51 protein-coding genes (1 of these 51 only partly in view) are annotated in these 57457 nt (G+C 72.6%); 35 read left to right on the top strand and 16 right to left on the bottom strand.

Annotated features, from left to right (window positions below; translation table 11 throughout):
* Positions 1–437: 437 nt before the first annotated feature.
* Complete coding sequence (locus AB0J10_RS05995) at positions 438–1526, top strand: glycosyltransferase family 4 protein (RefSeq protein WP_363058232.1); 1089 nt, start codon at positions 438–440, stop codon at positions 1524–1526.
* A gap of 553 nt (positions 1527–2079) precedes the next feature.
* On the opposite strand, the gene AB0J10_RS05990 is transcribed toward AB0J10_RS05995, so the two are convergent.
* The 3 genes from AB0J10_RS05990 to AB0J10_RS05980 all read right to left on the bottom strand — a co-directional run bounded on the left by AB0J10_RS05990 (position 2080) and on the right by AB0J10_RS05980 (position 7031).
* The gene (locus AB0J10_RS05990; RefSeq protein ID WP_363058230.1) at positions 2080–3717 is read right to left on the bottom strand and encodes a PucR family transcriptional regulator ligand-binding domain-containing protein; all 1638 of its coding nucleotides are present in this window, start codon (positions 3715–3717) and stop codon (positions 2080–2082) included.
* Positions 3718–3757: 40 nt separating this feature from the next.
* Positions 3758–5140, bottom strand: a complete 1383-nt coding sequence (locus tag AB0J10_RS05985) for an FAD-binding oxidoreductase (protein ID WP_363058228.1) — start codon at positions 5138–5140, stop codon at positions 3758–3760.
* 88 nt (positions 5141–5228) lie between these two features.
* On the bottom strand, positions 5229–7031 hold the full coding sequence (locus AB0J10_RS05980) for a glycoside hydrolase family 15 protein (RefSeq protein ID WP_363058295.1): 1803 nt from the start codon (positions 7029–7031) through the stop codon (positions 5229–5231).
* Between the two features lie 481 nt (positions 7032–7512).
* On the opposite strand from AB0J10_RS05980, the gene AB0J10_RS05975 reads away from it, so the two are divergent.
* The 9 genes from AB0J10_RS05975 to AB0J10_RS05935 all read left to right on the top strand — a co-directional run bounded on the left by AB0J10_RS05975 (position 7513) and on the right by AB0J10_RS05935 (position 19357).
* Positions 7513–9198, top strand: a complete 1686-nt coding sequence (locus AB0J10_RS05975) for a CTP synthase (RefSeq protein WP_363058226.1) — start codon at positions 7513–7515, stop codon at positions 9196–9198.
* 77 nt (positions 9199–9275) lie between these two features.
* The gene (locus AB0J10_RS05970; protein ID WP_363058224.1) at positions 9276–9902 is read left to right on the top strand and encodes an NUDIX hydrolase; all 627 of its coding nucleotides are present in this window, start codon (positions 9276–9278) and stop codon (positions 9900–9902) included.
* 345 nt (positions 9903–10247) lie between these two features.
* Positions 10248–12242: a tetratricopeptide repeat protein gene (locus AB0J10_RS05965; RefSeq protein ID WP_363058222.1), complete on the top strand. Its 1995-nt coding sequence runs from the start codon at positions 10248–10250 to the stop codon at positions 12240–12242.
* A 161-nt stretch (positions 12243–12403) separates the two neighbouring features.
* Complete coding sequence (gene ald / locus AB0J10_RS05960) at positions 12404–13519, top strand: alanine dehydrogenase (RefSeq protein ID WP_363058293.1); 1116 nt, start codon at positions 12404–12406, stop codon at positions 13517–13519.
* A 391-nt stretch (positions 13520–13910) separates the two neighbouring features.
* Positions 13911–15074 carry a ParA family protein gene (locus AB0J10_RS05955; protein WP_363058291.1) on the top strand — a complete coding sequence of 388 codons (1164 nt, stop codon included), beginning with the start codon at positions 13911–13913 and terminating at the stop codon, positions 15072–15074.
* The gene (locus AB0J10_RS05950; RefSeq protein ID WP_363058220.1) at positions 15059–15646 is read left to right on the top strand and encodes a hypothetical protein; all 588 of its coding nucleotides are present in this window, start codon (positions 15059–15061) and stop codon (positions 15644–15646) included. Before AB0J10_RS05955 ends, AB0J10_RS05950 begins: the two co-directional genes overlap by 16 nt.
* Before the next feature lie 806 nt (positions 15647–16452).
* Entirely contained in the window at positions 16453–17493 is a 1041-nt protein-coding gene (locus AB0J10_RS05945) for a segregation/condensation protein A (RefSeq protein ID WP_363058289.1), read from the top strand.
* Between the two features lie 182 nt (positions 17494–17675).
* Positions 17676–18275: an SMC-Scp complex subunit ScpB gene (gene scpB, locus AB0J10_RS05940; RefSeq protein WP_363058287.1), complete on the top strand. Its 600-nt coding sequence runs from the start codon at positions 17676–17678 to the stop codon at positions 18273–18275.
* Entirely contained in the window at positions 18275–19357 is a 1083-nt protein-coding gene (locus AB0J10_RS05935) for a pseudouridine synthase (RefSeq protein WP_363058218.1), read from the top strand. Before scpB ends, AB0J10_RS05935 begins: the two co-directional genes overlap by 1 nt.
* Before the next feature lie 144 nt (positions 19358–19501).
* Here AB0J10_RS05935 and AB0J10_RS05930 read toward each other — a convergent pair whose 3' ends face one another.
* Entirely contained in the window at positions 19502–20512 is a 1011-nt protein-coding gene (locus tag AB0J10_RS05930; RefSeq protein ID WP_363058216.1) for a pyridoxal-phosphate dependent enzyme, read from the bottom strand.
* Between the two features lie 140 nt (positions 20513–20652).
* Here AB0J10_RS05930 and pnuC point away from each other — a divergent pair, with 140 nt between their 5' ends.
* From pnuC to AB0J10_RS05905, 5 genes are read left to right on the top strand one after another with little or no spacing between them, the layout of a single operon-like run.
* Positions 20653–21339: a nicotinamide riboside transporter PnuC gene (gene pnuC / locus AB0J10_RS05925; RefSeq protein ID WP_363058214.1), complete on the top strand. Its 687-nt coding sequence runs from the start codon at positions 20653–20655 to the stop codon at positions 21337–21339.
* Positions 21336–22442, top strand: a complete 1107-nt coding sequence (locus AB0J10_RS05920; RefSeq protein ID WP_363058212.1) for an AAA family ATPase — start codon at positions 21336–21338, stop codon at positions 22440–22442. The genes pnuC and AB0J10_RS05920 overlap by 4 nt, the downstream gene beginning before the upstream one ends.
* Positions 22439–23167, top strand: coding sequence for an NUDIX domain-containing protein (locus AB0J10_RS05915; protein WP_363058210.1), 729 nt, complete (start codon positions 22439–22441; stop codon positions 23165–23167). The genes AB0J10_RS05920 and AB0J10_RS05915 overlap by 4 nt, the downstream gene beginning before the upstream one ends.
* On the top strand, positions 23164–24204 hold the full coding sequence (locus tag AB0J10_RS05910; protein ID WP_363058208.1) for an ADP-ribosylglycohydrolase family protein: 1041 nt from the start codon (positions 23164–23166) through the stop codon (positions 24202–24204). The genes AB0J10_RS05915 and AB0J10_RS05910 overlap by 4 nt, the downstream gene beginning before the upstream one ends.
* A gap of 3 nt (positions 24205–24207) precedes the next feature.
* Complete coding sequence (locus AB0J10_RS05905) at positions 24208–24969, top strand: nucleotidyltransferase domain-containing protein (RefSeq protein ID WP_363058206.1); 762 nt, start codon at positions 24208–24210, stop codon at positions 24967–24969.
* Here the strand turns inward: AB0J10_RS05905 and AB0J10_RS05900 are convergent.
* From AB0J10_RS05900 to AB0J10_RS05875, 6 genes are all read right to left on the bottom strand, one after another.
* Entirely contained in the window at positions 24889–25638 is a 750-nt protein-coding gene (locus AB0J10_RS05900) for a nucleotidyltransferase domain-containing protein (protein ID WP_363058204.1), read from the bottom strand. The two genes, AB0J10_RS05905 and AB0J10_RS05900, sit on opposite strands and share 81 nt — an antisense overlap.
* 140 nt (positions 25639–25778) lie before the next feature.
* On the bottom strand, positions 25779–26171 hold the full coding sequence (locus AB0J10_RS05895; RefSeq protein WP_363058202.1) for a VOC family protein: 393 nt from the start codon (positions 26169–26171) through the stop codon (positions 25779–25781).
* Positions 26168–26470 (bottom strand): metalloregulator ArsR/SmtB family transcription factor, encoded by a 303-nt coding sequence (locus AB0J10_RS05890; RefSeq protein WP_363058200.1) that lies wholly within the window; start codon positions 26468–26470, stop codon positions 26168–26170. Before AB0J10_RS05890 ends, AB0J10_RS05895 begins: the two co-directional genes overlap by 4 nt.
* Positions 26471–26852: 382 nt before the next feature.
* Positions 26853–27350 carry a Rieske (2Fe-2S) protein gene (locus AB0J10_RS05885; protein ID WP_363058198.1) on the bottom strand — a complete coding sequence of 166 codons (498 nt, stop codon included), beginning with the start codon at positions 27348–27350 and terminating at the stop codon, positions 26853–26855.
* Positions 27347–27943: a DUF6529 family protein gene (locus AB0J10_RS05880; protein WP_363058196.1), complete on the bottom strand. Its 597-nt coding sequence runs from the start codon at positions 27941–27943 to the stop codon at positions 27347–27349. The genes AB0J10_RS05885 and AB0J10_RS05880 overlap by 4 nt, the downstream gene beginning before the upstream one ends.
* 19 nt (positions 27944–27962) lie before the next feature.
* The gene (locus AB0J10_RS05875) at positions 27963–28643 is read right to left on the bottom strand and encodes a hypothetical protein (RefSeq protein WP_363058194.1); all 681 of its coding nucleotides are present in this window, start codon (positions 28641–28643) and stop codon (positions 27963–27965) included.
* Between the two features lie 164 nt (positions 28644–28807).
* On the opposite strand from AB0J10_RS05875, the gene AB0J10_RS05870 reads away from it, so the two are divergent.
* From AB0J10_RS05870 to der, 6 genes are all read left to right on the top strand, one after another.
* The gene (locus tag AB0J10_RS05870) at positions 28808–29269 is read left to right on the top strand and encodes a YidB family protein (RefSeq protein ID WP_363058192.1); all 462 of its coding nucleotides are present in this window, start codon (positions 28808–28810) and stop codon (positions 29267–29269) included.
* A gap of 186 nt (positions 29270–29455) precedes the next feature.
* A complete protein-coding gene (aroH, locus tag AB0J10_RS05865; protein WP_363058190.1) occupies positions 29456–29818 on the top strand; it encodes a chorismate mutase in 363 nt (120 codons plus the stop codon).
* Positions 29815–30900, top strand: coding sequence for a prephenate dehydrogenase (locus AB0J10_RS05860; RefSeq protein WP_363058188.1), 1086 nt, complete (start codon positions 29815–29817; stop codon positions 30898–30900). Before aroH ends, AB0J10_RS05860 begins: the two co-directional genes overlap by 4 nt.
* A gap of 143 nt (positions 30901–31043) precedes the next feature.
* The gene (gene cmk / locus AB0J10_RS05855) at positions 31044–31724 is read left to right on the top strand and encodes a (d)CMP kinase (protein WP_363058186.1); all 681 of its coding nucleotides are present in this window, start codon (positions 31044–31046) and stop codon (positions 31722–31724) included.
* 53 nt (positions 31725–31777) lie between these two features.
* Positions 31778–32365 (top strand): lysophospholipid acyltransferase family protein, encoded by a 588-nt coding sequence (locus tag AB0J10_RS05850; RefSeq protein ID WP_363058285.1) that lies wholly within the window; start codon positions 31778–31780, stop codon positions 32363–32365.
* A gap of 73 nt (positions 32366–32438) precedes the next feature.
* On the top strand, positions 32439–33887 hold the full coding sequence (gene der, locus AB0J10_RS05845; protein ID WP_363058184.1) for a ribosome biogenesis GTPase Der: 1449 nt from the start codon (positions 32439–32441) through the stop codon (positions 33885–33887).
* Between the two features lie 172 nt (positions 33888–34059).
* On the opposite strand, the gene AB0J10_RS05840 is transcribed toward der, so the two are convergent.
* On the bottom strand, positions 34060–34353 hold the full coding sequence (locus AB0J10_RS05840) for a hypothetical protein (protein ID WP_363058182.1): 294 nt from the start codon (positions 34351–34353) through the stop codon (positions 34060–34062).
* Positions 34354–34469: 116 nt separating this feature from the next.
* The gene (locus AB0J10_RS05835) at positions 34470–35303 is read right to left on the bottom strand and encodes a hypothetical protein (protein WP_363058180.1); all 834 of its coding nucleotides are present in this window, start codon (positions 35301–35303) and stop codon (positions 34470–34472) included.
* A 363-nt stretch (positions 35304–35666) separates the two neighbouring features.
* Here AB0J10_RS05835 and AB0J10_RS05830 point away from each other — a divergent pair, with 363 nt between their 5' ends.
* From AB0J10_RS05830 to AB0J10_RS05820, 3 genes are read left to right on the top strand one after another with little or no spacing between them, the layout of a single operon-like run.
* A complete protein-coding gene (locus tag AB0J10_RS05830) occupies positions 35667–36950 on the top strand; it encodes a glycosyltransferase (protein ID WP_363058179.1) in 1284 nt (427 codons plus the stop codon).
* Positions 36947–37750: a hypothetical protein gene (locus AB0J10_RS05825; RefSeq protein WP_363058177.1), complete on the top strand. Its 804-nt coding sequence runs from the start codon at positions 36947–36949 to the stop codon at positions 37748–37750. Before AB0J10_RS05830 ends, AB0J10_RS05825 begins: the two co-directional genes overlap by 4 nt.
* A 51-nt stretch (positions 37751–37801) precedes the next feature.
* The gene (locus tag AB0J10_RS05820; protein ID WP_363058175.1) at positions 37802–38767 is read left to right on the top strand and encodes a YafY family protein; all 966 of its coding nucleotides are present in this window, start codon (positions 37802–37804) and stop codon (positions 38765–38767) included.
* Here AB0J10_RS05820 and ctaD read toward each other — a convergent pair.
* Positions 38718–40442 (bottom strand): cytochrome c oxidase subunit I, encoded by a 1725-nt coding sequence (gene ctaD / locus AB0J10_RS05815; protein WP_363058173.1) that lies wholly within the window; start codon positions 40440–40442, stop codon positions 38718–38720. The two genes, AB0J10_RS05820 and ctaD, sit on opposite strands and share 50 nt — an antisense overlap.
* A gap of 456 nt (positions 40443–40898) precedes the next feature.
* Between ctaD and AB0J10_RS05810 the strand changes: the two genes are divergently transcribed.
* Positions 40899–41114 carry an I78 family peptidase inhibitor gene (locus AB0J10_RS05810; protein ID WP_363058171.1) on the top strand — a complete coding sequence of 72 codons (216 nt, stop codon included), beginning with the start codon at positions 40899–40901 and terminating at the stop codon, positions 41112–41114.
* Between the two features lie 138 nt (positions 41115–41252).
* Here the strand turns inward: AB0J10_RS05810 and AB0J10_RS05805 are convergent, their stop codons facing one another.
* On the bottom strand, positions 41253–42329 hold the full coding sequence (locus AB0J10_RS05805; RefSeq protein WP_363058169.1) for a phosphatase PAP2 family protein: 1077 nt from the start codon (positions 42327–42329) through the stop codon (positions 41253–41255).
* A gap of 412 nt (positions 42330–42741) precedes the next feature.
* On the opposite strand from AB0J10_RS05805, the gene AB0J10_RS05800 reads away from it, so the two are divergent.
* A complete protein-coding gene (locus AB0J10_RS05800) occupies positions 42742–44469 on the top strand; it encodes an MFS transporter (RefSeq protein WP_363058167.1) in 1728 nt (575 codons plus the stop codon).
* Between the two features lie 159 nt (positions 44470–44628).
* Positions 44629–45819 carry an acyl-CoA dehydrogenase family protein gene (locus tag AB0J10_RS05795; protein ID WP_363058165.1) on the top strand — a complete coding sequence of 397 codons (1191 nt, stop codon included), beginning with the start codon at positions 44629–44631 and terminating at the stop codon, positions 45817–45819.
* Between the two features lie 39 nt (positions 45820–45858).
* Here AB0J10_RS05795 and AB0J10_RS05790 read toward each other — a convergent pair whose 3' ends face one another.
* Positions 45859–46293 carry a cell division protein SepF gene (locus AB0J10_RS05790; RefSeq protein WP_363058163.1) on the bottom strand — a complete coding sequence of 145 codons (435 nt, stop codon included), beginning with the start codon at positions 46291–46293 and terminating at the stop codon, positions 45859–45861.
* Positions 46294–46582: 289 nt separating this feature from the next.
* Between AB0J10_RS05790 and AB0J10_RS05785 the strand changes: the two genes are divergently transcribed.
* From AB0J10_RS05785 to AB0J10_RS05775, 3 genes are all read left to right on the top strand, one after another.
* Positions 46583–47824, top strand: a complete 1242-nt coding sequence (locus AB0J10_RS05785; RefSeq protein ID WP_363058161.1) for a DUF5685 family protein — start codon at positions 46583–46585, stop codon at positions 47822–47824.
* 1130 nt (positions 47825–48954) lie between these two features.
* Entirely contained in the window at positions 48955–49860 is a 906-nt protein-coding gene (locus AB0J10_RS05780; protein WP_363058159.1) for a S1 family peptidase, read from the top strand.
* Between the two features lie 411 nt (positions 49861–50271).
* A complete protein-coding gene (locus tag AB0J10_RS05775) occupies positions 50272–50751 on the top strand; it encodes a hypothetical protein (protein ID WP_363058157.1) in 480 nt (159 codons plus the stop codon).
* An 83-nt stretch (positions 50752–50834) separates the two neighbouring features.
* On the opposite strand, the gene AB0J10_RS05770 is transcribed toward AB0J10_RS05775, so the two are convergent.
* A complete protein-coding gene (locus tag AB0J10_RS05770) occupies positions 50835–51737 on the bottom strand; it encodes a DUF4231 domain-containing protein (protein ID WP_363058283.1) in 903 nt (300 codons plus the stop codon).
* 282 nt (positions 51738–52019) lie between these two features.
* Between AB0J10_RS05770 and fxsA the strand changes: the two genes are divergently transcribed.
* From fxsA to fxsT, 5 genes are all read left to right on the top strand, one after another.
* Positions 52020–52136 carry an FxSxx-COOH cyclophane-containing RiPP peptide gene (gene fxsA / locus AB0J10_RS05765; RefSeq protein WP_138056110.1) on the top strand — a complete coding sequence of 39 codons (117 nt, stop codon included), beginning with the start codon at positions 52020–52022 and terminating at the stop codon, positions 52134–52136.
* Between the two features lie 50 nt (positions 52137–52186).
* A complete protein-coding gene (fxsB, locus tag AB0J10_RS05760; RefSeq protein WP_363058155.1) occupies positions 52187–54409 on the top strand; it encodes a radical SAM/SPASM protein FxsB, inactivated metallohydrolase extension form in 2223 nt (740 codons plus the stop codon).
* On the top strand, positions 54390–55166 hold the full coding sequence (locus tag AB0J10_RS05755; protein ID WP_363058153.1) for an AAC(3) family N-acetyltransferase: 777 nt from the start codon (positions 54390–54392) through the stop codon (positions 55164–55166). The genes fxsB and AB0J10_RS05755 overlap by 20 nt, the downstream gene beginning before the upstream one ends.
* A 104-nt stretch (positions 55167–55270) precedes the next feature.
* Positions 55271–56623, top strand: coding sequence for an FxsC protein (gene fsxC / locus AB0J10_RS05750; protein ID WP_363058151.1), 1353 nt, complete (start codon positions 55271–55273; stop codon positions 56621–56623).
* Positions 56607–57457, top strand: the 5' end (the start) of a protein-coding gene (gene fxsT, locus AB0J10_RS05745) for an FxSxx-COOH system tetratricopeptide repeat protein (RefSeq protein ID WP_363058149.1). The gene runs 3079 nt beyond the window's last position; 851 of the gene's 3930 nt are visible here — the first part of the coding sequence; the start codon lies at positions 56607–56609; its stop codon lies off the right edge, out of view. The genes fsxC and fxsT overlap by 17 nt, the downstream gene beginning before the upstream one ends.

Raw genomic sequence — 57457 nt, 5'->3', positions numbered from 1 at the left:
GACCGACCCGAACCGGAGGGGCGCGGAGTGGGTCCCCCGCCGGCCGTCCCGGCCGCCGTGCGAGGCTCCCCGACCGCGCTCGGGTATCCGGGCGGCGCGGTGACAGGAGCGCGTACGGGCGCCAGGGGCGTGGCGGGACCCGGTCACTCGCAGAGGCGCTGTGGCCGTCACCCGGGTGGTGACGGGCGCGTAGCGGGCGCGCGCACAGCGGCGTGCGCGGTGGGAGCACACCAATGACGCCCTGTGCACGCCGTGGAGCCCGGGAGCAACCGTCCCCCGCCCGCCAAACGCGGTCGCCGAGCCGCTTCGGGCGAGCGGATGACCGCCGGTATGCGCTCACCCGTGTGGGTGATACGGCCGGGGCTGTTGCGGCCCCGGACACGGGAACGACATCCCGGCGGTGCCGGAACGTGCGTACGGACTGGCATCCTTGGCGCGTGACACAGCTGCGTACGGTCCAGGTACTGGGCGGCGGCAGCGCGGGCAGCAGCGCTCACGTCAGGTCACTGGCCGGGGGCCTGGTGGCGCGGGGAGTGGGGGTGACCGTGTGCGCGCCCGCACCCCTGGAACACGAATACGACTTCCTCGGCGCCGGGGCGCACTTCGTGCCCGTGCCGCGCCGCAGCGACCCCGCGTCGATCGGCGCGCTCCGCACGGTGTGCGCGGGAGCGGACGTCGTCCACGCGCACGGTCTCGACGCCGCGGTGCGGACCGCCCTGGCGGTCAGCGGGCACGGCGTGCCGCTGGTGGTCACCTGGCACACCCGGAGCCAGGCCGCGGGCGCGCGCGGCAGGGTGCTGCGGATGCTGGAGCGGAGGGTGGTGAGGGCCGCGGCCGTCGTGCTCGGCACGTCGTCCGAGCTGGTGGACCGCGCCCGGAGCCGTGGCGCGCGTGACGCCCGGCTCGCACCGGTCGCCGTGCCGCCGCCGGGCCCGGACCGGCCCGAGAGCAAGGTGCGGGCCGAACTGGGCGCGGTCGAGCGGCCGTTGCTGACGGCCGTCGGCAGGCTCGAGCCGGGCCGAGGCCACGGCACCCTGCTCGACGCGTCCCACCGGTGGCTGGGTCTCGACCCCGTTCCGCTGGTCGCCGTGGCGGGGGAGGGGCGGGAACGGGCCGGGCTGCAGCGGCGCATCGACCGGGAGGGCCTGCCGGTCCGGCTCCTCGGCAGCCGCGACGACGTCGGCGAACTGCTCGCGGTGTCGGACCTCGCACTGCTCCCGAGCCGCTGGGAGGCCCGTTCGCTCCTCGCCCAGGAAGCCCTCCGGCTGGGCGTGCCACTCGTGGCGACCCGGGTCGGCGGTACGCCCGAGCTCGTGGGCACGGCCGCCGAACTCGTACCGTACGGCGACGCCGTCGCCCTGGCCGCCGCCGTCAGCCGGCTGCTGGCGGATCCCGAACGCCGCCGCCGGCTCGCGGCGGCGGGCCGGGCCCAGGCGGCGACCTGGCCGACGGAGGACGAGACCATCGCCCAGGTCCTGAGCATCTACGACGAACTCACGCAGCCCCCGGGTCCACGTACGGTCTGATCGGCGACCGGCTCACGGCCTTCCCCGCCGCCCCACAGCGCCGAGGTGTCGGAGTGGTCGGGTGGACCGTCGTGCGCTGCGCCGCGGTCTCCTGCGAACGGGTCCGAGCCGGGCAGCAGCACAGGTCGGTTCGTTCGACGGGACCACCCCGTGAAGCGATGCCCGTGAAGGGACGCCCGTGAAGGGACGCCCGTGAAGGGATCATGTGTGAACACCGTGGTGCGAGTCGGCAGCCGGCGACCCTCAGGACTCCGCGGCTCACCGGAGCACCAGCGGGGTCCGAGCGGCCGCCGCGGTCAGCGCTGCCGGCGATGCGCTCGTCGCCGGACTCGATGGTCCGGCACTCCGAGTGCCCGAACCGAAGGGCGCTCGCCTCGCACCCCACCCGGGCGACGGGCACGGCCGAACTGCCGGCCCGCCAGGCCCAAGGGCTGATCGCCGCAGGTTGCGGCTGGTGCCGGTGGGTTGCCGGCAGCGTGCCGCCTGAGCGCCCCGCGCCCCCGCGGGCCAGGAGCGCATCGGAAGCACACCCGAGGGGCGCCTGCCGGGCCCCTCACTGCGTGTGGCGGCGGGCCCGCAGGGCCAGGGACAGGGCGAGGACGGTCTGCGGGTCGTCCAGATCCGTTCCGAGGAGTTCGTAGATGCGGGCCAGCCGGTTGTAGAGGGTCTGGCGGTTGAGATGGAGCTCGCGAGCGGTCTCCGCCTTGCGGCCGGCATGGGCGAGGAACGTCTGGAGGGTGGGCAGCAACGGGGGGCGCGACGTGCGGTCGTGTTCCAGGAGCGGACCGACCGCGCGGTCCACGAACGCCGCCAGGTCCGGATGGTCCCGCAGCCGCCACAGCAGCAGGTCGATGTCGAGGCGGCGGGCGTCGTACCACGGCCGGTCGGGCAGCCCCTGCGCCGCCGCCGCGGTCTCCGCCGCGTGCCGCAGGCCGGCCGAGGCCGCCGCCCAGCCGCCGGGGACGCCCACGACGACGACCGGCGGATGGCTCCCGGCCCGGGCAGGGCCCGACATCCCGGCCCGCTCCAGGCCGGCGCGCAGCGCCACCGCGACCCGGTCGGCCACGGCCGTCCGCTCCGACTCCGAAGGCAGGCCCAGCAGCAGCGGCACCCGCCCCTCGACGGGCCGCACACCGAGGAGCACCGGGACGCCGACGGACGCCAGCTCCTCCAGTACCGCCCGGGCCAGCAGCGCCCAGTTGCCGGACGGCGACAGTTCGGGTGCGAGCCGCATCACCACCGGCAGCAGCGGGCCGTCACCTGGCCGGAAGCCGAGGACCCTCGCCTGGGCGGGCGCGTCCTCCGCCGTGATCCGGCCCTCGGCGAGGTCGGTGAGGAAGTCGCCGCGGCCGCGCGCCGCCAGTTCCTCCTCCTGCCGGGCCTGCATCAGAACCACCGCGAGCACCCCGGCTGCGCGCTCGGCCGCCATCCGGTGCACCGGAAGCAGCGGCCCGGACACGGCCGGCAGCACCAGCCGCGCCCGTACCGCCCCGGCCCCGTGCCCGCCGCCGGGCACGTCCACGAGGACCGATCCGGACGGCGGCCCCGCCTCCCGTGCCGACCGCTGTCCGCGCAGCCCCTCCCACACCTGGAGCGGATCGGCCGCTGCCTGCCCGGTGCCGGTGCCCGCCGCGTACAGCAGCCGGCCGTCAGCGGCCTCCAGGAACACCGGGTTGGCGGTGAAGTCGGCCAGGATGCGCAGCACTTGGGGAACGCCGCCGCCTTCCAGGAGGGCCCGCGTGCACTGCCGGTACACCTCTTCCGCCTGCTGCAGCAGTGCGTAGTGCCCGTTGACGATCTCGGTGTGGACCTCCTCGGTGACCGAGACGAACGGGACCTCGCGATGGAGCTGGATCAGCGGCAGTCCGGCGGTCCTGGCGGCCTCGACGATGCTTGCGGGCAGCCGGGTGAAGCGGGGACCGAGTTCCACGACCAGCGCCGCGATCCCGCGTTCCGCGAGCCGGTGCACGAACGCCCGCTGTTCCGCGGGCCGGGTGCCCAGGGCCACGCCCGTCGTCAGCAGCAGTTCGCCGCCCTTGAGCAGCGAGGCGATGTTGGGCACCTCACCGGCGTGCACCCAGCGCACGGTGCGGTTCAGCCGGTCCGCCCCGGCGACGACCTCCGGGAGCCCGCCGCGCAGCGCGGGCAGTTCGAGCGCCCGCTGCACGGTGATCCCGCCCTGTGTTTCCATTGCCGGGACGCTACCTGGGCGAAAGTTCGAAGGACAACTGTCAGTCCGGCTTGATGTTGTGGTTCAGCCGGAACACGTTGTCGGGATCGTACGCGGCCTTGACGTCGGCGAGCCGCCGGTAGTTCTCGGCCCCGAACCCGGCGACGACCCGCTCCCGGCCCTCGTCGCCGATGAAGTTCAGGTACACCTGGCCGACGGACCAGGGCTTCACATCGGTCCGGGCGTCGCGCACCCACTGCCGGCCGCGCTCGTCGTCGGCCGGGTCCTCCCAGATGGCGAAGGGGTGCAGGACCCACTGCGCGGTGCGCCACGGCAGCGGCCACTCGGAGTCGCCGCGGCGCAGCGCCCCGCCCATCGGGAACAGTATGTGCTGGGTGTTCGACGGCACGATCATGCTGTCCGCGCGGGCGCAGAAGACGTCCACCGCCGGGTCGGGCAGGGCCCGGAGGTACTCCGCCGACCAGTAGTTCCGCAGCCCGGGCGGGTCGTCGATCATGCACTGGAGTTCGGCGTAGGGGAGCTCCTGCAGGATCTCGGCCTCATGGCCGAGGCCGAGCAGCGGCGCCGCGGCCTTGCGCAGCTCCGGCTCCGGGCCGGCGTATGTCACCAGCACCAGGGCCACGGCCCGCCCCACCAGGTGCTCGGGCATGAAGTCCTCGGGCGGGCCGGTGAGGTAGATGAAACCGCCGCCGGTCTCGTCCGGCGCGGACTCCAGCACCTCCCGGTACACGGGGAGCACCTCGGCCCCGCGCTCCGCCGGGAAGAACAGGAACGCGACGGACATGGCGGGCAGTGGATGCAGCCGCAGCGTCAGGGAGGTGGCCACTCCGAAGTTGCCGCCGCCGCCGTGCAGCGCCCAGAACAGCTCCGGGTTCTCCTCCTGGCTCGCGTGCACCTCGGCGCCGTCGGCCGTCACCAGGTCCACCGCCACGAGGTTGTCGCAGGCGAGGCCGAACTTCCGCTCCAGCCAGCCCGATCCACCGCCCAGCACGAAGCCGCCCAGCCCGGTGGTGGACGCCCGCCCGCCCGTGGTCGCCAGCGCGTACGGCTGGGTGGCCCGGTCCAGGTCGCTCATGGTGGCTCCACCGCCGACGCGGGCGGTACGGGCGTCCGGGTCCACCGTGACGGCGTGCATCCGCCGCAGGTCGACCACGAGGCCGCCGTCGGTGGTCGCCAGGCCCGCGACCCCGTGGCCGCCGCCGCGGACGGCGAGCTCGAGGTCGTGGTCCCGGGCGAACCGGACCGAAGCGGCGACGTCGGCGGCCGACTCGCACTGGACGATCACCGAGGGGCGCCGGTCGATCATCGCGTTGAAGAGCGCCCGGGCCTCGTCGTAGCCGGCGTCGCCCGGGGTGATGGCCTCACCGGCCAGGGAGTCGCGGAGTCCCGTCAGGGCCGGCTCCGCGAACGGTTGGGGCGCCATGATGCCCCCTTCCGGGGCGCGAACAGGACCTTCTCATCGTAGGTACGAGCGGTCCCGCCCCGCACATCCGCGGAAGGGGGGCGGGACGTCAGCCGCCGTACGCGCCGGAGGCGGTGAGCCGCAGCGCCGTGTCGATCAGCGGGACGTGGCTGAACGCCTGCGGGAAGTTGCCCACCTGACGCTGCAGCCTCGGATCCCACTCCTCGGCGAGCAGTCCGAGGTCGTTGCGCAGCGACAGCAGCTTCTCGAAGAGCCGGCGTGCCTCGTCCACGCGTCCGATCATCGCCAGGTCGTCGGCGAGCCAGAACGAGCAGGCGAGGAACGCTCCCTCGTCGCCCTCGAGTCCGTCGACGCCGGCCTCGTCGCCGGCCGTCGGGTAACGCAGCACGAAGCCGTCCGGTGTCGACAGCTCCCGCTGGATCGCCTCGATGGTGCCGATGACGCGCTTGTCGTCCGGAGGCAGAAAGCCCATCTGCGGGATGAGCAGCAGTGATGCGTCGAGTTCCCTGGAGCCGTAGGACTGCGTGAAGGTGTTGCGCTCCTTGTCGTAACCCTTCTCGCAGACGTCACGGTGGATCTCGTCGCGCAGCTCGCGCCAGCGCTCCAGCGGACCGTCCGCGTCGCCCGACTCGATCAGCTTGATCGTGCGGTCGACGGCGACCCAGGCCATGACCTTGGAGTGCACGAAGTGCCGGCGCGGACCGCGGACCTCCCAGATGCCCTCGTCGGGCTGGTCCCAGTGGTCCTCCAGGTACCGGATCAGCTTCAGCTGGAGCACCGAGGCGTAGTCGTTGCGCGACAGACCCGTCATGTGGGCCAGGTGCAGGGCCTCGGTGACCTCGCCGTAGACGTCCAGCTGGAGCTGGTTCGCCGCGCCGTTGCCGACCCGTACCGGCGCGGAGCCCTCGTAGCCCGGCAGCCAGTCCAGCTCCGCCTCGCCGAGCTCCCGCTCCCCGGCGATGCCGTACATGATCTGCAGGTTCTCCGGGTCTCCGGCGACGGCGCGCAGCAGCCACTCGCGCCAGGCACGGGCCTCTTCGCGGTACCCGGTCCGCAGCAGCGAGGAGAGGGTGATGGCGGCGTCGCGCAGCCAGGTGTAGCGGTAGTCCCAGTTCCGGACGCCGCCGATCTCCTCGGGCAGCGAGGTGGTGGGCGCGGCGACGATGCCGCCGGTGGGCGCGTACGTGAGGGCCTTCAGAGTGATCAGGGAGCGGATCACGGACTCCCGGTAGGGGCCGTGGTAGGTGCAGTGCTCGACCCACTGGCGCCAGAAGTCCTCGGTGGCGTCCAGCGACCCCTCCGGGTCGGGCAGCGCGGGCGGCTGGTGGTGGGACGGCTGCCAGCTGATGGTGAAGGCGAGCCGGTCGCCGGGGGAGACCGTGAAGTCGGAGTAGGTCGTCAGGTCCTGGCCGTAGGTGTCGGCCGGGGTGTCCAGCCACACCGAGTCGGGGCCGGCGACGGCGACCGTGCGGTTGTCCACCTTGTGCACCCAGGGCACGACCCGGCCGTAGCTGAACCGCATCCGCAGGGCCGACCGCATGGGCACGCGACCGCTGACGCCCTCCACGACCCGGATCAGCTGGGGTGCGCCGTCACGGGGCGGCATGAAATCCGTCACGCGGACCGTGCCGCGTGGCGTGTCCCACTCCGATTCCAGGATCAGCGAGTCGCCCCGGTAGCGGCGACGGCTGGCCGCGGGCGGCTCGGTGTCCGCCGGGTAGGCCGGCCCGAGGCGCCAGAATCCGTGCTCCTCGGTGCCGAGAAGACCTGCGAAGACGGCATGCGAGTCGAAGCGGGGGAGGCACAGCCAGTCGACTGTGCCGTCCCGGCAGACCAGGGCAGCGGTCTGCATGTCTCCGATGAGTGCGTAGTCCTCGATGCGCCCGGCCACGTGGATCTCCAGTCGAACGGCCACGTCCGCCCAGCGTGGCACTTACTGCGGTCAAGGGGGTCAATCGGTCGATGACGAGCTCGCTCCGGGAAGGGTGTCCCACCCAGGCGAAACTGTGAGGGAAGGGCGGGGGTGGTGCCGTTCACCGGCCTGGCTCGGCAGCGATATTCCGAATCAAGTGTCCGAGCAGGATACGACGCACCCCGGTGATCCGCGCGACGCTCTCGGCAATGCATCGCGGCCGAACGGGTGAGCGCCTGGTGAACCCCGGTGGAGCCCGTTGAAGGCCATCATGCCCTGTGTGGCCGGAAGCAGTCTCCCCCGGGCGCTGATACCCTGGTAGCCCGTGGACCGGTGGTGCCCCCACTAGGGATGGCGGCCCCCGAACCGCAGCGACGGCACCCCGGGTGATCCCCGGATGTTCCCCGTGGGGCGCCGTTACGCACGACCACCTCGCGACCACGGGAGCCCCCTCTTGGCCATGCCGGCTCGATCCTCGACATCTACGACGACCAAGCACATCTTCGTCACCGGGGGTGTCGCCTCCTCCCTCGGCAAGGGCCTGACCGCCTCCAGCCTGGGCGCGCTCCTGAAGGCGCGGGGCCTGCGGGTCACCATGCAGAAGCTCGACCCGTACCTGAACGTCGACCCGGGGACGATGAACCCGTTCCAGCACGGTGAGGTGTTCGTCACGAACGACGGCGCCGAGACCGACCTGGACATCGGTCACTACGAGCGCTTCCTCGACGTGGACCTCGACGGTTCCGCGAACGTCACCACCGGCCAGGTGTACTCGACCGTGATCGCCAAGGAGCGGCGCGGCGAGTACCTGGGCGACACCGTCCAGGTGATCCCGCACATCACCAACGAGATCAAGCACCGCATCCGCCGTATGGCCACCGACGACGTCGACGTCGTGATCACCGAGGTCGGCGGCACCGTCGGCGACATCGAGTCGCTGCCGTTCCTGGAGACCGTCCGCCAGGTCCGCCACGAGGTCGGCCGGGACAACGTCTTCGTCGTGCACATCTCGCTGCTGCCGTACATCGGGCCGTCCGGGGAGCTGAAGACCAAGCCGACCCAGCACTCGGTCGCCGCGCTGCGGAACATCGGTATCCAGCCGGACGCGATCGTGCTGCGCGCCGACCGCGAGGTCCCCACCGCCATCAAGCGCAAGATCTCGCTGATGTGCGACGTCGACGAGGCGGCCGTGGTCGCCGCCATCGACGCCAAGTCGATCTACGACATCCCGAAGGTGCTGCACACCGAGGGCCTGGACGCCTACGTCGTGCGCAAGCTCGACCTGCCGTTCCGCGACGTCGACTGGACGATCTGGGACGACCTGCTGGACCGAGTGCACAACCCCGACCATGAGGTCAGTGTCGCGCTCGTCGGCAAGTACATCGACCTGCCGGACGCCTATCTGTCGGTGACCGAGGCCATGCGGGCCGGCGGCTTCGCGAACAAGGCCCGGGTCAAGGTGAAATGGGTCACGTCCGACGACTGCCGCACGCCCGCCGGTGCGCACAAGCAGCTCGGCGACGTGGACGCGATCCTGGTCCCGGGCGGCTTCGGCGAGCGCGGCGTCGACGGCAAGGTCGGCGCGATCCAGTACGCCCGCGAGAACAAGATCCCGCTGCTGGGCCTCTGTCTCGGCCTGCAGTGCATCGTGATCGAGGCCGCCCGCAACCTGGCCGAGATCCCCGACGCCAACTCCACGGAGTTCGACGCGGGCACCGCCAACCCCGTCATCTCCACGATGGAGGAGCAGCTGGCGTATGTGGAGGGCGCGGGCGACCTCGGCGGAACGATGCGGCTCGGTCTCTACCCGGCGAAGCTCGCCGAGGGCTCCATCGTCCGCGAGGTCTACGCGAACGAGCCGTACGTCGAGGAGCGCCACCGCCACCGCTACGAGGTGAACAACGCCTACCGCGCGGAGCTGGAGAAGAAGGCGGGCATCGTCTTCTCCGGAACCTCCCCGGACAACAAGCTCGTGGAGTACGTCGAGTACCCGCGCGAGGTGCACCCGTACCTGGTCGCGACCCAGGCCCACCCGGAGCTCCGCTCCCGCCCGACCCGTCCGCACCCGCTCTTCGCCGGCCTGGTGAAGGCGGCCGTGGAGCGGAAGACCGCGGGTCGGGGCGCAGAGCACAAGACGGGCAACTGAGGCAAAGGCGTTACGGTGGGCCGGGGCACGGAACGGGACGGGTTCCGCGCCCCGGTTCCGGCGTTTGGGAGGACGGCATGACCATCAAGGACACCCCCGAGGAGTGGCGGGTCACCGCGACCGCGACCCCGTTCAGGGGCAACAAGACCAGTGTCCGCACCGACGACGTGGTCATGCCCGACGGCTCGGTCGCGCGCCGCGACTACCAGGTGCACCCGGGATCGGTGGCGGTCCTGGCGCTCGACGAGGACGGCCGGGTCCTGGTGCTGCGCCAGTACCGGCACCCGGTGCGGCAGAAGCTCTGGGAGATCCCGGCCGGGCTGCTCGACGTCCCCGGAGAGAACCCGCTGACCGCGGCCCAGCGCGAGCTGTACGAGGAAGCACACGTCAAGGCGGTCGACTGGCGGGTCCTCGCGGACGTCTACACCACACCGGGCGGCTGCGACGAGGCCGTACGGATCTTCCTGGCCCGTGATCTGTCCGAGGCGGAGGGCGAGCGCTTCCAGGTCTCCGAGGAGGAGGCGGACATGGAGCTGGCCCGCGTCCCGCTCCAGGACCTGGTGCGCGGTGCACTCGCCGGCGATCTCCACAACAACTGCCTGGTGGTGGGCGTCCTCTCGGTCACGGCCGCCCTCGCGGGCGACGGCCTGGACTCCCTCCGCCCCGCCGAGGCCCCCTGGCCGGCCCGCCCGTTCGAGGCGTAGCACCGCAGGGTCGGGGCGGCGCTCCGGTCCAGGGGGGAGTGCCGCCCTGACCGCCGGCCCCCGTGCGCGGTCGTGCACGGGGTGGTGTGACCATCCGCTCATCCGATCGAGGGATCCTCCCGCCGCGCGCCGCCGCGCTCTCCCCGTTTCGGCGAGATGCCTGAATTACGCTCGGAGCGCCCCGCCCGGGCACCCGGCGCGGGTTCGGCTCGTACGGTGGCGGACTGGGGAGCGTGGCCCGTGACGGATCAGGCGGTGGACTTCGAGGAACCCTCGGCCGAGAACCGCCCGTCGCAGGCAGGGCCCCCGCCGGGGGAGCGGGACGGTCATGGGACCGTTGGTCCTGTGGGTGGGCAATTCATCGGACGCCAGCGGGAATTGAAGGCGCTGCGGGCCGACATCGAGCGGGCCGGTCTCGACACGATCTCCGGGCGCAAGGCGCCTCGTGCCCGAGTGCTGCTCGTCGCCGGGCGGCCGGGATCGGGGAGGACCGCGCTCGCCGCGGAACTGACGCGGCGGCTGGCGGACGAGTACCCGGACGGCGTGTTGTGGGCGAGGCTCAGCGAGCCCGGCGGCGAACCGGTCCCCACCGACCGCACCGCTCGCGGACTGCTGGAGACGCTCGGCGTCGGAGCACCGGCCGGCGCCGAAGAGGACCTGCTCACCGAGCTGGTACGTGAGGCGCTCGCGGTGCGGCGGTGCGTGCTCGTGCTGGACGACGCCGCCGATGCCGAGCAGGTGGACCCGCTGCTGCCGGACAACCCAGAATGCCTGGTCGTCGCCGTCTCCCAGGGGCCGCTCACCGGGATCCCGGACGTGCGGCCGTGCACCATCGGCGGCATGGACGCCAAGTCGGCGATCGAGCTGCTGAGCCGCTTCACCGGCTCGGTGCGGGTCACCGTCGACCCTCAGGCCGCCGAGTCGCTGGTCGAGCAGTGCGGCGGGCAGCCCGCCGCGATGGTGCTGGTCGGCGGCTGGCTCGCGGCCCGCCCCAAGGCCTCCGTCGCCGACGCGACCAAGCAGCTGAAGGGACTGGCCGACGATCCGGAGGCGCCCGTCGGGGCCCGGCCGCTGGCCCGGGCCTTCCGGCTCGTGCACGACTCGCTCCCGCAGTCGGCGGCACGGCTGCTGCGGCTGCTCGCCCTCGCCCCCGCCGGGCGGGCGGACGCGCACACCGCGTCCGCGCTGGCCGGCTGCTCGGTCTCGGCGGCCGGCTCGACCCTGGAGGACTTCGCCGCGCTCGGGCTGCTGCACGCGGTCGCCGGGGCGGGTGAGGCGGCCGAGCGGGTGGGGAGCCGGCAGTACGAGGTGCCGGCCTGCCTCGCCCCGCTGCTGCACGCACTGGTGACCGAGGAGGAGCGGCCGGCCGAGGTGCAGCTCGCCCGGGCCCGGATGCTGGAGCGGACCGTACGGCTGCTGCAGTCCTGCCGCGCCGTCACCGAAGCGGAGGGATCCACGGCCCGCAAGAAGCTCGCGGGGCTGCCGCGCGCCCTGCGTTTCTCCGGCCCCGCGGCCGCCGCGGCCTGGTTGGAGGAGCGCCGGTCCGCGCTGCTCGGGGCCGCCCGGATCGCGGTGGCCGACGGGGAGCTGGACACGCTGGCCCGGCGGCTGATCGCCGCACTCGTCCGGGCGCTGGTCGCGCACCGCGGCACCGAGTCGGCCGCCCCCGAGCTCTACGTGCTCCATCGGCTCGTCCTGGACGTGGCCGTACGGCGTGAACTGCACCGGGAGCAGGCCGCCGCGCTGCTGAACCTGGCCGACCTGGACGCCGGGACGGGCCGGACGGAGGAGGCGCTGGTGCGTTACCGGGCGGCCCTGGACGCGGGACGCCGCGGAAACGACCCGTACGCCACCGCCAGGGCGATGGAATCCGTAGGCGGTGCCCACCAGGAGCTCGGGGACTGGGAGCGGGCGGCGGACTGGTACGGGCGGGCCCTCGCCCAGCGCCTCGCCCGGGGCGAGCGCGCCGACGAGGCCCGGCTGTACGGCCGGCTGGGCGGTGTGCACACCTACGCCGGGCGGTACGGGGAGGCGCTGCGTAACTGGCGCGCGGCCGCGGCCGGATACCGGCGCCTCGGCGATCTGCCCGGACATGCGCGGGCGTTGAGCGAGGCGGCCCGGGTCCAGGAGTACGCGGGACGCCCGGAGGAGTCGCTGCGCACCTGTGAGGAGGCCGTGGCCTGGGCCCGAAGGGCCGGGGACCTGAGGCTCCAGGCCGCACTCCAGCTTCGGCTGGCCGACACGCTGGACCGCCTCGGCGACGCCGCCGCGGCCGGACTGCACCGTTCCGCCGCTGAGCGTCTGCTGGGAGGCGATGTTTCCGGCCTACGAAATCCGTAGTGTTGTCGTCAGAGAAATTTACTTTGCAAGGCTAGACAGCTGGAAATCCTTCATTAAACTGGCTCTGCCGGGTGTCGCCCCGGTCCATCCGATACGCCCGGCGTATCCGGGTAAGTATGGAACTGCACCAGAATCCCCCTGAGCCAAGGACCGTGATCGACGTGAAGGTCGGCATCCCCCGCGAGGTCAAGAACAACGAGTTCCGGGTGGCGATCACCCCCGCCGGCGTGCACGAGCTCGTGCGCAACGGCCACCAGGTCTTCATCGAGGCGAACGCCGGTGTCGGCTCCTCGATCACGGACGAGGAGTTCGTCGCGGCGGGCGGGCAGATCCTGCCCACCGCCGACGAGGTCTGGGCCACCGCCGACATGGTGCTCAAGGTCAAGGAGCCCATCGCGGAGGAGTACCACCGCATGCGCAAGGACCAGGTCCTCTTCACCTACCTGCACCTTGCCGCCTCCAAGGAGTGCACGGACGCCCTGATCGAGTCCGGCACCACCGCCATCGCCTACGAGACCGTCGAGCTCCCCAACCGCTCGCTGCCGCTCCTTGCCCCGATGTCCGAGGTCGCGGGTCGGCTGGCCCCGCAGGTCGGCGCCTACCACCTGATGCGCCCGGCCGGCGGCCGCGGCGTGCTGCCCGGCGGGGTCCCGGGCGTGACCCCGGCCAAGGCCGTCGTCATCGGCGGCGGTGTCTCCGGCTGGAACGCCACTCAGATCGCCGTCGGCATGGGCTTCGAGGTGACGCTCCTGGACCGCGACATCAACAAGCTGCGCGAGGCCGACAGGATCTTCGGTACGAAGGTCAAGGCCGTCATGTCCAACTCCTTCGAGCTGGAGAAGGCCGTCCTCGACGCCGACCTCGTCATCGGCGCGGTGCTCATCCCCGGCGCCAAGGCGCCGAAGCTGGTCACCAACGAGCTCGTCTCCCGCATGAAGCCGGGAAGTGTCCTTGTCGACATCGCGATCGACCAGGGCGGCTGCTTCGAGGACTCCCGTCCGACCACGCACGCCGAGCCGACCTTCCGGGTCCACAACTCGGTCTTCTACTGCGTCGCCAACATGCCCGGCGCCGTTCCGAACACCTCCACCAACGCGCTCACCAACGCCACGCTCCCCTACGTCGTGTCGCTGGCGAACAACGGCTGGGTCGAGGCGCTCCGCCGTGACCCGGCGCTGGCCAAGGGCCTCAACGTCCATGAGGGCCAGGTCGTTTACAAGGAGGTCGCCGAGGCGCACGGCCTCGAGACCGTCGAGCTGAACACGCTGCTCGGCTGACGCGCGACGACAACCGACCACCCCGTCGAACCGGGGTCGTCAACATCACGTATCCGGCCGGACCTTGAGGAGCAGGGTCCGGCCGGACGCGTGTCCGGCCCGCGCGGGCCGCTCGCTCAACTCGCCTTGAACGTAACCCTTCAACCGATTCGCACACCGCCGAAAGGCGCGGAACGGCTGCTGTGCACCCTTGACAGCAGGGTGTTCGGTTGCCGACACATCGGGCCGGGTCCGGCGGATTGTGTTGCTGCGGACCGGGGACACGCCATAGAGTCGCCAACCGTCGGCATGGTGCCACGCTGACCTATCGATAAGTTTCCTGGTCACGTCCAAGGAGGTAAGACGACTTGTGAATGAGTCGACATTTTCTCCCGGGGGCGGCCGCCCAGGAATGCTCCCGGTGCGCCCCATGGGCGTGGAGGTACCCCCGACGCCGGGCCAGGCGCCCCCGTCCGGGCCCGAAGCTGTCGGCTCCGTCGCTGTCCGTACCTTCGCGACTCATCAGCACATGACGACGACAGCCCACACGATGAAGATGATGGACGGCCAACACGTGAACGCCATGGCCGGCAACGAGAGTGGCCGAGAGTCCACCCACTTCGCCGACTACGACGAGGTGCCCGAGGGGCACTTCTACGATCCCGACGCCGAGTACGAGCCCGATCCGGAGTACGCGGCCACGCTCGCGCCCGACGCGGCCCGCCAGCGCCGCGAGCGCATCGGCCCGACCGGGCGCCCGCTGCCGTACTTCCCGATCCCCGGCCCGCTCACCGACCACGGCCCCGCGAAGATCATCGCGATGTGCAACCAGAAGGGCGGTGTCGGCAAGACGACGTCGACCATCAACCTGGGTGCCGCGCTCGCGGAGTACGGACGACGGGTGCTGCTCGTCGACTTCGACCCGCAGGGTGCCCTGTCGGTCGGTCTCGGCGTGAACCCGATGGAGCTCGACCTCACCGTCTACAACCTGCTCATGGAGCGGGGCATGTCCGCGGACGAGGTCCTGCTGAAGACCGCCGTGCCCAACATGGACCTGCTGCCGAGCAACATCGACCTCTCGGCGGCCGAGGTCCAGCTCGTGAGCGAGGTCGCCCGCGAGTCGACGCTGCAGCGCGCCCTGAAGCCGCTGATGCAGGACTACGACTACATCGTGATCGACTGTCAGCCGTCGCTCGGCCTGCTGACGGTGAACGCCCTGACGGCGGCTCACAAGGTGATCGTGCCGCTGGAGTGCGAGTTCTTCGCGCTGCGCGGCGTCGCCCTGCTCACCGAGACGATCGAGAAGGTCCAGGAGCGGCTCAACCCGGACCTGGAACTCGACGGCATCCTCGCCACGATGTACGACTCGCGCACGGTGCACAGCCGCGAGGTGCTGGCGCGGGTGGTCGAGGCGTTCGACGACCACGTCTACCACACGGTCATCGGGCGCACGGTGCGCTTCCCCGAGACGACCGTCGCCGGCGAGCCCATCACGACCTACGCGTCCAACTCCGTCGGTGCCGCCGCCTACCGCCAGCTCGCCAGGGAGGTGCTCGCCCGGTGTCACGCCGAGTGAGTCTGCCCGGAGCCGACGAGCTGTTCCGTACGACCGGGGGCACGGGGCTGCAGTCCTCGTCCCCCAGGCGGGGTCAGGCGGGGGTGAACGGCGAGGCCCGGGTTCCGGCGCCGGCCGGTGAGAGCGACCCGGTCGAGTCGCCCCCGGCCGCTTCGCAGCCCCCACCGCCGGCGTCGGGACCGGGCGCCCCGGCGGGCTCCGAGGAGCATTCCTCGGCCGGTGAGGCGGAGTCCGCGGAACCGCGGAGCCGCGCGGCGGACGGCGACCAGCCCGCCGCGGCGCAGGCCGCGCCGAAGGGGCGCCGCCCGCAGGAGGCCGCCGCCCCGCGCCGCCGGGGCCGCGCGGCGGGCCGCCGGCCCAGCGGCCGGGAACGGCACGACGAGAAGATCACGGTCTATGTCTCGGCCGAGGAACTCATGGACCTCGAGCACGCGCGGCTGGTGCTGCGCGGCGAGCACGGACTGGCCGTGGACCGCGGACGCATCGTCCGCGAAGCGGTGGCGGTCGTCCTGGCGGACCTCGAGTCCCGGGGCGACGCGAGCATCCTGGTACGGCGCCTGCGCGGTCGCTGACCCGGTAGCCTGCGCGCGACGTTCCCTCCGCCCACTGGACCACGATGCCGCCGACCGATCCCGCCGCACCCCGGCCTCCGGCCCGCCCGCCCCGTCGCACGCTGGGCCGCGGCCCGGGGACGGCAGCCGCGCCGTCGGCGGACCCCGCACCGGAGCCCGGCGCCGCCCACGAGCGGCCCACGGCGCCCGAGAGCGACCCCCGGGCCCCCGACGACGGCCCGGGTCGCGCGGACGGCCCTGGAGGGGCGCCTTCCGGCCTTGGACGGAACCCGGCCGCCGGCCACGGCGGCGCGGCGGGCGGCGACGGGCCCGGGACGGCGCTCTCCGCCTCCGAGCCGGTCCGGGAGCCCCGGCACGTTTCCGGGCGCGAGGGCTCCACCACCGCATCGGCCGACGACCGGGCGCCCGCGCCCGATCCGGTTCCGGCCTCCGCTCCCGTCCCGGTTCCGGCCTCCGCCCCCGTCCCGGTTCCGGCCTCCGCCCCCGTCCCGGTTCCGGCCTCCGCTCCCGCTCCGGTTCCGGCCTCCGCTCCCGTCCCGGTCTCCGTTCCCGTGCCCGTTCCGGAGGACGGTGCCGCCGAGCCGGCGGCGTCCGAGGAGGACGCCGATACGGCCGAAACCCCCTCCAGCGGCCCCGACGGCGCCACGGACCCGCGCGGGGGCGCGCCGACGGCGCCCGCGCCGGGTGGGCGGGCGTCCGAGAAGGGTCCCCCTGCCCGGGCCACCGATCCGGCCGGTGGGGGAGAGGCCCCCGCGAAGGTCCCCGAAACCGCGGCATCGGCCCCGGAGCACGCAGTCGAGGGCTGGGTGCCGGGCCCCGCCCGGGCGCGGGAGGGTTCAGCAGTGGCGGGCGGCGAGCCCGGCACCCGCACCCCCGCGCTCGGCCTGGCGCCGGCCGAGGCCCCCGGCGCCGCAGCGGCGGCCGGAGCCGGGACCGGAGCCGCCGTGGCCGTCCTCGCGGACACCGCCCACAACACCGCCGCCGCCGCGCCGGCCGGGGCCGCCGGGCCCCACGCGGCAAGGGCGGAGGGCGTCGCGGAGCCCGTCGACGACGGGCGGTTCACGGTGCGGCTCGCGAACTTCGAGGGACCGTTCGACCTGCTGCTGCAGCTGATCTCCAAGCACAAGCTCGATGTCACCGAGGTCGCCCTCTCCAAGGTCACCGACGAGTTCATGGCGCACATCCGCGCGATGGGACCCGACTGGGACCTCGACCAGACCACCGAGTTCCTGGTCGTCGCCGCGACCCTGCTCGACCTGAAGGCGGCCCGGCTGCTGCCGGCCGCCGAGGTGGAGGACGAGGCGGACCTCGCGCTCCTGGAGGCGCGGGACCTGCTGTTCGCCCGGCTGCTCCAGTACCGCGCGTACAAGCAGGTCGCGGAGATCTTCAGCGGCAGGCTCGACGAGGAGTCGCGGCGGTACCCCCGCACCGTCGGCCTGGAGGACCACCACGCCGAGCTGCTTCCCGACGTCGTCATCAGCATCGGCGCGGAGGGCTTCGCCAAGCTCGCGGTCAAGGCGATGCAGCCCAGGCCGAAGCCGCAGGTGTACGTGGACCACATCCACGCACCGCTCGTGAGCGTGCGCGAGCAGGCCGAGGTCGTCGTGGCCCTGCTGCGCGAGCGCGGCAGGGCGAGCTTCCGGGAACTGACCGACGGGGTGACGGACACCCTCACCGTGGTCGCCCGTTTCCTGGCCCTGCTGGAGCTCTATCGTGAGAGGGCCGTCGTCCTGGACCAGGAGGACGCCCTGGGGGAGCTGGTGGTCACCTGGGCCGGCGGCGAGGCCGGCGCGCATGTCACGGACGAGTTCGACCGGACCCCCGAGAGCATGGAGGACAAGGCGTGAGCGACGCCCTCGAACAGCCCGCCGCGCCCGGGACCCGCACCGCCACCGCGCCCGGGACCCGCACCGCCACCGCGCCCGGGACCCGCACCGCCACCGCGCCCGGGACCCGCACCGCCACCGCGCCCGGGACCCGCGCCGCCACCGCGCCCGGGGAGGGGGACGCACCGGCGGACCGGCCCGCCATCAAGCCGGCACTCGAGGCCGTTCTCATGGTCGTCGACGAGCCGGCCACCGAGGAGCACCTCGCCAAGGTCCTCGAGCAGCCCCGCCGCGCCGTCGCCGACGCCCTGCGCGAGCTGGCGGACGAGTACACGGTCCAGGGCCGCGGCTTCGAACTGCGACTCGTCGCCGGCGGCTGGCGCTTCTACACCCGCCCCGAGCACGCCGCGGCCGTCGAGCGTTTCGTCCTCGACGGCCAGCAGGCCCGGCTCACGCAGGCCGCCCTGGAGACGCTGGCCGTCGTCGCGTACCGGCAGCCCGTCAGCCGCTCCCGGGTCTCCGCGGTGCGCGGAGTGAACTGCGACGGCGTCATGCGCACCCTCCTCCAGCGCGGTCTGGTCGAGGAGGCGGGCGCGGAACCCGAAACAGGTGCGATCCTGTACAGGACGACGAACTACTTCCTGGAGCGGATGGGCCTGCGCGGTCTGGACGAGCTCCCCGAGCTCGCGCCGTTCCTCCCCGAGGCGGAGGCGATCGAGGCCGAGACCCAGGAGGGTGTCCCGTCGTTCGATCCGGACGCCCCGGACACAGACGCAGACGACACGACGACGACGGAACTTTGATGCGAAGCAGCGGCAGGAACAGCAGCGGACGCGGCGACTACCGGGGTACCGGTGGGGGCGCCGCCCGGTCGAGGAGCGGGGGACAGCGCGAGGACAAGCCGAAGCGCGCGGGCAAGCCCCGTCCCGAGGAGCGCCGCTACGACGTCGGGGGCTCGGCGTCCGAGGGCCCGAAGAAGGGCCGTGGCGCGGCCGCCCGGGGCGGCGCCAAGGGAGGGCCGAAGCAGTCCCCGCAGCGCGGTGGCGGGCGTACGGCCCCCGCCCGCTCCCGTGAGTACGAGGCCCGTGCCGAGGAGCGCAACCGCGAGCGCTACGCGAACAAGCCCCGGACCAGCACGCCCAAGACGTTTCCGGGTGCCGAGCAGGAGGGCGAGCGGCTGCAGAAGGTGCTCGCCCGCGCAGGCTACGGTTCGCGGCGCGCCTGCGAGGAACTGATCGACATGGCCCGTGTCGAGGTCAACGGCGAGATCGTGACCGAGCAGGGGCTGCGCGTCGACCCGGCGAAGGACGAGATCAAGGTCGACGGGCTGACGGTCGCCACGCAGTCGTACCAGTTCTTCGCGCTCAACAAGCCGGCCGGAGTCGTCTCCACGATGGAGGACCCGGACGGCCGTCAGTGCCTCGGGGACTACGTCACCAACCGCGAGACCCGTCTGTTCCACGTCGGGCGGCTCGACACCGAGACCGAGGGCATCATCCTGCTCACCAACCACGGCGAGCTGGCGCACCGTCTGACTCACCCCAAGTACGGCGTGCAGAAGACCTACCTGGCCGCGGTCCAGGGCCCCCTCCCCCGTGAGGTCGGCAAGCGCCTCAGGGAAGGCATCCAGCTGGAGGACGGGTACGCCCGCGCGGACCACTTCCGGGTCGTGGAGCAGACTGGCAAGAACTACCTCGTCGAGGTCACGCTGCACGAGGGCCGCAAGCACATCGTCCGCCGCATGCTGGCCGAGGCGGGCTTCCCGGTCGACAAGCTCGTGCGGATCGCTTTCGGCCCGATCGCGCTCGGCGACCAGAAGTCCGGCTGGCTGCGCCGGCTGAGCAACACCGAGGTCGGGATGCTGATGAAGGAAGTCGGGCTCTGACACCTGACGTTCCCCGGCGGGTGAGTGCCGGGAACGCCTTTCCGCCGCTCTCCCGCAGGCGGTGAGCGGCGGCGGGCGGCCGGGCCCCCCGGGGCGTCGGTCCGCCGTCGTGCGCGGTGGGCGCCGGCTGCCGGCGCCCGCGGTTCAGGTGCTGTCCCGGGGGCCGTGGGTCTGGAGGAACAGCACGGGCCCGCCGCCGAACCGGCCGCATTCGGCCAGGTCCATCAGTGCGCCCAGCGCCTTGGCCGTGTAGACGGGTTCGAGGTCCAGCCCCGCGCTCTCCGCGGCCAGGCGGCGGGCCTCCAGCGCCCGAGGGGTGGGGTGCCCGTAGCCGGGGCCCAGCCAGTCGCGTACCAGCGTCACGTCGTCCGGTGCGACGATGCCGCGAGGCAGGTCCGCGCCCCGTGCGCGCAGCAGCCGCTCCGTCCGCCCGGCCAGGGCGGCGACGGTGCGGGCGTCGAGCCTGAGGGTGTCGTTGACGACCACACCGACGACCCGGGTGCGCTCCAGGCCGGCGAGCCGGAGGCCGAGGGCGAGCCCGGCCGCGGTCCCTCCCGATCCGACGGCGGTCACGACGTGGGACGGTTCGGGGAGGTCGCCCGCGGAGACCTGCGCCGCGAGTTCGAGGGCCGCCTCCGCACAGCCGAGTGTGCCGACCGGGGAGGAACCGCCTGCGGGCAGGAAGTACGGCAGCCGCCCGTGCGCCGAGTGGCGCAGGAAGAGCCAGGGCGCGGCGGCGATCGTCCGGGCCTTCGTACGGGTGAAGTGCAGGGTGGCACCGGAGCGGCGCAGCCGCTCCAGCTGCCGCCGGACATGGTCGTCGGCGGGCTGGTCGACCAGGGCGAGGGCCGTCCGCAGCCCCCGTTCCCCCGCGTAGAGGGCCGTGGCCAGGCCCCAGTTGGTGCCCGTGCCGCCCACCGTGAGGATCGTGCGGGCTCCGCGGCGGCGCACGTCGGGGAGGATCCACTCCAGCTTGCGGACCTTGTTGCCGCCCCAGCCCCCGGAGCCGTACCCGCTCTCGTCCTTGCACCACAGAGGGACCGGGCCGATGAGGCCGGTCAGTTCGCGCACGGGTGTCGGCCCGTCGCCGAGGCGTTCACGGGGCAGGGTCCCGGACAGTTCGGGGTGGAGCCGGTGCAGCGACGGCCCGTTCATTCCGGTCTGCTCCCTTCGCCGGTGTGCCGCCCGCGCGGCGGTGCCGCGCCGGACATCGCTCCCAGCCTTCCGCTCTTGTGCTTGTCGGACCACCCCTTCCCCCTTTATAGTCATAGTGACTCTAAAAGAAGGGGGCGGTCGTGAGCCTCTCGGACGTGCTCGTGCCGCTCCAGCAGCCGCTGTTCACGCTGCTCGGCACGCCGGTCAGCTGGACCGAGGTACTCGGCTTCGGCAGCGGGGCCCTGTGCGTCTGGCTCGTCGCCCGGCAGCACATCGCCAACTGGCCCGTCGGCATCGCCAACAACGTCCTCTTCGTCCTGCTCTTCACCCAGGCCGGCCTGTACGCCGACGCGGGGCTGCAGGTCGTCTTCATCACCCTCGCCGTGTACGGCTGGTGGACCTGGACCCACGGGGGTGGACCAGGCTCCGACGCCCTCCCGGTGCGCCGCACCACGCGCACCGAGTGGACCTGGCTGATCGCGGCGGGGGTGGTGGGGACAGTCGCGCTGACGCTGCTCCTGGACCGCGCCACCGACTCCGACGTCCCCTTCTGGGACGCGCTGACCACCGCGCTGTCCCTGACGGCGACGTACGGGCAGTGCCGCAAGCGGCTGGAGTCCTGGTGGCTGTGGATCGCGGCGGACGTGGTCTACGTGCCCCTGTACGCGTACAAGGAGCTGTATCTCACCGCGCTGCTGTACATCGGCTTCATGACGCTCTGCGTCCTCGGGCTGCGCCACTGGTCGCGTGACCTGGCGGCGCGGCGCCCGCTGCCGGTGCCCACCGGTGGGGCGAAGCAGGACACGACCGCGGAGGCGACGACGTGAAGCGCTACCGGCACGGGCTCGTCCTCGGCAAGTTCTATCCGCCGCACGCGGGCCACCACCACCTCGTTCGGACCGCCCGCGACCGCTGCGACCGGCTGACCGTCCTCGTCTGCGCGGCGTCGGTGGAGTCGATCCCGCTCGACGCGCGGATGGCGTGGATGAGCGAGGTGCACCCGGACGTCCGGGTCGTCGGCGCGATCGACGACATCCCCGTCGACATCACCGACCCGGCGGTCTGGGACGCGCACATGGCGGTCTTCCGCGCGGCCGTCCCCGGGCGGGTGGACGCCGTCTTCACCTCCGAGGCGTACGGCGACGAACTGGCCCGCAGGTTCAGCGCCGACTCGATCTGCGTCGACCCGGGGCGCACGGTCTTCCCCGTCTCCGGCACGGCCGTACGCAAGGACCCCGTCGCCTGCTGGGACTTCCTGGAGCCGCCCGTACGGGCCGCTCTCGCCCGGCGCGTGGTCGTCCTGGGCGCGGAGTCCACCGGCACCACCACACTCGCCGAGGCGCTTGCCGCGCACTACCGGGCACGTGGCGGGGTCTGGTCGCGCACCGCCGCCGTGCCCGAGTACGGAAGGGAGTTCAGCGAGCGGAAACTGGCCGCCCTGCGAGCCGAACGGCCCGGTGCCACCTGGTCGGACGTGCGCTTCGAAGGCGACGACTTCCCGCTGATCGCCCGGCGCCAGACCGAACTGGAGAACGCCGCCGCCCGGATCGGCTCCCCGGTCCTGATCTGCGACACGGACGCCTTCGCCACCACCGTCTGGCACGAGCGCTATCTGGGCGGCCGGCACGCGGAGGTCGCCCGGATCGCCGCAACCGGCCAGGGCGACCTCTGGCTGCTCACCGACCACGAGGGAGTGCCCTTCGAGGACGACGGGCTGCGCGACGGCGAGCATCTGCGGCCGTGGATGACCGCCCGGTTCGCCGAGGAACTCAGCCGCACCGGACGGCGGTTCGTCACCGTCACCGGCCCGCACCAGCAGCGGCTGGCCACTGCCGTCGCCGCCGTCGACGAACTGCTCGCCGAGGGCAGGCACTTCGCCGACCCCCTGCCCACCCGCGGCGGGGACGCCCCCGTGCCGGAGCTCCGATGAGCGTCGAGGGGTACGACCCGAGGGCCTTCCCGCCCTTCGCCGTCACCGTCGACCTCGCCGTCTTCACGGTCCGCGACGGCGAACTGCACGTCCTGCTGATCGAGCGCGGCGCCGAACCGTACAAGGGCGCCTGGGCGCTCCCCGGCGGCTTCATCCTCCCGCGCGAGTCGGCCGGGCAGGCCGCCCGCCGCGAACTCGCCGAGGAGACCGGCCTGTCGGCGAGCACCGTCGCCGGCCTCCACCTGGAGCAGCTGCGCACCTACAGCGACCCCGACCGCGACCCGCGGATGCGCGTCGTGTCGGTCGCGTACACCGCCCTCGTGCCCGATCTGCCCGAGCCCCGCGGCGGGGGCGACGCCGCACACGCCCGGTGGGTGCCCCACGGCAGCCAGGGCCGACTCGCCTTCGACCACGAGCGCATTCTCGCCGACGCCCACGAACGCGTCGGCGCCAAGCTCGAGTACACCGGCCTCGCCACCGCCTTCTGCCCCGCCGAGTTCACCCTCGGCGAGCTGCGGCAGGTGTACGAGACCGTCTGGGGTGTCGAGCTCGACCGCCCCAACTTCCGGCGCAAGGTCCTCACCACGCCCGGCTTCGTGGAAGCCGTCGAAGGAGGCGCGCGCCTGACCGGCGGCCGGGGAAAACCGGCCGCACTCTACCGCGCGGGGCCGGCCAACGCCCTGCACCCCCCGCTACTGCGACCGGAAGGACGGCATTCGACATGACGGACACGACCGACCTGGCGGCCACGCGGACCGCCACCAAGCAGGCCGCCACCGGCACCCTCGTCGGGCTGGCGCTCGGCGACGCGCTCGGCTTCCCCACCGAGTTCAAGGACGTGCCCTCGATCCTCGCCACGTTCGGGCCCTGGCGCGAGATGGACCTGCCGAGGTCCGCGGTGGTCACCGACGACACCCAGATGACGCTGGCCCTCGCCCGCGGCATCCGCACGGCCACGGACCGGGGACTGCTCGCCCCGCTGCGGCTGACCCGGCCGGTGCGCGAGGAGTTCGTGGACTGGTACCACTCGCCCGACAACAACCGTGCACCCGGCCGCACCTGCCTGGTCGCCTGCCACAAGCTCGACAGCGACATGCCCTGGCAGGAGGCCAGCCAGATCGCGTCCAAGGGCTGCGGGGCCAACATGCGCGTCGCGCCCGTCGGGCTCGTGCCCGGCCTCAGCGACGGGCAGCGCGCCGGAGCCGCCCAGCTCCAGGCCGCGCTCACCCACGGCCACCCGACCGCGCTGGCCGCCTCCGATCTCACGGCGCGGGCCGTCCACCTGCTCGCCCGCGGCACGGAACCGCTCGGCCTCGTCGGCCGGCTCCGGTCGTACGCGTACGAGAACCGCTCCCGCTACCACCGCCAGTGGCTCGGCGACCTCTGGACGTACGCCCACGACGCCACGCCCGAGGCTTTCATCGAACGCGGCTGGGACGAATGCCTGACGGCGCTGGAGCGCCTGGCCGCCGCCCTGCGGGACGCCGACCCGGAGACCGATCCGTGCCTCGCCACCGGGGACGGCTGGATCGCGGAGGAGGCCCTCGCGACCGCCCTGCACTGTTTCCTTCTCTTCCCCGAGGAGCCGCTGACGGCGCTGCGCCGGGCCGCCTGCACCCGGGGCGACTCCGACTCGATCGCCTGCCTCGCCGGCGCTTTCGCCGGAGCCCACCTCGGTGCCCGGGCCTGGCCCAAGGAGTGGGAGGAGCGCATCGAGTACCGGAGCGAGCTGCTGACGCTCGGCGCCCTCTGGGACGCTTGAGCCATGACCCTCGCCCTCCACCCCGCCGAACTCGCCCCGATCGTCCGGGAACAGCCCCACCCGCTGCTCTTCGCCACGGTCTCCGGCGCGCACCTCTACGGCTTTCCGTCCCGCGACTCGGACGTGGATCTGCGCGGAGTCCATCTGCTGCCGGTGGAGGACCTGGTCGGACTGCGCGAACCGGACGAGACCCGGTCCCTGATGTGGGTCAGGGACGGGGTCGAGATGGACCTCGTCACACACGACCTCAGAAAGTTCGTGCGGCTGATGCTGCGGCGCAACGGCTATGTGCTGGAGCAGCTGCTCTCACCGCTGGTCGCCCACACCTCGGCGGCCCACGGAGAGCTCGTCGCGCTCGCGCCCGGGGTGCTGACCGCGCACCACGCCCACCACTACCGCGGGTTCGCCGGCACCCAGTGGCGGCTGTTCGAGAAGACCGGCGAGCTGAAGCCCCTGCTCTACACCTACCGGGCGCTGCTCACCGGCATCCATCTGATGCGCTCGGGCGAGGTCGTCGCCCATCTGCCCACGCTGCTCGGCGAGGTGGCGGCACCGGCCCGGCTGCCCGAGCTGATCGCGGCGAAGAGGGAGGCCGAGCACGGGGCGGCACTCGTGGACACCGAGGCCGTCCGCGCCGAGGTGGAGGAACTGCACTCCGTCCTGGACGAGGCCCGTGCGCGCTCGTCACTGCCCGGCGAGGCCACCGCCGGCGACGACCTGCACGACCTCGTCGTCCGGACCCGGCTGGACCTCCCGCAGCGCTGACGCCTGCCGTACCCGGACCAGGAAGTCCTCGACCCGCGCCCGGTCCGGTTCGGCCGGGAGCGGGGTTCCGTCCGCGGCCGCGTCGGCCTCCCCGGCCAGCCGGGTCATCCAGGACTCGACCTCGGGCCAGGGCACTTCGCCCCGCTTCACCGCCAGCAGCCGCTCCCGTTCCTCGCCCACGTCGATCACCAGCCGGCCCGTACGGAGCAGATCGCGGCAGCTCCCCAGCAGCCGCAGCAGGTGCATCGCGTGCTTCCAGCGCGGAAAGCCGTGCTGCCGTACGTCGGCGTCCAGTTTGCGCCGCTGGCCGAGGGCGTACCGCACGAACGTCCCGTGGGCCTGCCGGGACAGGAACGCCTCGCGCAGCGCCAGCAGTTCACGGCCGGTGTCGTCGACGCGCACGACCAGCGGGGAGTACAGGCACTCCAGGACGTTCGGATTGGCCCGCAGCGCCAGCTCGCAGAAGCGTTCCAGCTCCCATGAGAACTGCTCCGCCGCGGGTCCCCCGGTGTGCGTCGGCGGCTTGTCGAAGCGCCAGTACAGGGCGGTGGGCGCGAGGAAGACACCGCGCAGGTCGGTGTCGCTGCCGTCCGTGGCCAGGCCGAAGGCCCGTGAACCCATGACGCAGGAGTAGATCGTGTGGTCGCGCACCAGGTCCTCGGGAGTCATGGGCGAAGGCTACGCGCCGCTGCCCGCGGGCCGGGGTGCGGGCTGAACGGGGCTCCCGGGTGCGGTGGCGGAGCTCCCGGCGGCACGGCGACGGGCGCGGGAGGGGACCGTCCGGGAGGGCCCCGCACGCGGCCGCCCGCCTACCGCGGCCGCGACGCGATCTGGATCAGGTTGCCGCAGGTGTCGTCGAGGACGGCGGTGGTGACGGGGCCCATCTCCAGGGGCTGCTGGGTGAAGCGGACACCGAGGGCGCTCAGCCGCTCGTGCTCCGCCTGCACGTCGTCGACGGCGAACTGGGCGAGTGGGATGCCGTCCTCGACGAGCGCGTCGCGGTAGGTCCTGGCGGCCGGGTGGCGGGCGGGTTCCAGGAGGAGTTCGGTGCCGTCCGGCTCGTCGGGGGAGACGACGGTCAGCCACCGGTCCTGATCGCCCACCGGGACGTCGTGCTTCTTCACGAAGCCGAGGATCTCGGTGTAGAAGCGCAGGGCCCTGGCCTGGTCGTCGACGAAGACGCTGGTCAGATGGATCTTCATGGGGTGCCGTCCTCCGGGTCGGGTGCCCCGGGTAGGGGCCATCGCTCGGCGATGTGCCGCAGCGGGGCGGTGTTCAGGTCGTGGAACTTGCAGCGGCCCTCCCGCCTGGTCTCGACGAGCCCTGCGGCCTCCAGCACGGCGAGGTGCTGGGAGACCGCCTGGCGCGAGATGCCGAGCCCGTGCCTCATGCCCAGTCGCGCACAGATCTCGAACAGCGTCTGTCCGGACCTCTCCGCGAGCTCGTCGAGGATGGTGCGGCGGGTGGGGTCGGCCAGGGCTCGGAAAAGGTCGTCGGCCACGACCGCAGGATAGGCAAGTGGTCACTTGCCTATCAAGCTCGGGGTGCGCCGCGTCGGGGCTCCGCGGCCGGGAGCCGGCGGGCGCCCCCGGTCGCCCGCGCCGGCAGACGTCGGCGCGGACGTCCCCGCCCGGTCGTGCCGACTGGGACGCTCCCGGCAGATGGCGGCACCCACGGCGGGCCCGAGGAGCGAGCCTCCGGTCGGGGCAGCGGGCCGTGTCCGGCACATCCCGCCCGTCTGCCGGGCGGGATGTGCCGGGCGGACTGCGCCGTGTGTCGGGCACGGCCTGGGCGAGCCGGATCTCGTTCCGGAGACCGCCTGGGCGAGCCGGATCTCGTTCCGGAGACCGCCTGGGCGAGCCGGATCTCGTTCCGGAGACCGCCTAGGCGAGCCGGATCTCGCCCCCGGAGACGGCGATCCGCCTCTCCCCAAGCGGCCGGGTCGCGGGCCCCTTCACCACCGCGCCGTCCTCGGCAGCGAACTCGCTTCCGTGGCAGGGGCAGTCGATGGTGCCGTTCTCCACCTTGTCGACGAGACAGCCCTGGTGGGTGCAGACCGCGGAGAACGCCTTGAACTCCCCGGCCACCGGCTGGGTCACGACGACCTTCTCGGCCTTGAAGACCTTCCCGCCGCCTTCCGGCACCTCGGACGTGGTGCCGAGGGGCGCGCCCCCGGCGGCCGGTGGCTGCGCCGGGCCGCCGGTCGCCTCCGGCGTGGGCGGCGGGGACGCCCCGCCGCCGTCCTCCTCGCCGTAGCGGCTGCAGCCCGCAGCCGTCACCGCCAGGGCGCCCGCCGCCCCCGCCCGCACCACCGTCCGCCGGGCCACGCCCTCCGTGCCGGTGCGGCCGTTCGTCGAGCTGCAGCGTGTGCCGTCCGTCATGTCGTCACTCCGAAGGTGCGGAAGAACCACAGCGCCGAGGTGAGCCACAGGACCGTGAGCGCGGCGAAGACCAGTCCGCCGACGACGGGCAGCAGCCACCCGGGCAGCCGTTCGATGCGCAACAGCAACATCTTCGCGCTGAACGCGCCGAAGAAGAAGCACCCCAGCAGGGAGTGCCAGGCCGCGCGGGCGCTCTGCGTCTGATAACCCAGGGCGTACAGGCAGTGCACCGCCACCGGCACGGCGAGGAGGAAGGCCACCCGGCCCGACCAGCGGTGCAGTACCGGTGTCCAGGAGGCGGGTCGTACACCCGGCAGCCTGCCGTACATCACGAGCGCCGACACCGGCTGCACCAGTCCGAACGCGAGGGCCGCCGTCGCCAGCCACGACTTCACCGCGCCTGTGCTGCTGAAACCGGCGAGGTTGAACGCGGTCCCTGCCGGGTCGTGGAATCTGCCGTACACCCCGAGGACCACCGCCACCGCGGCTCCGACCAGCACCGGGACGGCGATCCGCGCCGGTCCGCGCAGGGTCCGGCCGTCCGGCCCGCCGGGCGGGAGGTCCTGGGGCCGTGCGTTCGGGTCCACGCTCATGGCTGCACCTCGGGGATGCTCAGGGGGTGACGGGGCGGGCGGTGATCTGCTCGCCGTCGATCGTGACGGCGCCCGTGCCCGGGTCGATCGGGGGAGCGGCGGCGGGCTCGCCGTCGCGGTTGACGACGCCGACCTGACGGCCGTTCTGCAGCACGATCCACCCGCCGTCGACCTTGGTCCCCCGCACCTCCGCGGTGGCGCGGTACACACCGGCGGGCTTGGCCGCACGGGCGGCGGTGAACGGGTGGCCGGCGTTCCGGACCGTGACCGTCCCTTCGACCCGGTCCTCGTTCACGGTGCCGTCGAGCGTCGCCCCGGTCCTGCTCTTCAGGCGCATGCTCCCGTCCGCGGCCACGTCGCCGCGCAGCCATGCCTCCTGCGTACGGCCGTCGCAGTAGTACGCGACGGCCTTTCCCTTGCGCAGGGTGATGGCGACGGAGGCCCTGTCGTCCTGGGTGCGCCCCGCGTACTTGGCGTCCGGGGGTGGCGTCGGGGACGGCGACCGGACCGCGGGCACCCTGGGCTGCACGGGTGGGCTGGCGGCCGGGCCCGTCGGGGGAACCGGGCTCGGGGGTGGGCTCGTGGTCGACCGGTCGAGCGACGTGGGAGCGGGTTCGCCGGTCGTGGCGTTGAGCGACAGCATGAACAGGCCGAGCAGCAGTCCGGCGAAGAGCGTGATCAGCGGCCCTGCGCGCTTCATCGGCGCCTCCCGCGGGACGGACCGGGCAGTGGGATGTCCATGCAAGCCGAGGTCACAGCCCGTGTCCAACCGGACGACACCGCGTGATAGCCCGAGTGGCGGCAGGTGCCGCCGTGGGTGACATTGACCGTTGTCTACCATTTCCCCGCGCGAAAGGCAGGACCATGGCGGGTAACGATCTCGGCGGCCTTCTGGGCGGCCTCCTCGGCGGCGGGCAGGGCGGAACCTCCGGAGGGGACATCCTGGGCGCGCTCCTCGGCGCGCTCACCGGCAACGGCCGGAGCGGAGCGGCAGGAGCGGCGGGAGCGACCGCCGGGGCCGGTGGGGGGTCCGCAGGCAACCCGCTCGGTGGGCTGCTCGACGTGCTGGCCCGGTCCGGGCTTGCGGAACAGGCCCAGTCATGGATCGGTACGGGACAGAACCAGCAGGTCAGCGGCGGGCAGATCGCCGAGGCGCTGCCGAACGAGACCCTCGACAAGGTCGCCCGGGACACCGGGCTGACACCTCAGCAGGCGGCCGACCGGATCGCGCAGTCCCTGCCGCAGGCCGTCGACAGGCTGACCCCGTCAGGGCAGCTGCCGCAGGGCGCCTCGCTGGAGGAGATCATCCGGCAGCAGCGGATCTGACACGGCACAGCCCCCCTGGCCGGTCCGCGGCGGTCGCGCCCCGCGCGGGCCGGCCACCATGGCCCCGCCCGGTCGGCGCCCCGTCCGCCGGGGCTCGCCCGGCAGGCCCTGCCCGACGCGGCACTAGGCTGATCGGAGTATCCGCGGGTCCGTGGCCGCGGAGTCGAGGCCGAGGAGGAGCACGAGGTGGCGGTACGAGCCGTCCGGGGAGCCGTCCAGCTGGAACGGGACGAGGCCGGGCACATGGACGAGCAGGTCGGTGCACTGCTCTCCGCCATCCTGGAGCGCAACGGGCTCACGGCGGACGACCTGATCAGCATCTGGTTCACGGCCACACCGGACCTGCACAGCGAGTTCCCGGCCGCCGCCGCGCGCGGCCTCGGCATCGTCGACGTGCCCCTCATCTGCGCCCAGGAACTCGACATCGCCGGAGCGATGCCCCGCGTCGTGCGCATACTCGCCCATATCGAGTCCGACCTGCCCAAGTCCCGGATCGCGCACGTCTACCTCGGTGCCGCCGCCGCCCTTCGCAAGGACATCGCCCAGTGAGAACCGCCCTCGTCATCGGAACCGGCCTGATCGGCACCTCGGCGGCCCTCGCGCTCGCCGGGCGCGGGGTCGCCGTCCACCTCACGGACCACGACCCCGCCCGGGCGAGGACCGCGGCCGCGCTCGGCGCGGGCACCGACGAGCCCCCCGAGGGCCCCGTCGACCTCGCGGTCGTCGCCGTGCCGCCCGCTCATGTGCCCGCGACGCTCGCCGAGGCGATGCGCGCCGGGACCGCGCGCGGCTACCTCGACGTGGCCAGTGTCAAGGGCGGTCCCCGGCGCGAGCTGGAGGCGCTGGGTGTCGACATCTCGGCGTACATCGGCACGCACCCCATGTCGGGCAAGGAGCGTTCCGGGCCACTGGCGGCCACCGCCGATCTCTTCGAAGGGCGGCCCTGGGTGCTCACGCCGACCCGGGAGACCGACACCGAGGTGCTGAACCTGGCGCTGGAACTGGTCGCGCTCTGCCGCGCCGTCCCCGTGGTGATGGACGCAGACGCCCACGACCGCGCGGTCGCGCTGGTCTCGCACACGCCCCAGCTGATCTCGTCCATGGTCGCGGCGCGGCTGGCCGACGCGGACGAGACGGCCGTACGGCTGTGCGGGCAGGGCATCCGCGACGTGACCCGGATCGCGGCCTCCGACCCCCGGATGTGGATCGACATCCTCTCCGCCAATCCCGGCCCCGTCGCCGACGTCCTCGCGGGCGTCGCCGCGGACCTGGACGAGACGGTGCGCGCCCTGCGCGCCCTGCAGTCCTCCGACGAGGACAAGCGGCGCGAGGGGGCGGGTGGGGTCGAGGACGTCCTGCGCCGCGGCAACGCGGGCCGCGAGCGCGTCCCCGGCAAGCACGGCGCCGCCCCGGCCGTGTACGAGACCGTCGCCGTCCTCATCGGCGACCGGCCGGGAGAGCTCGCCCGCATCTTCGCCGACGCGGGCAGCGCGGGCGTCAACATCGAGGACGTCCGTATCGAGCACGCCACCGGGCAGCAGGCGGGTCTGGTCCAGCTCATGGTGGAGCCCTCGGCCGCCCCTGTGCTGGCGGCGGCGCTGCGGGAGCGGGGCTGGGCCCTGCGCCAGTGACCCCTGGGGCGGCTGCTTCCCGGGCCCTGCCGGCCGGTCCGGGAAGCGGTGCATGGGGCCCGTCCCGCACTCGGTAACCTTGTGCAGGGCACCTTGGCATTCCGGCCTGCCCGCACACCAGCTTCAGGAAGGTCTCCGACACCGTGGAATCCGTGATCGTCGCCATCGACGGCCCCTCCGGCACGGGCAAGTCGAGCACCTCCAAGGCGGTCGCCGCAGAGCTGGGTCTCAGCTACCTGGACACCGGCGCCCAGTACCGGGCGATCACCTGGTGGATGCTGACCAACGGCGTCGACGTGGACGACCCCGCGGCCGTCGCGACCGTCTGCGACAAGCCGGTGATCGAGTCGGGCACGGATCCGCTCGCCCCGACGATCAGCGTCGACGGAGCGGACGCCTCCGGCCCGATCCGCACCCAGGACGTGACCTCCAAGGTGAGTGCCGTCAGCGCGGTCCCCGAGGTGCGCGCCCGGATCACCGAGCTGCAGCGGACCATCGCCGGAGCCGCCAGGAAGGGCATCGTCGTCGAGGGCCGGGACATCGGCACCACCGTCCTCCCCGGCGCCGATGTGAAGATCTTCCTCACCGCCTCCCCGGAGGCCCGCGCGGCCCGCCGCAGCGGGGAGCTGAAGGGCAAGGAGGCGCGCGATGTCGCGTCCACCCGCGAGGCGCTGATCAAGCGGGACGCCGCGGACTCCAGCCGGAAGGCCTCCCCGCTGGCCAAGGCGGACGACGCCGTCGAGGTCGACACCACCGATCTCACGCTCAAGCAGGTCATCGAGTGTGTCGTCGCTCTCGTTGAGGAGAAGCGGGCCGCGAAGTGACCGTTCCGTCCGCGAGGGGCGCCGCCGTCGGCCGGGCCATCGGCATCGGCCTCATGAACACGCTGTGGCGGCCCCGGGTGCTGGGCGCCTGGCAGGTGCCGGCCACCGGGCCCGTCATCCTCGCCGTAAACCACGCCCACAACATCGACGGTCCGATGCTCATGGGCACGGCGCCCAGGCCGGTGCACTTCCTCATCAAGAAGGAGGCGTTCGTCGGCCCCCTCGACCCCTTCCTGACCGGGATCGGTCAGCTCAAGGTGGACCGTACGAGCACGGACCGGGCCGCCGTGACCAACGCCCTCGGCGTGCTGGAGAACGGCGGCGTCCTCGGGATCTTCCCCGAGGGCACCCGAGGAGGCGGCGACTTCACCGCCATCCGCGCCGGGCTCGCGTACTTCGCCGTGCGCACCGGGGCCCCGATCGTCCCGGTCGCCGTGCTGGGAGGCGGCGAGCGCGGAGGACGGTTGATACCGGCGCTGCCCCCGCTGCGCAGCCGCTTCGACATCGTCTTCGGCGAGCCCTTCGAGCCCGGTGACGGCAGCGGGCGGCGCACCCGCAAGGCGCTCGACGAGGCGACCGTACGCATCCAGGAACGGCTCACCGCCCACCTGGAAAACGCCAAGCGCCTCAGCGGGCGCTGAGCGAGACTTCAGTAGTGGGCCGCGGCCGCACGGGCCCGGTTCACCGACCACGAATGAACGAGGAACGGACTTCATGAACGACCAGCACGACCACGGGGCACTCGGCGACACCGAGTACACGGAGTTCATGGAGCTCGCCGCGGAGGAGGGCTTCGACCTCGAGGACGTCGAGGGCGCCATCGAGGAGGCCGGCCACGGCCCGCTGCCCGTCCTCGCCGTCGTCGGCCGTCCCAATGTCGGCAAGTCGACCCTGGTGAACCGCTTCATCGGCCGCCGCGAGGCCGTCGTCGAGGACAAGCCCGGGGTCACCCGTGACCGGGTCACGTACGAGGCCGAGTGGGCGGGCCGCCGCTTCAAGGTCGTCGACACCGGCGGCTGGGAGCAGGACGTCCTCGGCATCGACGCCTCCGTGGCCGCCCAGGCCGAGTTCGCCATCGAGGCCGCCGACGCCGTCGTCTTCGTCGTGGACGCCACCGTCGGCGCCACCGACACCGACGAGGCCGTCGTGAAGCTGCTGCGCCGTGCGGGGAAGCCCGTCGTGCTGGCTGCCAACAAGGTCGACGGCCCGTCCGCCGAGGCCGACGCCGCCATGCTCTGGTCCCTGGGTCTGGGCGAGCCGTTCCCGGTGTCGGCGCTGCACGGCCGTGGCACCGGCGACCTGCTCGACGAGGTGCTCAAGGCCCTCCCCGACGCCCCCGCCCAGACCTTCGGCACCGCCGTCGGCGGCCCGCGCCGTATCGCCCTCATCGGCCGTCCGAACGTCGGGAAGTCGTCCCTGCTGAACAAGGTGGCCGGCGAGGAGCGGGTCGTCGTCAACGAGATGGCCGGCACCACCCGCGACCCGGTCGACGAACTCATCGAACTCGGTGGCACGACCTGGAAGTTCGTGGACACCGCGGGCATCCGCAAGAAGGTGCACCTCCAGGAGGGCGCGGACTACTACGCCTCGCTGCGCACCGCGGCCGCCGTCGAGAAGGCCGAGGTCGCCGTCGTACTGATCGACACCAGCGAGTCCATCTCGGTCCAGGACCAGCGGATCATCACCATGGCCGTCGAGGCGGGCCGTGCGCTTGTCATCGCCTACAACAAGTGGGACACCCTCGACGAGGAGCGCCGCTACTACCTGGAGCGCGAGATCGAGACGGAGATGCAGCAGGTCTCCTGGGCGCCGCGGGTGAACGTCTCGGCCGCGACCGGCCGGCACATGGAGAAGCTGGTCCCGGCGATCGAGACGGCGCTGGCGGGCTGGGAGACCCGGGTGCCGACCGGCAGGCTCAACGCCTTCCTCGGCGAGCTGGTCTCCGCACACCCCCACCCGATCCGCGGCGGCAAGCAGCCCCGGATCCTGTTCGGTACGCAGGCCGGTACCAAGCCGCCGCGCTTCGTGCTCTTCGCCTCCGGCTTCCTGGAGCACGGCTACCGCCGCTTCGTGGAGCGCAGGCTGCGCGAGGAGTTCGGCTTCGAGGGCACCCCCATCCACATCTCGGTGCGGGTCCGGGAGAAGCGGTCCAAGAAGAAGTGACCCGCGGGGCGCGCCGCGCCCAGGGCACTGCGGGCGCGCACCGCGCCGCCCTGCGCCCGGACGGCCCCGGGCTGCGCGCACTCCACCGAGCCCGCACGGACGCGGGACACTCGGCACACACGCCGAACGGCCGGGACGGATGCCGTCCCGGCCGTTCGCGTTCCACCGCGGGTCACAGCCCCCTGCGGGGCGCGGGCGGCAGCGCGCGGGCGTGGAGCCCCGCCGCGTGCTGCCGGAACCCGGCCGGCCAGGGGCTGAGCCGGCCGCCGGCAACGGCGCCGAGACCGGCGCCGTTGCCGTGCCGACCGGTGCCGAAGCCCCTGAAGGCGAGATCCTCCTCGCCCGTACGGTCACCGGGCAGTGTCCGGAAGGCCCTTCGGTACTCGGAGTACAGCGCGTCGTAGATCGGGGTGGCCGAGGCGTTCCGGCTCTCGTACGGCCGGTGGGTGGGGTCGTCTGTGTGCACATAGGGGCCAACGACCCCGATGCCCGTCGGATGCGGGCCCGACCCGGAAAACGCAGTTCGGCGGGGGTACGGGGGGCGCACGCCCCGGTCCGCGTCCGGCACCGGGCCCGCAGCCCTCAGGTGCCCGCGAGCGGCATCGCCGCGGCGACCAGCCGGCCGTTCGCCGCGGCCTTGTCGAGAGCGTCGCGGAGCAGGTCCTCGCGCGGCTGCTGGCCGATCGAACCGACCGGGGCGGCGAAGACGAGGACCTTGTGCGACTTGTTGGCTGCGGTGCGCCAGCCGTCCGTCACCTGCAGCGGCTGGTGGGCCTGCCACCAGGCGGCCTGGCCGCTCCCGCCGGTGCCCGGCTGGAGTACGGCGTGCAGCTGCCCCATGGCGAGCAGTACCGACCACCCGTGCAGCACGGGGGGCAGCTGGTCGACCGTGGAGACCGGCAGGAAGCCCTGCTCGATCAGCAGCGGCAGGAAGTCGTCGCCGCCCTCGCCGAGGCTGCCGGGGCGGGCGATGGGTGCGGTCGGCTCCACGACGAGCGCGGGGTGCAGCTCGTCGCCGATCAGGACCAGGCCGCTGGTCACGCCGAGCACCGCCTGTTCCCGGGGGGCGGCCGGCATGCCGTGCCCCGGCTGGTGGCCGGGGTGGACCGCCTGCGGCCGGTGGCCGGCCGGGTCCGCGGCCTCGCCGGTGATGGAGCGGACGGCGCCCTTGAGCTGTTCCTCGGCGACCTGGACGACCTGGGAGGGGATGCAGCTGGCGTGGGCGAAGGCGAGGACGGCGGTCTCCTCGCCCACGAACAGTACGGTGCTGGTCCGCTCCTGCTCGGAGTCGCCCGGGGTGCGGCAGGAGGTGCAGTCGTAGCTGCCCGGGGCGTTCTCGCCGGCGAGCAGCCGGTCGGCTTCTTCGTCGCCGATCTCGGCGCGTACGTCCTCGCTGACGTCGAGCATGCGCGGCACGGGTTGCTCCTCGGACTCGGTGCGTGGTGGTGCGCCGGGCGGTTCCCGGCTCGTAACGAGCACAACGGGAGACTCGGGGCAAGAGTCACGCGACGGGGTCCTCAGGACGACAGATCGTCACGTAGACACATCGACAAATCGTGAGCGGTCGCGGCAAATCGTGAGCGGTCGCGGCCCGGGCGGCGACACGCCGGTCAGCACCGACCGTTACGCACGGCCCCGGCATGCCGACAGGACGGGAGCGGTCGGATCGCCCACAGTAGGGACCGGACGGGGAACCCGAGTCCCCCGGCCACCCTCCGGATCCCCGGGCCCGGCGAAGTCCCGTCCCGGCCACCACATCGCCAGGGGGAGCGGCACCGCATGCACATCTCGTTCCTGCTCCACAACGCCTACGGAATCGGCGGGACGATCCGCACGACGTTCACCCTCGCCGCCACCCTGGCCGAGCGGCACGACGTGGAGATCGTCTCGGTCTTCCGCCACCGCGAGGAGCCGACCCTGGGCGCACCGCCGGGCGTGACCATGCGTCACCTCCTCGACCTCCGGCAGGGCAGCCCCACATACGACGGCACCGACCCCGACTACACCCGCCCCGCCCGGGTCTTCCCGCGGGGCGACGGGCGCTGGAGGCAGTACAGCCGCCTCACGGACGTGCGCATCGCCGCGTACCTGAGGTCCCTGCAGGCCGACGTCGTCGTCGGCACCCGCCCCGGGCTCAACGTCCACATCACCCGCCAGGCTCCCCGCGGCCCGGTCCGCGTGGGCCAGGAGCACCTGACCCTGGACAGCCACGACTACCGTCTGCGCCGCGAGATCGCCCACCGCTACGCCCTGCTCGACGCGGTCACCACCGTGACGGAGGCCGACGCCCGGGCCTACCGGACGCGTCTGCGGCTGCCGGACGTACGGATCGAGGCCGTGCCCAACAGCGTGCCGGCGCCGGCCCTGGCCCCCGCGGACGGGCACAGCACCTGGGTCGTCGCGGCCGGCCGGCTGCTCAAGGTCAAGCGCTACGACCTGCTCGTCAAGGCATTCTCCAAGGTCGTCGCCGCGCGCCCCGACTGGCGGCTGCGGATCTACGGCGGCGGCGACGCCACCGGCAACGAACGCGAGGCGCTGCTGACCCTGATCGCCCGGCGCGGTCTGCACAACCACGTCTTCCTGATGGGGCCGGTCCACCCGCTGGAGCCGGAGTGGGTCAAGGGCTCCATCGCCGCGGTGACCTCGGACAGGGAGTCCTTCGGCATGACGATCGTCGAGGCGATGCGCTGCGGCCTGCCCGTCGTCTCCACCGACTGCCCGCACGGCCCGCGCGAGATCATCGACGACGGCGTCGACGGACTGCTCGTGCCCGTGGGCGACGAGGACGCGGTCGCCGACGCCCTGCTCGCCCTGATCGACGACGACGACCTGCGGCGGAGGACCGGTGCGGCGGCGCTGAAGGCGTCCCGGCGGTTCGACCCGGCGCGGATCGCGGAGCGGCACGAGGCGCTGTTCGCCGAGTTGGTCGCCCGGGGCGCGCGCGTCCGCTCCCGGTCCGCGCTCCGGGACGTCGTGCACCGCTCGCGCGGCGCCGTACTGGACGCGGCGTACGCACTGCGGTACCGGGCCGCAGACACCGTCCGCAAGGGGAGGCCGGCATGACCGCGCCCACCGGGGGAGGGTCGGCACGGCGCGCCGACTGCATCGCGGACGCGGCCGGCGGTGTCACCTTCGACATCGCAGGCCCGGGCGCCCCGGACGCCTCGCTCGTCCTGCGCAGGCGCGGCGGCGGCACCGCGGACGCCGTCCGGCTACCGCTGACCCCGGCGGGCGGCAGCCACTCCCGGGCCGTGCTGCCCAGCACCGTCGAACTCGCCGAAGGGCACTGGGACGCGTACACGGACGACGGTTCGGCGGTAGTGCCCGGCATCCGCGATCTGCGGGCCCTGGTCGGCCGGGCCCCGCAGGCGGGCCGGATCACGGCCCGGGTCCCGTACCCGACCGCCGACGGGCGGCTCGCGGTGCGCTGCTGGCTGCGCCACCCGCACGCCGAGGCAGGGGACATCGGCGTGGCTCGGGGGGCCTGCACGATCGAGGGCGTGCTGTACGGGGCGGTGCTCGGCGCGGGCGCCGTGGGGGAGGCCCGGCTGGGCGGGGCCGTCCACCGGGTGCCGGCGGCCGCCGGTGGGGGCGGGCGCTTCGCCCTCACGCTGCCGTACGCGACGCTCGCCGGGCCGGGCGTGGACGGGGAGCGTTCGTGGACCCTGTGGCTGCGGCCCTCGGAAGGTGCCGAGCCGGTGCGGATCTCCCGCATCCTCGACGACCTCTGGGACCGGCGGAGCGTCTTCGTGTATCCGGCCCACGAGGGGACGGGCTACCGGGCGGCGCCCTGCTACACCGCCGGCAACGACCTGTGCGTACGGCTGACGCCCGGGACACGACCGGGACCGCGCCGGGCGTGAGATCCCTTATCAGGACAGCGGGTGTCCGCGATCGGCGGCAGACTGGCCCGCATGATGCAGACCTCGGCGCGACTCCTGCGTCTGCTGTCCTTGTTGCAGGCCCACCGTGACTGGTCCGGGGCCGAACTCGCCGACCGGCTGGGCGTCACAGCGCGCACCGTGCGCCGGGACGTCGACCGGCTGCGCGAACTCGGCTACCCGGTCAACGCCAGCCCCGGCACCGGAGGGGGCTACCAGCTCGGAGCCGGTGCCGAACTGCCGCCCCTGCTGCTCGACGACGACGAGGCCGTCGCCGTCGCCGTCGGGTTGCGCACCGCGGCGGGGAACGGCGTCGAGGGCATCGGGGAGGCGTCCGTACGAGCCCTGGCCAAGCTCGAACAGGTGCTGCCGCACCGGCTGCGCCGCCGGGTCGGCGCGCTCAACGCCTTCACGGTGCCGATGCTGCGCGCACCGCGGGACCAGGTGGACCCCTCCGTCCTGACCGAGCTGGCGAACGCCTGTCGCGACGGCGAGCGGCTGCGCTTCGCGTACCGCGACCACAACGGCTCGACGAGCCGGCGGACCGTGGACCCCCACCGGCTCGTCTGCACCGAGCGCCGCTGGTACCTCGTCGCCTGGGACGTCGACCGCGAGGACTGGCGCACCTTCCGCGTCGACCGGGTCACCCCGCGACCGCCGCACGGGCCGCGCGTCCCGCCGCGCACCCCGCCCGCCGAGGACCTCGCCGCCTATGTGTCCCGGGGGGTGTCGACGGCGACGTACGCGGAGACGGCGGTGATCAGACTGCTGGTACCCGTCGAGCGCGCGGCCGCGGTCGTCTCGCCCTCCACCGGGTTGCTGGAGGCCGAGGGGCCCGGCAGCTGCCTGCTGCGCACCGGTGCCGGAAGTCTGGACGTGATGGTCGTTCACGTGGTGCTGATGGGCTTCGACTTCGAGGTGGTCGAGCCGGTGGGGCTGACCGAGCACATCAGGACCGTGCGGGACCGCCTGGGCCGGGCTCTGGACGCCGCCGGCTGACGTCGTCGTGCGGGGACTCCGGCACCGCCGGACGCAGTTGCGCGAACTCCGGGTGGTGCAGGTCGAACGCGGGTGACTCGGAGCGCACCCGGGGGATGGTGGTGAAGTTGTGTCTCGGCGGCGGGCAGGACGTCGCCCACTCCAGCGACCGGCCGAACCCCCACGGGTCGTCGGCGGTGACCTTCTCGGCGTACTTCTGGGTCTTCCAGACGTTGTAGAGGAACGGCAGCGTGGACGCGCCGAGCAGGAAGGCGCCGATCGTGGAGACGGTGTTCAGCGCGGTGAAGCCGTCGGCGGCCAGGTAGTCGGAGTACCGGCGGGGCATGCCCTCCGCGCCCAGCCAGTGCTGGACCAGGAAGGTGATCTGGAAGCCGAGGAAGAGCGTCCAGAAGTGGATCTTCCCGAGGCGCTCGTCGAGGAGCCTGCCGGTGAACTTCGGCCACCAGAAGTAGAAGCCGGCGAACATCGCGAAGACGACCGTGCCGAAGACCGTGTAGTGGAAGTGGGCCACGATGAAGTACGAGTCGGTCACGTGGAAGTCCATCGGGGGTGAGGCGATGATGACGCCGGTCAGCCCGCCCAGGAGGAACGACACCAGGAAGCCGACCGCCCACAGCATCGGCGTCTCGAACGACAGCGAGCCCTTGAGCATCGTGCCGCTCCAGTTGAAGAACTTCACCCCGGTCGGCACGGCGATCAGGAACGACAGCAGCGAGAAGAAGGGCAGCAGTACGGCGCCGGTGGCGAACATGTGGTGGGCCCACACCACCACCGAGAGTCCGGTGATCGCCATCGTGGCCCCGACGAGGGTCAGATAGCCGAAGACCGGCTTCCTGGAGAAGACCGGGATGATCTCCGTGATGATGCCGAAGAACGGCAGCGCGATGATGTAGACCTCGGGATGGCCGAAGAACCAGAACAGGTGCTGCCACAGCAGCGCGCCGCCGTTCCCGGCCTCGAAGACCACCGAGCCGAAGCGCCGGTCCGACTCCAGCACCAGCAGCGCCGCCGCCAGTACCGGGAAGGCCACCAGCACCAGGATCGTCGTGAACAGGATGTTCCAGGTGAAGATCGGCATCCGGAACATCGTCATTCCCGGCGCCCGCATCCCGATGATCGTCGCCAGGAAGTTCACGGAGGTGAGGATCGTGCCGAAGCCGGACAGGGCCAGCCCCATGATCCACAGGTCGATGCCGGGGCCGGGGGAGCGTTCCAGGCTGTTGAGCGGCGCGTACGCGGTCCAGCCGAAGGCGGCGGGGCCGGTCGGCACGATCAGTGAGCCGAGCACCATCAGCCCGCCGAAGAGGAACAGCCAGTACGAGAACATGTTCAGCCGCGGGAAGGCCACGTCCGGCGCGCCGATCTGCAGCGGCACGATCTCGTTGGCGAAGCCCGCGAAGGTCGGCGTCGCGAAGAGCAGCAGCATGATCGTGCCGTGCAGGGTGAACGCCTGGTTGAACGTCTGGTTGGTGACCAGCTGGAGCCCGGGGCGGGCCAGCTCCGCCCGCATCAGCATCGCCATCAGCCCGGCGATCAGGAAGAAGACGAACGACGTGACCAGATAGAGGTGCCCGATCTTCTTGTGGTCGGTGGTCGTCAGCCATTCCACGACCACCCGGCCCCGCCGGCGCACCGGCGCCGGTGCGCCGGCGGCCTCGGCGGTGTCCGTGCCCATGGGCCGATGCTAGCCACGGGGCTCCGTACGAGCCGGAGGGACACGGAACGGGGCGCGGTGCGATACGCGTACGGGTGAGCGACCGATTCGTCCGGGGCCGTCACCTGTTCGTCCGGAAACAGCACCGGTTCGTCCGGAAGTAGGACGTGCGTAAAACGCGATGAATTCACGCCGCGCGGACGGCCGGGGAAAGTGCGCGGCAGGTGTGATTCGCGGTCCCGGGCGGGATGTGTGGCAACGGTTCGGGAATTCCGTGGGAATTCCTGTGCGAACAACTCGGATTGCCCGTACTGATGATCGATGCCGGGCTAAACGCATGTCGTGAACCTGTGACAGAAGTGTGACCGGTGGGGTGCGTGGGGCGGGGGATGAGTGCGGTACCTCCCTTCCGCACCGCTTTTCGCCGGCCGCCGACGGGCCTTCCGTCACCGTCCGCTGCCGCCTACGGTGATTCCCATGGCACCGACACCGACCCCCTCAGGACAGCCGGACGACTCCCCGGAGTCTTACGTCGGCCTCGACGCCGACACCGCGGAGCGGCGCGCACGCGGCCGCGGCTGGACCACCGTCAGATCGCTTCCGCCCGGCTCCGTCATCACCATGGAGTTCCTCGAGGGCCGGCTGAACTTCGAGGTCGAGGACGGCACCGTCCGCCGCTGCTGGAAGGGCTGACCACGAGGACCGGGGCGTACCGCAGGCACCCGGACGCGGCCCGAAGGACCCCGGCACGGCACGGCGGGCAAGGCGAAGGCCCCGACCGAGGTCGGGGCCTTCGCCGTGGGAACCTCCGCGGGACGCAGTCCCGGGCCGTCAGCCGCCCACCGGGCGCGACCGGGGCGCGCGCCGGCTCCCGGCCGGGGCCGTGGTCCAGGGGGCGTGCGGCGGATGCGGTGAGCGCCCCACCGGGTGCGTGCGAGCCTGCCCGTGCCGGGCGGCCGCGGTCACGCCGGACGGGCCCGGCGCTCCGGCCTGCTGCTTCTGCCCGGCCGGCAGCGCGGCGCTGCCGACGGTGCTCCTCGTGCTCGCCGTACGGGCGGCGCTTGTCGCACCCACCGGGCGGCGCACCGGTTCCCCGCCGTCCTCGGCCGGGACCCGCTGCGGGTACACGGCCGGCCGCGGGCCGCCGGAGGCGACGGGCAGTGACGGCACCGGCAGCCGACGGGCGCGCAGCTGGTTCCGCAGCGAGAGGACCGCGTCCTCGACGCGTGCGATGAGCGGCTCGCACCACGGCAGGGCGAGCAGGATCAGCAGACCGGCGGCCCAGCCCAGCAGCACGTCGCTGAGCCAGTGCGTACCGAGGTAGACGGTCGTCAGCCCGACGCCCAGGGCGACCACGGCGGACAGCGCCGACAGATACCGCCTGGCCCGCGGCGTGGTGGCCAGATAGGCGAGGATTCCCCAGGTCACGACGGCATTGGCGGTGTGTCCCGAAGGGAATATATCGCCGCCGGCGAAGAGTTCGGCGGAGCCGATCTGCGTCGCGTAGTGCGGGCCCAGCCGGCCCAGGCCCAGTTTGACCGCTCCCACCGTCGCGTTCAGCAGCAGCAGCGAGGCGCCCAGCACCAGCAGCGGACGCAGCGTGTGCTGCCGCCACGAGCGCCAGCCGAGCCAGGCGGCGACCATCACGGCCGTCGGGCCGCGCTGGCCGAGCACCACGAAGTAGTCCAGGAACGCGTGCAGTTCGGGCCACTGCTGATACGGCCGGAAGAGCATGACCTTCCAGTCGACGATCACCAGCCAGGACGAGATGAGCACGGCGACGACGATCGCGAGATAGAACGCCGAAGTCCCGCCGAAGAGGGCGAGACGGGTGCGGCTCATCCGCGGGATCTCTATCTTCGGCGGCTCCGGCTCCCGGTCCAGACGGGCAAAGATGTCGGTACGCACCCAATCGACGTTACAGCGAGTGAGTGTCCGCCCAGGCCGATCCAGGCTCTTCGTGATGACGATGTGATGTGGACTATGTCTCAGCGGCGCATTGAAAGAGTGCCGCCGGCTAAATCCGGCGGGCCGTGAACCCTATTGCAGGCACCGGTTCTCCGTAAGTGTGTTTGCAGGCGGCGGTAACACTTCACGGGATTGCCGCGCCGAATTCCGGACCCGTTCGCGGTGATCGCGGGCGCCGCGCCGGAGTGGCGCACGCCACACCCGCCCGGCCTCCGAGGTGAGAGGTGCACCACGCGCCGCCGTCCGGGACTCGCGTACTCTGGCTGATCACTCGCCCGTCGATGCCGGGCCGCCCACCGGGCCAAGCCCCCGGCCGGGCCCACCGACGCGAGACCCAGCAGGAGGTACGTACATGTTCGGGAGGACCACGGCCGGAGCACGCCCGCGTGCCGCCGGCGGCGGTGCCAACCGCTGGGTCGTCCTGCTCGTCCTCTGCGTGAGCCTGCTGCTGGTCGCGCTGGACGCGACCGTGCTCCACGTCGCCGTGCCCGCCGTCACGGAGGACCTCCGCCCGTCCGGGGTCGAACTCCTGTGGATCGTCGACGCCTACCCCCTGGTGTGCGCCTCGCTGCTGATCCTCTTCGGCACCCTCGGCGACCGGGTCGGGCGCCGCCGCGTCCTGCTGCTCGGCTACGCGCTCTTCGGCGTCGCCTCGGCCGTCGCCGCGCTGGCCACCACACCCGAGGTGCTCGTCGGCGCCCGGGCCCTGCTCGGCGTCGGCGGCGCGATGATCATGCCGGCGACGCTCTCCATACTCCGGGCCGTCTTCCCGGACCGGCGCGAGCGCGCCACCGCCATCGGCATCTGGACCGCCGTCGCCGCGGTCGGCGCCGCCACCGGTCCCGTCCTGGGCGGCTTCCTCGTCCAGCACTTCTGGTGGGGCTCGGTCTTCCTGATCAACATCCCGCTGATGCTGCTGATCCTGCCGGTCGGCCGCTGGCTGCTCCCGGAGTCCCGGGGCGACGGCGGGGGCCCGTGGGACGTCCTCGGGGCACTCATGGCCGCCGCCGGAGTGCTCGGCGTCGTCCTCGGCGTCAAGCGGCTCGGGGCCGGCGACGCCCTGCTGGACCACCGCACGGCCGGCCCGCTGCTCGCCGGGACCGTGCTCCTCGTCCTCTTCGTCCGCCGCCAGAAGCGCCGCAGGCATCCGCTGATCGACATGCGGATGTTCGCCCGGGCGACCTTCTCCACCTCCGTCGGCTGCATCGTCCTCGCCATGCTGGCACTCGTCGGCCTGGAGCTGATCGCCGTCCAGTACCTCCAGCTCGTGCTCGGGCTGAGCCCGCTGGAGACCGGTCTGCGGCTGCTGCCGCTCACCTTCGCCGCGATGGCCGCCGGAGCCACCGGCTCCTTCACCCTCCGCCGCCTCGGCCCCCGGCGGATGGTCGGCTGGGGCTTCGTGCTCACGGCCGCCGCCGTGGTGCTGCTGACCCTGATGGGGCAGCACGACCGGCCGCTGCTGCTCACCGCAGGTTTCGTCCTCCTCGGCTTCGGACTGCAGACCACGCTCTTCGGCGCGTACGAGTCGATGCTCAGCGAGGCCCCGCCGGAGCAGGCCGGCGGTGCCGCCGCCATCGGGGAGACCTCCTACCAGCTGGGCGCGGGCATGGGCATCGCGCTGCTCGGCAGCGTCATGAACGCCGCCTACGCCCCCGGGCTCGACGACGCCGCGAGCGCTCCGCCCGCGGCGCGCAGTGCCGCCGCACACTCCCTGGGCGAGGCGTACCAGGTGGCCCTCCAACTGGGCGGACCCGCCGGGGACGCGCTGCGGACCGCCGCTCGGCACGCCTTCGTCCACGGACTGCACGTCACGCTGTTCGTCAGCGCCGGGCTGCTGCTGCTCGGCGCGCTGGCCGCGCTCCGGCTGCCGAAGGCCATGGAGTGCGCCGAGCCCGACGGACTCACGGGCCTCCACGACGGGCAGCGGGCCCCGGACACCCGGCCCGTGTCTCCGGCGCCGGAGCCCGCACTGCCGGGCACCCCGCTCCGGGACCACGTCCGGCCGGAGCCGGCGGTCCCCGCGCGCCGCGCGCCCGCGGAGGCGGCCGGCCCGGCACGCACTGGACGCACGGCACACTGAGCCGTAACGTCAGCGCCGAGCATCAACTACCACTGCTGGCCGTTGCCGTGGCCGGAGAGGTCCACCGGCAGACCTTTCCGGCCACGCCACCGGTTTTCCAGGACACCGGCTGCCGTCCGTGACCCGGACAGCGCCGTGCGAGCCGCCGGAGGCACCCTCATGTCCGCACCCTCGAAGCTGCCGCCCTTCGACCCCGCCGACCCCCTCGGCATCGACGACCTGCTGGAGCCGGAGGATCTCGCGGTCCGCGACACGGTCCGCTCCTGGGCCGCCGACCGCGTGCTGCCGCACATCGCCGAGTGGTACGAGAGCGGTGAACTCCCCGCTGTCCGCGAACTGGCCCGGGAACTCGGCTCGATCGGCGCTCTCGGCATGTCGCTGACCGGCTACGGCTGTGCCGGTGCCACCTCCGTCCAGTACGGACTCGCCTGCCTGGAACTGGAGGCCGCCGACTCCGGTATCCGCTCGCTCGTCTCCGTCCAGGGCTCCCTCGCCATGTACGCGATCCGGAAGTACGGCTCCGAGGAGCAGAAGCAGCGGTGGCTGCCGTCCATGGCGGCCGGCGAGACCATCGGCTGCTTCGGGCTCACCGAGCCCGACCACGGCTCCGACCCGGCAGGAATGCGCACCTACGCCAAGCGCGACGGCTCCGACTGGGTGCTCAACGGGCGCAAGATGTGGATCACCAACGGCTCCGTCGCCGGCGTCGCCGTCGTCTGGGCCCAGACCGACGACGGCATCCGGGGCTTCGCCGTCCCCACCGACGCACCGGGCTTCTCGGCCCCCGAGATCCGGCACAAGTGGTCGCTGCGGGCCTCCGTCACCAGCGAACTCGTCCTGGACGAGGTGCGGCTGCCGCAGGACGCCGTCCTCCCGGGCGTGACGGGACTCAAGGGCCCGCTCAGCTGTCTGTCGCACGCCCGGTACGGCATCGTCTGGGGTGCGATGGGCGCGGCGCGCTCCAGCTTCGAGTCGGCGCTCGACTACGCGAGGACGCGGGAGCAGTTCGGTAGGCCCATCGGGGGCTTCCAGCTCACCCAGGCCAAGCTCGCCGACATGGCCCTCGAACTGCACAAGGGAATCCTGCTCGCCCACCATCTCGGGCGGCGGATGGACGCCGGGACGCTCCGCCCGGAGCAGGTCAGTTTCGGAAAGCTGAACAATGTACGGGAGGCGATCGAGATCTGCCGCACCGCGCGCACGATCCTCGGCGCCAACGGGATCTCCCTCGAGTACCCCGTGATGCGGCACGCCACCAACCTCGAGTCGGTGCTCACCTACGAGGGCACCGTCGAGATGCACCAGCTCGTGCTGGGCAAGGCGCTCACCGGCCTCGACGCATTCCGGTAGGCCGACCGTCCCGTTGCGGCCGGCCGGCGAGCGCCCCGCTCAGCTCTGGTTGTAGAAGCCGTCGCCCGGGCGGCCCGCGGACTCCCCGCTGACGATCTCCGTGTCGGCGGGGGTCAGCAGGAAGACCCGGGTCGCCACGCGCTCGATGGAGCCGCGCAGTCCGAAGGTCAGCCCGGCCGCGAAGTCCACCACGCGCTTGGCGTCCGAGGGCTCCATGGAGGTCAGGTTGACGATGACGGGAACGCCCTCGCGGAAGTGCTCGCCGATGCCGCGCGCGTCCCGGAAGCTGTCGGGGGAGATGGTGGCGATACGGCGGCCCTGCTCCTCGGCCGTCTCGGAGGCCACCCGGACGCGCGGGTCGGTCACCCACTGGTCGCCGGCCCCCGCACCCTCGGCGTACTCGTCGTCGTAGTAGCGCTCGTCGTTGTCCTCGACGAGACCGAGCCATGCACTCGCCTTGCGCACCGATCCCATGGACGCCTCCTTTCGACCGCGGTCACTTGTGGTTCCGCATATCCCTATGGTCGTCCATAATGCGGATCGCGCGCCAAGTGGATAGTCGCCGCGCAGGGGATTCGTGACGGTACTGGTGCAGAACACGTGGCGGTTCGTCAAGATTCTTCCAGCGTAGGGGCCCTGAAGGGGCTCATATCGAAGCAAAATATGAATGCCTCGGCAGACGGGTGAGCGTCGGAGCGTCCGGGTGAACGGGCGGGCCGGATACGATGCGGCCGCACACTCGAACGACACCCGGGGGAACGTCGTGTTCGGAATCGTCCGACCCTGCACCCATCGCCTCACCGACGGGCTCAAGGCGGAGTGGGTGGCCCATCTCTGCGGACTCTGCCTGGCACTTCGCGCGGACCACGGGCAGTTCGCCAGGGTCGTCACGAACTACGACGGGCTGATCGTCTCGGTACTGACGGAGGCTCAGACCGGACGCACCCCCGCGCAGCGGCGCCTGGCCGGGCCCTGCCCGCTCCGGGCCATGCGCACCGCGCCCGTCGCCCGGGGCGAGGGCGCCCGGCTGGCCGCCGCCGTCTCCCTCGTCCTGGCCTCCGCCAAGGTCCGCGACCACGTGGCCGACCGGGACGGGGTGCTGGCCCGCAGGCCGGTGGCCGCGGCCGCGCGGCGGATCGCGGCGGGCTGGGACCGCGCCGGCGCCCGCGCCGGCGCGGCACTGGGCTTTGACACGGAGGTGCTGGCCGACGCGGTGGACCGGCAGGCCGGGATCGAATCGCTGGCCGGCCCCGGCACGCCGCTGCTGGTCGTGACCGAGCCCACGGAGACGGCGACCGCGGCCGCCTTCGCGCACACCGCGGTCCTCGCCGGCCGCCCCGGCAACGCCGCGCCGCTCGCCGAAGCCGGCCGGCTCTTCGGAAGGCTGGCACACCTGCTGGACGCCGTGGAGGACCGGGAGGCCGACGCCGCGTCGGGTGCCTGGAATCCGCTCAGGGCCACCGGGACGAGCCTCTCCGAGGCCCGCCGCCTCGCCGACGACGCCCTCCACGGCATCGGGCTCGCCCTGCGGGACGCGGAGTTCGCGGACGACCGGCTGCTGCACGTGCTCCTCGCACACGAACTGCGGCGCTCCGTGGACCGGGTTTTCGGCGCGGGGGCCTGCGCGCACCGGGGACACGGCGGCCGGCCTCCGCAGGGGGGCGATCCGTTCATCGGCCCTCACGGGGGAGGGGCGGGAGCGCACGGGGCCGCCGGCCCTCACGGAGGCGGCACCCCGTACGGCGGCACCCCGTACGGGGGCGGACCCGGCGGGGACGGGGGTGTGCCGCCCCGGTTCGGCTTCCGCGGTGAGCCGCCCAAGCCCGAGCCGCGCGGCTTCTGGGCGGGCTGCGCGGTCTTCGTCGGCCTGTGCTGCACCTGCCGGCTCTGCTGCGCCGAGCAGTACGAAGGCCCCTGGTCCCGCAAGAAGCGTGAGGGCTGCTGCCACAAGTGCGACTGCAATTGCGGCGGTTGCGACTGCTGCTGCCCCTGCGACGGCTGTTAGACGTGTTGCGAAAGAAGCTCCGTCCGCCCACAGGGCGGGGCCTGCGGCGTCCGGTGCGTGCGACAGCAAGGCGGAGGATCGTCCTCGTACCGGACGTACTCGGATGACTCCGGCAACGCAGCGTAGGGGTACCTCCCGTGCCGAAGCGCTACGGGGGAGTGCGTGCCGGGCGTCGCGGGCCAGCACGGTCTTTCGCAACACGCCCCGGCGCCGGGCGTTCCCGGTTCGGACGGACTCCTCCCCAACGCCCCGGTGTTCGCCTCTTCTCCGGGAGCGCGGGGCCTTCCGGACGGCGTAGGCGGGTACCGGGCTCCGGTTCCGGTCGCGTCCCGGCCTCGGCGGACTCCGCCGGCAGGACTGATCGACGGGCACCGAACCACATCGGGACCGGGGGAAGCGGCACGAAGGCCGTGTCGCCCCGTCTCCTACGGACCACCGGCCTTCACCGTCACCTTCCGGCCCCGGGATTCACACGGAAGGGCGAATTCCGGTCATCCCCGGGGTCTGGTGTGGCTGATGATGGGGCCGTGGTGCCGACGGCCGCGGCCGTGCACGGGTTCCTCCTCGACGGGCGGCTCCCGACCGGTGTCGCCCGGCTCGTCGAGGACCCCGCCCGGGCGGGGGACCACGGGTTTCGCCCGACGGGCGGGGCGACTCGCCGCGGGCCGTGCCCACCGACGTGACCGGAGCGAGGAGCGGTTGCCGTGTCCGGCTCCTGCGACCGGGACCACCGGCCCGGACGGGCTCGCTCACCGTCGTGCCGACCGGACGCCGCTGTCCCCCTCGGTCTTCGCGGCTCGCCTCGCCCGCAACTTCTCCCCCGGGCGGCATGCGCACGGGTGAAGCCCCTGACCACCCCGGGAACCTGATGGGCCGTCGATCCGTCCTACCCGCGACGGACCTCTCCGCCTCGGAGCCGCAACCCCTCCGAGGCCGTTCGGCGTGCCATGGCACCGCTCGGCCGAAAGGCGCCCTTGCGCGGCAAGTTGGCTCGTCGAATACTCCCGAACAGCGCTTGTCAGGGGCACAACGTGACCGGAATCCGGACACATCCCCACGCCCGCTGACTGCGCCTCACGGGCCCGTCACCCCACAGCCGGGCCCCCGATTCCCCTCGGGAGGAACGAGAAGTGAGGATCAAGCGCACCACCCCCACCCACGGCGTGGCCAGACGTACCCGTCTGCTCGCCGTGACGACCGGTCTCGTCGCCGCCGCCGCCCTGGCCGTCCCCACCGCAAGCGCCGTCGAGGCACCCGTCACCTTCAGCGCGTCCCAGCTCTCCGCCGCGAGCGACGCCGTGCTGACCGCCGATGTGGCAGGAACCGCCTGGCATGTCGACAAGGCGACCAACACCCTGGTCGTGACCGCCGACTCAACCGTGTCCAAGGCCGAGATCGCGCAGATCGAGCGGGCGGCCGGCGCCAACGCCGGTGCCCTCCGCATCGAGCGCACCCCCGGCAGGTTCAGCAAGCTCATCTCGGGCGGCGACGCCGTCTACGCCACCAGCTGGCGCTGCTCGCTCGGCTTCAACGTTCGCAGCAGCTCCGGCACTTCGTACTTCCTGACGGCGGGCCACTGCACCGACGGCGCCGGCACCTGGTACGCGAACTCCGGCCGCACCACCGTCCTCGGCCCGACCGCGGGTTCCAGCTTCCCGGGCAACGACTACGGCATCGTGCGCTACAGCAACACCTCCATCTCCAAGCCGGGCACCGTCGGCAGCGTCGACATCACCAGCGCGGCCAACGCCACGGTCGGCATGGCCGTGACCCGCCGCGGTTCCACCACCGGCACCCACAGCGGCACCGTCACCGGCCTCAACGCCACGGTCAACTACGGCGGCGGTGACATCGTCTACGGCATGATCCGCACCAACGTGTGCGCCGAACCGGGCGACAGCGGCGGCCCGCTGTACTCCGGCAGCCGGGCCATCGGCCTCACCTCCGGCGGCAGCGGCAACTGCTCCAGCGGCGGTACGACCTTCTTCCAGCCGGTCACCGAGGCCCTGAGTGCCTACGGAGTCAGTGTCTACTGAGCCGTCCCGCGGAGACACGGAACAACAGCGTCACCACAGGAGCCCCCACCGTTCACCGGTGGCTGTCGGTTGATTCGGGGGTTCGCCCGACGTCGGCCTTCAGGACCCGTTGTGGTCCTGAAGGCCGACTTCGTCGTACGGGGCGGGCGGGTTCCCGGCGGGGTGGGTGAGGGCGGGGCGGTCCTGAGGAGGAGCCCGGTGATCCGGTGCGGGACGGGCGGGAACCGTCGTTCCGCGACCGGGGGTTCGCGGATCTCGTCCGACCCGGGGCGGGACACCAACCGCTGGGACCATGGTCGCGAGAATGTCCGGCCCGTGCGGCCACCCGCATCCTCGCTCGGCGGGGGCTCGACGTATTGCACACTTTTGAGAGGATGGTCGAGCGGTCGGCCACAACGGATCGGGGGGCGGATGAAACGAATCGGAGTGACCGGTCACAGAAGCATTCCGCCCGCGGCCATGCCCCATGTGCTGGCAGGGATGAAGGCGTTGCTGTGCGGCCGCGAGGGGGCGCTGGAAGCGCTCTCCAGCCTGGCCGAGGGGGCCGATCAGCTCTTCGCCGACATCGCCCTCGCCTGCGGCGCCGAGCTCACCGTGGTCATCCCGAGCGGGGACTACGAGGAAGGCTTCGACGACCCGGGCGCCCTGGCCTGCTACCGGCGGCTCCGGTGCCGGGCCAGCCAGGAGGTGCGGCTGGCGTTCCCCCACTCCACGGACGAGGCGTACTACGCTGCCGGTGCCTACATCGCCGACAACTGCGACCGGCTCCTCGCCGTCTGGGACGGCCGGCCCGCCCGCGGCCTCGGCGGTACCGGCGACATCGTGCGGTACGCGCGAGAGCGCGGCACGCCGGTGACGGTGGTGTGGCGCGACGGGGTCGAGCGGGACTGACACCCCGTACGGCGAGGCGGCGCGGTCCGGCACCGGACCGTTCACCGCGCCCGGGGGCTCGACGACTTTTCACTGATGTTCCGTCAACTCCGGTGCTGCACGAGCCAGTCGGTTTGCTGGGGCGAGACGATCCGCTCGGTCTCGTACACCGCCGACGGCCACTGCTCCTCCGTCACCGAGGTCTCCATCGCGATGTGGATCGCGGCCAGATCCTCCTCCACCAGGGAGTGCGCCGCGATCAGCGGCTGATGGCGCCGGATCTCGCTCCACGCCAGACACGCAGCGGCGGCCGCGGACAGCAGTGGTACCGGCTCGGCCGAGTCCGTGACGGAGAACGTGCGCAGTACCCCGAACAGCAGCGCGAGCGCGGTGAGCAGACCGATGGTCGCCGTCCACAGTACGGTGGCGCGCCGGGAGATCTCCGCACGCCGGTGGTACCAGTTGCGCTGCTCGATCAGACGGTCCCTCACATACGTCTCCTTGCGTACGCTGAAGACCTTCTCCCGCAGCAGGCGCATCGGGGTGGTGATCAGCTCGCCGGAGGCCGTGCTCGCGTCGTTCTCCCGAGGATCCACCCAGCCGACCTTGCGCAGTTCACGGAGCCCCTCCTCCAGCCGGGTCGTGAACAGCCGGTCAGGATCGGGCGAGCCGGAGTCGAACGGTGCCCCGTGCACCGCGTAGCGCCAGCACATGGACCGGATGAACTCCGCGGCGGAGCGGTTGAGTTGCCAGTGCGCCTTGGCCCGGCGGCGTGTCCCGCGGAAGCTGACGACGAGCACCCAGGCGTACGCCGACGCGCTCAGCAGGCCCATGAGCTGGAAGGAGTCGCCCACCCTCCCGCGCCAGGGCAGCGCCGCGAACACCGAGCCCAGGACCAGGAGGAGCAGCTGCAGCCGGGTGCCCTTGACGGACTCACGCTGCCGGTCGACGGCCGTCTCGTCCGCGTGGTGGAACAGTGCCGGCAGATCGGCATTTCGAAAGACCATGCTTTGCAGATGGCCGGGAATACCGGTCATGCGCGCCCCCTGTGCGGATTTTGGCTTCACTCGTTCGATGGAATGGCTTGTTCCGTTCGGAGTGGGGCATACTCGCGCAACGCTTTCGTTTCGGCTCTCCGTGCCGAGTTGCTGCGGGTGGCCATGAGAGTAAAGTCGTGCCGCCGACACTGCAACGGTGCCCGGTGCTCCCCCATTAGCACAACATGACCTAGGACGGCCGCCGTGACCCTCCAGACTTCAGTCACCTTCGCTCCTGTGAAGAAGGATCGGGTGCCTCTCACCGAGATCGACGTACGTGACGCCGAGGCGGCAAGGAAGCTGGGTCGGGTGCGCCCCGCCGGCGCCGACCGCTCCGCACGGATGTCCACGTTCAACTCCGCGCTCTAGTCCGGTTCCAGACCGTCCGTACGACGGACGGGCTGCCCTAGACTGGCGGAATGACCCGACCCGTGGTCCCGTTCCGCGAGATCGTATTGAAGGTCCACAGCAGATGTGATCTTGCTTGCGACCACTGCTACATCTACGAACACGCTGATCAGAGCTGGCGCACCCGCCCGAAAGCAATCTCTGACGAGGCGATTTTCTGGACAGCTCTGCGACTGGCCGAGCATGCGAAGAAACATGCCCTGCCCTCCGTGTCAGTGATCCTGCACGGAGGGGAGCCTCTGCTCGCCGGCCCCACCCGGTTACGCCGGGTCTGTGAGGAACTCACCAAGGCCCTCGACGGTGTCGCCGCCCTCGACCTGCGCATTCACACCAATGGCCTCCAGCTGAGCCCCCGCTATCTGGAACTCTTCGACGAGTTCGGCGTCAAGGTCGGCATCTCCCTCGACGGCGACAAGGCCGCCAACGACCGCCACCGCCGCTTCGCGGACGGGCGCAGCAGCCACCCCCTCGTCCTGCGGGCCGTCCGGCTGCTGGGCACGGACCGCTGGCGCCATCTCAACCTCGGCCTCCTGTGCACCGTCGACGTCGCCAACGACCCGGTCGCCGTACTCGACGCGCTGACGGAGCTCGACCCCCCGCGCATCGACTTCCTGCTGCCGCACGCCACCTGGGACGCACCGCCGCCCCGGCCGGACGGCTCCCCGACCGCGTACGCGGACTGGCTCCTCGCCGCCTTCGACCGCTGGGACCGGCAGGGCCGCCGGGTACCGGTGCGGCTCTTCGCCTCGGTCCTCTCCACCCTCTCCGGGGGCCCCGGGCTCACCGAGTCGCTCGGGCTCACCCCCACCGACCTCGTCGTCGTGGAGACCGACGGAGCCCTGGAGCAGGTCGACTCGCTCAAGACCGCCTACGAGGGCGCGGCGGCCACCGGCTTCGACGTCTTCGCCCACACCTTCGACGAGGTCGCCGCCCACCCGGGCGTGCGGGCCCGGCAGCTCGGCCTCGCCGGCGTCGGCGACACCTGCCGAGAGTGCCCCGTCGTCCGCTCCTGCGGCGGCGGCCTCTACACCCACCGCTACCGCTCCGGCACCGGCTTCGACAACACCTCCGTCTACTGCACGGACCTCGAGGCCCTGGTCCGCGGTATCGAGCACCGCACCGCCGCCCGGTCGGTGCCCGCCGCGGTCGCCGACGACGGGGAGCTGCGGACCGAGCAGCACGAGCTGACGCGGCTGCTCCTCGCCGACCTGCACAGGGAGCTGGACGGGCGTGGCGGTGAGGACTGGGCCCGCGCCTGGGAGCTGGCGGGCGCCGCCGACCGCCATCCCGGCGTGCTCGACCCCGTGCTGACCCACCCGTACACGCGCGGCTGGCTCCTCGGCGCCCTGGACGCGCTGCACGAGGGCGTACCCGGCGCCGTGCTGCCGCCGGCCGCCAGGCTGGCGTCGTCGGTGGCAGCCGCCGTCGTCCGCGGCGGCCTCGACCTCACGGTGCCGGTCCCGTACGAGGGCGGGACGCTGCTGCTGCCCACGCTCGGCGAACTCCGCCTCAACGGGGCGCAACCACGCGGCACGGCGGAGGTTCGGCCGGTCGAGAAGGGCCTCCTCGTGCGGACCGGTGACGGCGAGCTGCACATTCCCCGGCCCGACGAACCGGGCGCCGGCTGGCGGCCCGTCCGCCGCCTCGGCCGCGACGGGGCACCCGACCTCGCGATCGACGACCTCGACCCCTACCGTGACTGCTTCGACGCCCGCGCACTGCCCCGGCTCGGTCACGGCGAGGCGGCCGACTGGACGGACCGGCTGGCCCGTGCCTGGGGCCTGCTGCGCGCCCGTGCGCCCGAACAGGCCGCGGCCGCCGCCGCGTCGCTCACCACACTGACCCCCGTCGACGGCTCCCGCCCCTCGGCCGGACGGCACGGCCTCGGCGCCCTGGGCGTCCCACTGCGGGCCGGGGCCGGGGAGTTGGCGCCCCTGCTGCTGCGCGGCTGGCGCAGGACGCGTTTCCGGGCCCTGCTGGAGGTCACCGACCTCTACGCCGACGACGGCCTGTGGACCCACCCGGCACCGTGGCAGGAGGCGCCGGTACCGGTGTCCGAACTGTTCGCGGGGGCGTACGAACGGACCGGCCTGCGCGCCTTCGACCCGGACGGCGCGGAGGCCGCCCTGCGGGCGCTGGACACCCTGGGCCGCGCAGCGGAACTCACCGTCGGCGGAAAGCGCCTGCTGGCGCTGCTGTGGGAAGAGGCGGACCGTGACCGGCACAGTCGTTGAGCGCGACGGGCTCGCGCGGCAGCTGACGGAACTCGGGTTACGGACGGGGGAGACGGTCCTCGTCCACGCGGGGCTCGGCGGCACGGGCATGGACGCCCCGGAACTCCGCGACGCCCTGCTGCGGACGCTCGGTGCGGAGGGCACGCTCGTGGTCCCCGCCTTCACCGCCGAGAACTCCGACACGTCCGCCGCCCATCTGCGGCGCGTGGCCGGGATGACACCCACTCAGGCGGCGGCCTTCCGGGCCACGATGCCCGCCTACGACCCGGCCACCACACCGAGCACCGGGATGGGCCGGTTGGCCGAGTCCGTACGGACCACCCCCGGCGCGGTGCGCAGCGCCCACCCCCAGACGTCGTTCGCCGCCCTCGGCCGCAGGGCCGGGGAACTCCTGTCCCGGCACCCGCTCACCTGCCACCTCGGTGAGGAGTCCCCGCTGGGGGCGCTCTACCGGGCCGGGGCGCGGGTACTGATGATCAATGTGGGCTTCTCCGTCTGTACCGCCTTCCACCTGGCGGAGTACCGAATCGGCGCCCCGCTGCGCCGGTACGCCTGTGTGGTGCGCGGGGCGCACGGCCCGGAATGGACGGAATACCGGGACGTCGAACTCGACGACAGCGATTTCGACGCGGTCGGAGCGGCCCTCTCCTGGAATCTCGAACAGAAGGGACAACTGGGAGGAACGACCGCAACCTTGTTCTCGATCACCGACGCGGTGGACCATGCAGTGGCGTGGATGTCCGAAAAGCGGTGTTGATTGACCGAACGACCAGGTGATGGAGCAACGCCTGCTCCGGAATGATTGGTCCGCTCGCACCTCATCACCATGGAGTGCGGGTGTTCATACAGGACGGGGGTCGTGTGCACGCGTCATCGCAGCAGCGAGCGGCGGACCATCGGCCGTACTTCTTCTTGAGCTACGCGCACACACCGAGGTACGGGGCGGGCGGGCCGGACCCCGACATGTGGGTGGAGCGTCTCTTCCGGGATCTGTGCGGCCATGTGATGGCCATGACCGATCTCCCCGCAGGGGCGCCGGCGGGATTCATGGACCGGGAGATACGCTCCGGCGAGGGGTGGTCCGAGCGGCTCGCCGAGGTCCTCGCCACCTGCCGGGTGTTCGTGCCGCTGTTCTCTCCCCGCTACTTCGCGAGCGAGATGTGCGGCAAGGAGTGGTTCGCCTTCGCCCAGCGGGAGATCTACCACCAGGCCAAGAGCAACCGGCCGGCCGAGGCCATCGTGCCCGCGTTGTGGGTGCCGGTGCCGCCCGAGCAACTGCCGCACCCCGCCGAGCGGTTGCAGTTCAACCACCGCGCCTTCGGTGACCGCTACGTCACCGACGGGCTCTACGGGCTGATCAAACTCCGGATATTCGCCGAGGAGTACGAGCGGGCGGTCTACGAACTCGCCAAACGCATCGTCAGTGTCGCGGACACCAACGTGGTCGGGCCCAGCAGACCGCTCGACTACCGGCAGGCCCCCAGCGCCTTCGGCACCCCTGACCCGGCCAGACCGCGCAGCACCGGCCCCCGCCCCATCCAGCTGACCGTGGCCGCCCCGACCCGGCACGACCTGCCCCCGGGACGCGACCCCGAGTACTACGGCGACATGCCGCAGGACTGGAACCCGTACTACCCGGAGGCGCACCGGCCGCTCGCCTACGTCGCCCGCGATCTGGTGCGGACCCTCAACTACCAGGCCACCATCGCCTCGTTCGACCACGACAGCACACCGCTCGACAGCAAGCAGCCCCCGACCAGGCCGGAGCTGCTGATCATCGACCGCTGGGCCCTGGAGGACGACGAGAGACGCGAGCGGCTCGCCGCCTTCGACGCCGAGAACCGGCCCTGGGTCAGCGTCGTCGTCCCCTGGAACCGAGACGACCACCAGAGCCGCGGCGCCGAGAGCGAGCTCAGCGCCAAGCTCGAACAGACCTTGCCGACCAAGCTCAGCCAGGGCCGCGCCGCCTGCCGCGCCGCCGCCCGCGGTGTGCCGAGCATGGAGGCCTTCGGCCAGATCCTCCCGCAGGTCGTGGAGGCGGCCGCCCAGCAGTACCTGCGCCACGCCCAGGTCTATCCGCCCGCCGGCGGCAGCCACACCGAACGTCCGAGGCTGCGCGGCCCCATGGCGGCCGAGTACGCCACCACGCACTACATCCCCGACACGCTCGACCACGCGCCGGATGCGGAGGACACGGATGACAGCCAGTCGTGACGGACGCATCGTCACGTTCTACTCGTACAAGGGAGGCACCGGGCGGACGATGGCCATGGCCAACACCGCCTGGATACTCGCCGCCAACGGCAAGCGGGTCCTCGCCGTGGACTGGGACCTGGAAGCCCCGGGTCTGCACCGCTTCTTCCACCCCTTCCTCGACCCGTCCACGCTCGGCGCCACCACCGGTGTCATCGACCTGATCACCGAGTACGCCTGGGCCGCGACGAGCCCCGTGCAGCGTCCCGACGACTGGCACCGGGACTACGCCCGCATCCAGCCGCACGCCGTCTCCCTCACCCCCGAGAACCTCGGCTGGGAGTTCCCCGAGGGCGGCACCCTCGACTTCGTCTCCGCGGGCAAGCAGAACCGCGAGTACTCGGCGACCGTCTCCACCTTCGACTGGGACAACTTCTACGACCGGCTGGGCGGCGGGCACTTCTTCGACGCCCTGCGCGACGACATGAAGGCCAACTACGACTACGTCCTCATCGACAGCCGCACCGGTCTCAGCGACATCGCCGACATCTGCACCGTCCACCTCCCGGACGTCCTCGTCGACTGCTTCACCCTCAGCGACCAGTCCATCGACGGCGCCGCCGCCGTCGCCCGCCAGATCGACGAGCGCTACGGCGGCCGCGGCATCCGCGTCCTCCCCGTCCCCATGCGCATCGACGAGGGCGAGAAGGAGAAGGCCGACGCCGGACGGGCCCTCGCCCGGCTGAAGTTCGACCGCTTCCCCACCGGGCTCGCCGGGGACGAACTCACCTCCTACTGGGGTGCGGTGGAGATCCCGTACCGCCCCTACTACGCCTACGAGGAGACCCTGGCCAC

The organism is Streptomyces sp. NPDC049887 (genome assembly GCF_040656535.1).
Taxonomy (GTDB): domain Bacteria; phylum Actinomycetota; class Actinomycetes; order Streptomycetales; family Streptomycetaceae; genus Streptomyces.
Note: the sequence above shows the minus strand (reverse complement) of the source record. Positions and strands in the feature narration are given on the sequence as shown.

Excerpts from the sequence above, each read along its gene's own strand:
- AB0J10_RS05990 (WP_363058230.1), bottom strand. The coding sequence starts at position 3,717 with ATGGAAACACAGGGCGGGATCACCGTGCAGCGGGCGCTCGAACTGCCC.
- AB0J10_RS05985 (WP_363058228.1), bottom strand. The coding sequence starts at position 5,140 with ATGGCGCCCCAACCGTTCGCGGAGCCGGCCCTGACGGGACTCCGCGAC.
- AB0J10_RS05975 (WP_363058226.1), top strand. The coding sequence starts at position 7,513 with ATGCCGGCTCGATCCTCGACATCTACGACGACCAAGCACATCTTCGTC.
- AB0J10_RS05970 (WP_363058224.1), top strand. The coding sequence starts at position 9,276 with ATGACCATCAAGGACACCCCCGAGGAGTGGCGGGTCACCGCGACCGCG.
- AB0J10_RS05955 (WP_363058291.1), top strand. The coding sequence starts at position 13,911 with ATGCTCCCGGTGCGCCCCATGGGCGTGGAGGTACCCCCGACGCCGGGC.
- AB0J10_RS05935 (WP_363058218.1), top strand. The coding sequence starts at position 18,275 with ATGCGAAGCAGCGGCAGGAACAGCAGCGGACGCGGCGACTACCGGGGT.
- AB0J10_RS05930 (WP_363058216.1), bottom strand. The coding sequence starts at position 20,512 with ATGAACGGGCCGTCGCTGCACCGGCTCCACCCCGAACTGTCCGGGACC.
- AB0J10_RS05915 (WP_363058210.1), top strand. The coding sequence starts at position 22,439 with ATGAGCGTCGAGGGGTACGACCCGAGGGCCTTCCCGCCCTTCGCCGTC.
- AB0J10_RS05910 (WP_363058208.1), top strand. The coding sequence starts at position 23,164 with ATGACGGACACGACCGACCTGGCGGCCACGCGGACCGCCACCAAGCAG.
- AB0J10_RS05905 (WP_363058206.1), top strand. The coding sequence starts at position 24,208 with ATGACCCTCGCCCTCCACCCCGCCGAACTCGCCCCGATCGTCCGGGAA.
- AB0J10_RS05900 (WP_363058204.1), bottom strand. The coding sequence starts at position 25,638 with ATGACTCCCGAGGACCTGGTGCGCGACCACACGATCTACTCCTGCGTC.
- AB0J10_RS05895 (WP_363058202.1), bottom strand. The coding sequence starts at position 26,171 with ATGAAGATCCATCTGACCAGCGTCTTCGTCGACGACCAGGCCAGGGCC.
- AB0J10_RS05885 (WP_363058198.1), bottom strand. The coding sequence starts at position 27,350 with ATGACGGACGGCACACGCTGCAGCTCGACGAACGGCCGCACCGGCACG.
- AB0J10_RS05880 (WP_363058196.1), bottom strand. The coding sequence starts at position 27,943 with ATGAGCGTGGACCCGAACGCACGGCCCCAGGACCTCCCGCCCGGCGGG.
- AB0J10_RS05875 (WP_363058194.1), bottom strand. The coding sequence starts at position 28,643 with ATGAAGCGCGCAGGGCCGCTGATCACGCTCTTCGCCGGACTGCTGCTC.
- AB0J10_RS05870 (WP_363058192.1), top strand. The coding sequence starts at position 28,808 with ATGGCGGGTAACGATCTCGGCGGCCTTCTGGGCGGCCTCCTCGGCGGC.
- AB0J10_RS05850 (WP_363058285.1), top strand. The coding sequence starts at position 31,778 with ATGAACACGCTGTGGCGGCCCCGGGTGCTGGGCGCCTGGCAGGTGCCG.
- der (WP_363058184.1), top strand. The coding sequence starts at position 32,439 with ATGAACGACCAGCACGACCACGGGGCACTCGGCGACACCGAGTACACG.
- AB0J10_RS05830 (WP_363058179.1), top strand. The coding sequence starts at position 35,667 with ATGCACATCTCGTTCCTGCTCCACAACGCCTACGGAATCGGCGGGACG.
- AB0J10_RS05825 (WP_363058177.1), top strand. The coding sequence starts at position 36,947 with ATGACCGCGCCCACCGGGGGAGGGTCGGCACGGCGCGCCGACTGCATC.
- AB0J10_RS05820 (WP_363058175.1), top strand. The coding sequence starts at position 37,802 with ATGATGCAGACCTCGGCGCGACTCCTGCGTCTGCTGTCCTTGTTGCAG.
- ctaD (WP_363058173.1), bottom strand. The coding sequence starts at position 40,442 with ATGGGCACGGACACCGCCGAGGCCGCCGGCGCACCGGCGCCGGTGCGC.
- AB0J10_RS05810 (WP_363058171.1), top strand. The coding sequence starts at position 40,899 with ATGGCACCGACACCGACCCCCTCAGGACAGCCGGACGACTCCCCGGAG.
- AB0J10_RS05800 (WP_363058167.1), top strand. The coding sequence starts at position 42,742 with ATGTTCGGGAGGACCACGGCCGGAGCACGCCCGCGTGCCGCCGGCGGC.
- AB0J10_RS05795 (WP_363058165.1), top strand. The coding sequence starts at position 44,629 with ATGTCCGCACCCTCGAAGCTGCCGCCCTTCGACCCCGCCGACCCCCTC.
- AB0J10_RS05790 (WP_363058163.1), bottom strand. The coding sequence starts at position 46,293 with ATGGGATCGGTGCGCAAGGCGAGTGCATGGCTCGGTCTCGTCGAGGAC.
- AB0J10_RS05775 (WP_363058157.1), top strand. The coding sequence starts at position 50,272 with ATGAAACGAATCGGAGTGACCGGTCACAGAAGCATTCCGCCCGCGGCC.
- AB0J10_RS05770 (WP_363058283.1), bottom strand. The coding sequence starts at position 51,737 with ATGGTCTTTCGAAATGCCGATCTGCCGGCACTGTTCCACCACGCGGAC.
- fxsB (WP_363058155.1), top strand. The coding sequence starts at position 52,187 with ATGACCCGACCCGTGGTCCCGTTCCGCGAGATCGTATTGAAGGTCCAC.